General features: G+C 72.6%; 69 protein-coding genes and 1 tRNA gene (1 of these 70 only partly in view). 11 read left to right on the forward strand and 59 right to left on the reverse strand.

The window, feature by feature from the left end:
• The first annotated feature begins 149 nt into the window (after window positions 1–149).
• A complete protein-coding gene (pgi, locus tag ABZ495_RS15580) occupies window positions 150–1,811 on the forward strand; it encodes a glucose-6-phosphate isomerase (protein ID WP_359836238.1) in 1,662 nt (553 codons plus the stop codon).
• A 110-nt stretch (window positions 1,812–1,921) separates the two neighbouring features.
• Here the strand turns inward: pgi and ABZ495_RS15585 are convergent.
• From ABZ495_RS15585 to ABZ495_RS15610, 6 genes are all read right to left on the reverse strand, one after another.
• A tRNA-Lys gene (locus ABZ495_RS15585) sits at window positions 1,922–1,995 on the reverse strand.
• A gap of 99 nt (window positions 1,996–2,094) precedes the next feature.
• Window positions 2,095–2,646, reverse strand: coding sequence for a bifunctional DNA primase/polymerase (locus ABZ495_RS15590; protein ID WP_359836239.1), 552 nt, complete (start codon window positions 2,644–2,646; stop codon window positions 2,095–2,097).
• 146 nt (window positions 2,647–2,792) lie between these two features.
• The gene (locus tag ABZ495_RS15595; protein ID WP_329487764.1) at window positions 2,793–3,200 is read right to left on the reverse strand and encodes a hypothetical protein; all 408 of its coding nucleotides are present in this window, start codon (window positions 3,198–3,200) and stop codon (window positions 2,793–2,795) included.
• Between the two features lie 213 nt (window positions 3,201–3,413).
• On the reverse strand, window positions 3,414–4,769 hold the full coding sequence (locus tag ABZ495_RS15600) for an AAA family ATPase (protein WP_359836417.1): 1,356 nt from the start codon (window positions 4,767–4,769) through the stop codon (window positions 3,414–3,416).
• Between the two features lie 8 nt (window positions 4,770–4,777).
• Window positions 4,778–6,427 carry a hypothetical protein gene (locus ABZ495_RS15605; protein ID WP_359836241.1) on the reverse strand — a complete coding sequence of 550 codons (1,650 nt, stop codon included), beginning with the start codon at window positions 6,425–6,427 and terminating at the stop codon, window positions 4,778–4,780.
• Window positions 6,424–7,755 carry a hypothetical protein gene (locus ABZ495_RS15610; protein ID WP_359836243.1) on the reverse strand — a complete coding sequence of 444 codons (1,332 nt, stop codon included), beginning with the start codon at window positions 7,753–7,755 and terminating at the stop codon, window positions 6,424–6,426. The genes ABZ495_RS15605 and ABZ495_RS15610 overlap by 4 nt, the downstream gene beginning before the upstream one ends.
• Before the next feature lie 227 nt (window positions 7,756–7,982).
• On the opposite strand from ABZ495_RS15610, the gene ABZ495_RS15615 reads away from it, so the two are divergent.
• The gene (locus tag ABZ495_RS15615) at window positions 7,983–8,633 is read left to right on the forward strand and encodes a histidine phosphatase family protein (protein WP_329487761.1); all 651 of its coding nucleotides are present in this window, start codon (window positions 7,983–7,985) and stop codon (window positions 8,631–8,633) included.
• 80 nt (window positions 8,634–8,713) lie between these two features.
• Here ABZ495_RS15615 and ABZ495_RS15620 read toward each other — a convergent pair whose 3' ends face one another.
• A complete protein-coding gene (locus ABZ495_RS15620; RefSeq protein WP_359836244.1) occupies window positions 8,714–10,321 on the reverse strand; it encodes a tetratricopeptide repeat protein in 1,608 nt (535 codons plus the stop codon).
• 480 nt (window positions 10,322–10,801) lie between these two features.
• Here ABZ495_RS15620 and ABZ495_RS15625 point away from each other — a divergent pair, with 480 nt between their 5' ends.
• Together ABZ495_RS15625 and ABZ495_RS15630 are read left to right on the forward strand one after the other, a co-directional pair.
• The gene (locus tag ABZ495_RS15625; protein ID WP_359836246.1) at window positions 10,802–11,323 is read left to right on the forward strand and encodes a hypothetical protein; all 522 of its coding nucleotides are present in this window, start codon (window positions 10,802–10,804) and stop codon (window positions 11,321–11,323) included.
• 270 nt (window positions 11,324–11,593) lie between these two features.
• Window positions 11,594–12,478 carry a fused MFS/spermidine synthase gene (locus tag ABZ495_RS15630; protein WP_359836419.1) on the forward strand — a complete coding sequence of 295 codons (885 nt, stop codon included), beginning with the start codon at window positions 11,594–11,596 and terminating at the stop codon, window positions 12,476–12,478.
• 218 nt (window positions 12,479–12,696) lie between these two features.
• On the opposite strand, the gene ABZ495_RS15635 is transcribed toward ABZ495_RS15630, so the two are convergent.
• Window positions 12,697–13,710 carry a hypothetical protein gene (locus ABZ495_RS15635; RefSeq protein WP_359836248.1) on the reverse strand — a complete coding sequence of 338 codons (1,014 nt, stop codon included), beginning with the start codon at window positions 13,708–13,710 and terminating at the stop codon, window positions 12,697–12,699.
• A 132-nt stretch (window positions 13,711–13,842) separates the two neighbouring features.
• Complete coding sequence (locus ABZ495_RS15640) at window positions 13,843–14,289, reverse strand: DUF4442 domain-containing protein (RefSeq protein ID WP_329487756.1); 447 nt, start codon at window positions 14,287–14,289, stop codon at window positions 13,843–13,845.
• Between the two features lie 574 nt (window positions 14,290–14,863).
• Between ABZ495_RS15640 and ABZ495_RS15645 the strand changes: the two genes are divergently transcribed.
• Window positions 14,864–15,478, forward strand: a complete 615-nt coding sequence (locus ABZ495_RS15645; RefSeq protein ID WP_359836421.1) for a GntR family transcriptional regulator — start codon at window positions 14,864–14,866, stop codon at window positions 15,476–15,478.
• 37 nt (window positions 15,479–15,515) lie between these two features.
• Here ABZ495_RS15645 and ABZ495_RS15650 read toward each other — a convergent pair whose 3' ends face one another.
• Genes ABZ495_RS15650 through ABZ495_RS15660 form a run of 3 tightly spaced genes read right to left on the reverse strand, consistent with a single transcriptional unit; the run spans window position 15,516 to window position 16,457 of the window.
• The gene (locus ABZ495_RS15650; protein WP_359836250.1) at window positions 15,516–15,677 is read right to left on the reverse strand and encodes a hypothetical protein; all 162 of its coding nucleotides are present in this window, start codon (window positions 15,675–15,677) and stop codon (window positions 15,516–15,518) included.
• Between the two features lie 44 nt (window positions 15,678–15,721).
• On the reverse strand, window positions 15,722–16,219 hold the full coding sequence (locus ABZ495_RS15655) for a hypothetical protein (RefSeq protein ID WP_359836252.1): 498 nt from the start codon (window positions 16,217–16,219) through the stop codon (window positions 15,722–15,724).
• Entirely contained in the window at window positions 16,209–16,457 is a 249-nt protein-coding gene (locus tag ABZ495_RS15660; protein ID WP_359836254.1) for a hypothetical protein, read from the reverse strand. Before ABZ495_RS15660 ends, ABZ495_RS15655 begins: the two co-directional genes overlap by 11 nt.
• 70 nt (window positions 16,458–16,527) lie before the next feature.
• Here ABZ495_RS15660 and ABZ495_RS15665 point away from each other — a divergent pair, with 70 nt between their 5' ends.
• On the forward strand, window positions 16,528–17,571 hold the full coding sequence (locus tag ABZ495_RS15665) for a helix-turn-helix transcriptional regulator (RefSeq protein ID WP_359836255.1): 1,044 nt from the start codon (window positions 16,528–16,530) through the stop codon (window positions 17,569–17,571).
• A 10-nt stretch (window positions 17,572–17,581) separates the two neighbouring features.
• Here the strand turns inward: ABZ495_RS15665 and ABZ495_RS15670 are convergent, their stop codons facing one another.
• Window positions 17,582–17,845, reverse strand: coding sequence for a hypothetical protein (locus ABZ495_RS15670; protein ID WP_359836257.1), 264 nt, complete (start codon window positions 17,843–17,845; stop codon window positions 17,582–17,584).
• Between the two features lie 64 nt (window positions 17,846–17,909).
• Between ABZ495_RS15670 and ABZ495_RS15675 the strand changes: the two genes are divergently transcribed.
• The gene (locus tag ABZ495_RS15675) at window positions 17,910–18,170 is read left to right on the forward strand and encodes a hypothetical protein (RefSeq protein WP_359836259.1); all 261 of its coding nucleotides are present in this window, start codon (window positions 17,910–17,912) and stop codon (window positions 18,168–18,170) included.
• Between the two features lie 3 nt (window positions 18,171–18,173).
• Here ABZ495_RS15675 and ABZ495_RS15680 read toward each other — a convergent pair whose 3' ends face one another.
• Window positions 18,174–19,052 (reverse strand): hypothetical protein, encoded by an 879-nt coding sequence (locus tag ABZ495_RS15680; protein ID WP_359836261.1) that lies wholly within the window; start codon window positions 19,050–19,052, stop codon window positions 18,174–18,176.
• A 157-nt stretch (window positions 19,053–19,209) separates the two neighbouring features.
• Between ABZ495_RS15680 and ABZ495_RS15685 the strand changes: the two genes are divergently transcribed.
• Complete coding sequence (locus ABZ495_RS15685; RefSeq protein WP_359836263.1) at window positions 19,210–19,749, forward strand: hypothetical protein; 540 nt, start codon at window positions 19,210–19,212, stop codon at window positions 19,747–19,749.
• Between the two features lie 21 nt (window positions 19,750–19,770).
• Entirely contained in the window at window positions 19,771–20,400 is a 630-nt protein-coding gene (locus ABZ495_RS15690) for a hypothetical protein (RefSeq protein WP_359836265.1), read from the forward strand.
• Window positions 20,401–20,442: 42 nt separating this feature from the next.
• Here ABZ495_RS15690 and ABZ495_RS15695 read toward each other — a convergent pair whose 3' ends face one another.
• The 28 genes from ABZ495_RS15695 to ABZ495_RS15830 all read right to left on the reverse strand — a co-directional run bounded on the left by ABZ495_RS15695 (window position 20,443) and on the right by ABZ495_RS15830 (window position 41,876).
• A complete protein-coding gene (locus ABZ495_RS15695; RefSeq protein WP_359836267.1) occupies window positions 20,443–20,778 on the reverse strand; it encodes a hypothetical protein in 336 nt (111 codons plus the stop codon).
• Between the two features lie 204 nt (window positions 20,779–20,982).
• Window positions 20,983–21,327, reverse strand: a complete 345-nt coding sequence (locus ABZ495_RS15700) for a hypothetical protein (protein WP_359836270.1) — start codon at window positions 21,325–21,327, stop codon at window positions 20,983–20,985.
• On the reverse strand, window positions 21,320–21,703 hold the full coding sequence (locus ABZ495_RS15705; RefSeq protein ID WP_359836272.1) for a hypothetical protein: 384 nt from the start codon (window positions 21,701–21,703) through the stop codon (window positions 21,320–21,322). The genes ABZ495_RS15700 and ABZ495_RS15705 overlap by 8 nt, the downstream gene beginning before the upstream one ends.
• Before the next feature lie 2 nt (window positions 21,704–21,705).
• Window positions 21,706–22,698, reverse strand: a complete 993-nt coding sequence (locus ABZ495_RS15710; protein ID WP_359836274.1) for a peptidoglycan recognition family protein — start codon at window positions 22,696–22,698, stop codon at window positions 21,706–21,708.
• An 8-nt stretch (window positions 22,699–22,706) separates the two neighbouring features.
• Window positions 22,707–23,054: a hypothetical protein gene (locus ABZ495_RS15715; RefSeq protein WP_359836276.1), complete on the reverse strand. Its 348-nt coding sequence runs from the start codon at window positions 23,052–23,054 to the stop codon at window positions 22,707–22,709.
• Window positions 23,055–23,063: 9 nt separating this feature from the next.
• Window positions 23,064–23,771 carry a hypothetical protein gene (locus ABZ495_RS15720; protein ID WP_359836278.1) on the reverse strand — a complete coding sequence of 236 codons (708 nt, stop codon included), beginning with the start codon at window positions 23,769–23,771 and terminating at the stop codon, window positions 23,064–23,066.
• Window positions 23,771–24,853: a hypothetical protein gene (locus ABZ495_RS15725; protein ID WP_359836279.1), complete on the reverse strand. Its 1,083-nt coding sequence runs from the start codon at window positions 24,851–24,853 to the stop codon at window positions 23,771–23,773. The genes ABZ495_RS15720 and ABZ495_RS15725 overlap by 1 nt, the downstream gene beginning before the upstream one ends.
• Complete coding sequence (locus ABZ495_RS15730; protein ID WP_359836280.1) at window positions 24,853–26,031, reverse strand: hypothetical protein; 1,179 nt, start codon at window positions 26,029–26,031, stop codon at window positions 24,853–24,855. The genes ABZ495_RS15725 and ABZ495_RS15730 overlap by 1 nt, the downstream gene beginning before the upstream one ends.
• 13 nt (window positions 26,032–26,044) lie before the next feature.
• On the reverse strand, window positions 26,045–26,938 hold the full coding sequence (locus ABZ495_RS15735) for a phage tail protein (RefSeq protein ID WP_359836282.1): 894 nt from the start codon (window positions 26,936–26,938) through the stop codon (window positions 26,045–26,047).
• A 3-nt stretch (window positions 26,939–26,941) separates the two neighbouring features.
• Complete coding sequence (locus tag ABZ495_RS15740; protein ID WP_359836283.1) at window positions 26,942–29,803, reverse strand: phage tail tape measure protein; 2,862 nt, start codon at window positions 29,801–29,803, stop codon at window positions 26,942–26,944.
• A 44-nt stretch (window positions 29,804–29,847) separates the two neighbouring features.
• Entirely contained in the window at window positions 29,848–30,051 is a 204-nt protein-coding gene (locus tag ABZ495_RS15745; RefSeq protein WP_359836286.1) for a hypothetical protein, read from the reverse strand.
• Between the two features lie 182 nt (window positions 30,052–30,233).
• Window positions 30,234–30,581 (reverse strand): hypothetical protein, encoded by a 348-nt coding sequence (locus tag ABZ495_RS15750; protein ID WP_359836287.1) that lies wholly within the window; start codon window positions 30,579–30,581, stop codon window positions 30,234–30,236.
• Between the two features lie 84 nt (window positions 30,582–30,665).
• Window positions 30,666–31,445, reverse strand: coding sequence for a hypothetical protein (locus tag ABZ495_RS15755; protein ID WP_359836289.1), 780 nt, complete (start codon window positions 31,443–31,445; stop codon window positions 30,666–30,668).
• A 16-nt stretch (window positions 31,446–31,461) separates the two neighbouring features.
• Window positions 31,462–31,893, reverse strand: coding sequence for a hypothetical protein (locus tag ABZ495_RS15760; protein WP_359836291.1), 432 nt, complete (start codon window positions 31,891–31,893; stop codon window positions 31,462–31,464).
• The gene (locus ABZ495_RS15765; protein ID WP_359836293.1) at window positions 31,890–32,171 is read right to left on the reverse strand and encodes a hypothetical protein; all 282 of its coding nucleotides are present in this window, start codon (window positions 32,169–32,171) and stop codon (window positions 31,890–31,892) included. Before ABZ495_RS15765 ends, ABZ495_RS15760 begins: the two co-directional genes overlap by 4 nt.
• A gap of 15 nt (window positions 32,172–32,186) precedes the next feature.
• A complete protein-coding gene (locus ABZ495_RS15770; protein WP_359836295.1) occupies window positions 32,187–32,534 on the reverse strand; it encodes a hypothetical protein in 348 nt (115 codons plus the stop codon).
• Window positions 32,531–33,082 carry a mobile element protein gene (locus ABZ495_RS15775; protein WP_359836296.1) on the reverse strand — a complete coding sequence of 184 codons (552 nt, stop codon included), beginning with the start codon at window positions 33,080–33,082 and terminating at the stop codon, window positions 32,531–32,533. Before ABZ495_RS15775 ends, ABZ495_RS15770 begins: the two co-directional genes overlap by 4 nt.
• The gene (locus ABZ495_RS15780) at window positions 33,069–33,329 is read right to left on the reverse strand and encodes a hypothetical protein (RefSeq protein WP_359836298.1); all 261 of its coding nucleotides are present in this window, start codon (window positions 33,327–33,329) and stop codon (window positions 33,069–33,071) included. The genes ABZ495_RS15775 and ABZ495_RS15780 overlap by 14 nt, the downstream gene beginning before the upstream one ends.
• A gap of 115 nt (window positions 33,330–33,444) precedes the next feature.
• Window positions 33,445–33,657, reverse strand: coding sequence for a hypothetical protein (locus ABZ495_RS15785; protein WP_359836300.1), 213 nt, complete (start codon window positions 33,655–33,657; stop codon window positions 33,445–33,447).
• A 14-nt stretch (window positions 33,658–33,671) separates the two neighbouring features.
• Entirely contained in the window at window positions 33,672–34,997 is a 1,326-nt protein-coding gene (locus ABZ495_RS15790; RefSeq protein ID WP_359836302.1) for a phage major capsid protein, read from the reverse strand.
• Window positions 34,998–35,006: 9 nt separating this feature from the next.
• Window positions 35,007–35,912 carry an HK97 family phage prohead protease gene (locus tag ABZ495_RS15795; protein WP_359836304.1) on the reverse strand — a complete coding sequence of 302 codons (906 nt, stop codon included), beginning with the start codon at window positions 35,910–35,912 and terminating at the stop codon, window positions 35,007–35,009.
• Between the two features lie 3 nt (window positions 35,913–35,915).
• Entirely contained in the window at window positions 35,916–37,847 is a 1,932-nt protein-coding gene (locus ABZ495_RS15800) for a phage portal protein (protein WP_359836306.1), read from the reverse strand.
• Window positions 37,847–38,068 carry a hypothetical protein gene (locus tag ABZ495_RS15805; protein WP_359836308.1) on the reverse strand — a complete coding sequence of 74 codons (222 nt, stop codon included), beginning with the start codon at window positions 38,066–38,068 and terminating at the stop codon, window positions 37,847–37,849. Before ABZ495_RS15805 ends, ABZ495_RS15800 begins: the two co-directional genes overlap by 1 nt.
• Window positions 38,069–38,078: 10 nt before the next feature.
• Window positions 38,079–39,821, reverse strand: a complete 1,743-nt coding sequence (locus ABZ495_RS15810) for a terminase TerL endonuclease subunit (RefSeq protein WP_359836309.1) — start codon at window positions 39,819–39,821, stop codon at window positions 38,079–38,081.
• Complete coding sequence (locus tag ABZ495_RS15815; RefSeq protein WP_359836311.1) at window positions 39,793–40,284, reverse strand: HNH endonuclease signature motif containing protein; 492 nt, start codon at window positions 40,282–40,284, stop codon at window positions 39,793–39,795. Before ABZ495_RS15815 ends, ABZ495_RS15810 begins: the two co-directional genes overlap by 29 nt.
• Window positions 40,253–40,708 (reverse strand): phage terminase small subunit P27 family, encoded by a 456-nt coding sequence (locus ABZ495_RS15820; protein ID WP_359836314.1) that lies wholly within the window; start codon window positions 40,706–40,708, stop codon window positions 40,253–40,255. The genes ABZ495_RS15815 and ABZ495_RS15820 overlap by 32 nt, the downstream gene beginning before the upstream one ends.
• A gap of 137 nt (window positions 40,709–40,845) precedes the next feature.
• Window positions 40,846–41,241, reverse strand: coding sequence for an HNH endonuclease (locus ABZ495_RS15825; RefSeq protein ID WP_359836316.1), 396 nt, complete (start codon window positions 41,239–41,241; stop codon window positions 40,846–40,848).
• 266 nt (window positions 41,242–41,507) lie between these two features.
• Window positions 41,508–41,876 carry a hypothetical protein gene (locus ABZ495_RS15830; RefSeq protein WP_359836318.1) on the reverse strand — a complete coding sequence of 123 codons (369 nt, stop codon included), beginning with the start codon at window positions 41,874–41,876 and terminating at the stop codon, window positions 41,508–41,510.
• Between the two features lie 356 nt (window positions 41,877–42,232).
• On the opposite strand from ABZ495_RS15830, the gene ABZ495_RS15835 reads away from it, so the two are divergent.
• The gene (locus tag ABZ495_RS15835) at window positions 42,233–42,811 is read left to right on the forward strand and encodes a hypothetical protein (protein ID WP_359836320.1); all 579 of its coding nucleotides are present in this window, start codon (window positions 42,233–42,235) and stop codon (window positions 42,809–42,811) included.
• A 73-nt stretch (window positions 42,812–42,884) separates the two neighbouring features.
• On the opposite strand, the gene ABZ495_RS15840 is transcribed toward ABZ495_RS15835, so the two are convergent.
• From ABZ495_RS15840 to ABZ495_RS15880, 9 genes are all read right to left on the reverse strand, one after another.
• Window positions 42,885–43,013, reverse strand: coding sequence for a hypothetical protein (locus ABZ495_RS15840; RefSeq protein WP_359836322.1), 129 nt, complete (start codon window positions 43,011–43,013; stop codon window positions 42,885–42,887).
• A gap of 90 nt (window positions 43,014–43,103) precedes the next feature.
• Entirely contained in the window at window positions 43,104–43,268 is a 165-nt protein-coding gene (locus ABZ495_RS15845; RefSeq protein WP_359836324.1) for a hypothetical protein, read from the reverse strand.
• 17 nt (window positions 43,269–43,285) lie between these two features.
• Window positions 43,286–43,453 (reverse strand): hypothetical protein, encoded by a 168-nt coding sequence (locus ABZ495_RS15850; protein WP_359836326.1) that lies wholly within the window; start codon window positions 43,451–43,453, stop codon window positions 43,286–43,288.
• Between the two features lie 140 nt (window positions 43,454–43,593).
• Window positions 43,594–44,556, reverse strand: a complete 963-nt coding sequence (locus ABZ495_RS15855) for a hypothetical protein (protein ID WP_359836328.1) — start codon at window positions 44,554–44,556, stop codon at window positions 43,594–43,596.
• A complete protein-coding gene (locus ABZ495_RS15860) occupies window positions 44,556–44,975 on the reverse strand; it encodes a hypothetical protein (RefSeq protein WP_359836330.1) in 420 nt (139 codons plus the stop codon). The genes ABZ495_RS15855 and ABZ495_RS15860 overlap by 1 nt, the downstream gene beginning before the upstream one ends.
• 26 nt (window positions 44,976–45,001) lie before the next feature.
• On the reverse strand, window positions 45,002–46,000 hold the full coding sequence (locus tag ABZ495_RS15865) for a hypothetical protein (RefSeq protein WP_359836332.1): 999 nt from the start codon (window positions 45,998–46,000) through the stop codon (window positions 45,002–45,004).
• Entirely contained in the window at window positions 45,997–46,161 is a 165-nt protein-coding gene (locus tag ABZ495_RS15870; RefSeq protein ID WP_359836333.1) for a hypothetical protein, read from the reverse strand. The genes ABZ495_RS15865 and ABZ495_RS15870 overlap by 4 nt, the downstream gene beginning before the upstream one ends.
• 2 nt (window positions 46,162–46,163) lie before the next feature.
• The gene (locus ABZ495_RS15875) at window positions 46,164–46,322 is read right to left on the reverse strand and encodes a hypothetical protein (protein WP_359836335.1); all 159 of its coding nucleotides are present in this window, start codon (window positions 46,320–46,322) and stop codon (window positions 46,164–46,166) included.
• Window positions 46,319–47,527, reverse strand: a complete 1,209-nt coding sequence (locus tag ABZ495_RS15880; RefSeq protein WP_359836336.1) for a hypothetical protein — start codon at window positions 47,525–47,527, stop codon at window positions 46,319–46,321. The genes ABZ495_RS15875 and ABZ495_RS15880 overlap by 4 nt, the downstream gene beginning before the upstream one ends.
• Before the next feature lie 194 nt (window positions 47,528–47,721).
• Here ABZ495_RS15880 and ABZ495_RS15885 point away from each other — a divergent pair, with 194 nt between their 5' ends.
• Window positions 47,722–48,000 (forward strand): helix-turn-helix domain-containing protein, encoded by a 279-nt coding sequence (locus tag ABZ495_RS15885; protein WP_359836338.1) that lies wholly within the window; start codon window positions 47,722–47,724, stop codon window positions 47,998–48,000.
• A gap of 105 nt (window positions 48,001–48,105) precedes the next feature.
• Here the strand turns inward: ABZ495_RS15885 and ABZ495_RS15890 are convergent, their stop codons facing one another.
• From ABZ495_RS15890 to ABZ495_RS15925, 8 genes are all read right to left on the reverse strand, one after another.
• Complete coding sequence (locus ABZ495_RS15890) at window positions 48,106–48,759, reverse strand: hypothetical protein (RefSeq protein WP_359836340.1); 654 nt, start codon at window positions 48,757–48,759, stop codon at window positions 48,106–48,108.
• Window positions 48,760–48,859: 100 nt separating this feature from the next.
• Complete coding sequence (locus ABZ495_RS15895) at window positions 48,860–49,555, reverse strand: VWA domain-containing protein (protein ID WP_359836342.1); 696 nt, start codon at window positions 49,553–49,555, stop codon at window positions 48,860–48,862.
• An 11-nt stretch (window positions 49,556–49,566) separates the two neighbouring features.
• On the reverse strand, window positions 49,567–49,719 hold the full coding sequence (locus tag ABZ495_RS15900) for a hypothetical protein (protein WP_359836345.1): 153 nt from the start codon (window positions 49,717–49,719) through the stop codon (window positions 49,567–49,569).
• A complete protein-coding gene (locus ABZ495_RS15905; RefSeq protein WP_359836346.1) occupies window positions 49,716–50,705 on the reverse strand; it encodes a hypothetical protein in 990 nt (329 codons plus the stop codon). Before ABZ495_RS15905 ends, ABZ495_RS15900 begins: the two co-directional genes overlap by 4 nt.
• The gene (locus ABZ495_RS15910) at window positions 50,702–51,040 is read right to left on the reverse strand and encodes a hypothetical protein (RefSeq protein WP_359836348.1); all 339 of its coding nucleotides are present in this window, start codon (window positions 51,038–51,040) and stop codon (window positions 50,702–50,704) included. Before ABZ495_RS15910 ends, ABZ495_RS15905 begins: the two co-directional genes overlap by 4 nt.
• The gene (locus ABZ495_RS15915) at window positions 51,037–51,222 is read right to left on the reverse strand and encodes a hypothetical protein (protein WP_359836350.1); all 186 of its coding nucleotides are present in this window, start codon (window positions 51,220–51,222) and stop codon (window positions 51,037–51,039) included. The genes ABZ495_RS15910 and ABZ495_RS15915 overlap by 4 nt, the downstream gene beginning before the upstream one ends.
• Window positions 51,223–51,285: 63 nt before the next feature.
• Complete coding sequence (locus ABZ495_RS15920; RefSeq protein ID WP_359836353.1) at window positions 51,286–51,528, reverse strand: hypothetical protein; 243 nt, start codon at window positions 51,526–51,528, stop codon at window positions 51,286–51,288.
• A 50-nt stretch (window positions 51,529–51,578) separates the two neighbouring features.
• On the reverse strand, window positions 51,579–51,731 hold the 3' portion of the coding sequence (locus tag ABZ495_RS15925) for a hypothetical protein (RefSeq protein ID WP_359836355.1). Its footprint extends 21 nt past the window's final position; 153 of the gene's 174 nt are visible here — the last part of the coding sequence; its start codon lies beyond the right edge, outside the window; it ends in the stop codon at window positions 51,579–51,581.

Here is a 51,731-nt window from a genome sequence, read left to right on the forward strand (position 1 = left end):
ATGTGCGCAGGTGGTCCCGACGTTGCATAGGCTGGCCCCGGGCAGGCCGTCAACGGAGTCGGCGCACCATCAGTACCCGCACGACCTCGCGAAAACCCTCCCGCCTGGCCCTGCCGGTATCTGCACCCAGATGAAACGAGGAGCCACCGATGTCGGAGACCCGTGCCGACTCCCGTACCCCCCTGGACCGCACCCCGCAGTGGGCCGCCCTCGGCAAGCACCGCGCGGAGCTGGGCGAGACGCACCTGCGCGAGCTGTTCGCCGCCGACCCGGAGCGCGGCCGCCGCTACACCCTCCGGGTCGGCGACCTGCACGTGGACTACGCCAAGCAGCTGGTCACGGACGAGACGCTGACCCTGCTGCGCGAGCTCGCCGAGGCCACCGGCGTCGCCCGGCTGCGGGACGCCATGTTCCGCGGCGAGAAGATCAACAACACCGAGCACCGCGCCGTCCTGCACACCGCGCTGCGCGCCCCGCGCGGCGCCGTCGTCGAGGTGGACGGCGAGAACGTGGTGCCCGCCGTGCACGCCGTCCTCGACAAGATGGCGGCCTTCGCCGAGCAGGTCCGCGGCGGCGACTGGCGCGGCCACACCGGCAAGCGGATCCGCACGGTCGTCAACATCGGCATCGGCGGCTCCGACCTCGGCCCCGCGATGGCCTACGAGGCGCTGCGCTCCTTCGCCGACCGCGACCTCGACGTCCGCTTCGTCTCCAACGTGGACGGCGCCGACCTGCACGAGGCCGTCCGCGACCTCGACCCGGCGGAGACGCTCTTCATCGTCGCCTCCAAGACCTTCACCACCATCGAGACCATCACCAACGCGGTCTCCGCCCGCGGCTGGCTGCTCGCGGGCCTGGACGCCGGCACCGAGGCGGTGGCGAAGCACTTCGTCGCCCTCTCCACCAACGCCGAGGGCGTCGCGGACTTCGGCATCGACACCGCCAACATGTTCGAGTTCTGGGACTGGGTGGGCGGCCGCTACTCCTACGACTCGGCGATCGGCCTCTCGCTGATGATCGCCATCGGCCCGGACGCCTTCCGCGAGATGCTGGACGGCTTCCACCTGGTCGACGAGCACTTCCGCACCGCTCCCGCCGAGGAGAACGGCCCGCTGCTGCTCGGCCTGCTCGGCGTCTGGTACGGGGCCTTCTTCGACGCCCAGGCGCACGCGGTGCTGCCGTACTCGCACTACCTGTCGAAGTTCACCGCCTACCTCCAGCAGCTGGACATGGAGTCCAACGGCAAGTCGGTGGACCGCGAGGGCAACCCGGTGAGCTGGCAGACCGGCCCGGTGGTCTGGGGCACGCCCGGCACCAACGGCCAGCACGCCTACTACCAGCTGCTGCACCAGGGCACCAAGGTCATCCCGGCCGACTTCATCGGCTTCGCCCGGCCGGTCGCCGACCTGCCCGACGGCCTGGTCGCCCAGCACGACCTGCTGCTCGCCAACTTCTTCGCCCAGACCCAGGCGCTGGCCTTCGGCAAGACGCCGGAGGAGGTCGCGGCCGAGGGCGTGCCGGCCGAGCTGGTCCCGCACAAGACCTTCAAGGGCAACCACCCGACCACCACCATCCTGGCCGGGGAGCTGACCCCGTCGGTGCTCGGCCAGCTGGTCGCGCTGTACGAGCACAAGGTGTTCGTCCAGGGCGCGATCTGGAACATCGACTCCTTCGACCAGTGGGGCGTCGAGCTCGGCAAGGTGCTCGCCAAGCGGATCGAGCCGGTGCTGCTGACCGGTGAGGGCGCCGACGCGCTGGACAGCTCCACCGCGGAGCTGGTCGCGCGCTACCGCTCGCTGCGCGGCCGCTGAGCCCGCGGGGTGCCGGACGGGATCGACCCGTCCGGCACCCCGTACCTGCCCCAAGGATCGGAAAACGCCGGAAGGCCCCTCGCTCTCGCAAGGGGCCTTCCGGCTGTCTGTGCGCCGCCAGGGACTCGAACCCCGGACCCGCTGATTAAGAGTCAGCTGCTCTAACCAACTGAGCTAGCGGCGCCTGCTGACAGAGGAGACTTTAGCAGCGGCGCGCGGCCCGGCCAAAATCGAATACCCGGAGCCGGGGGCGGCCGCGCTCGGCCCACCGGCAGCGCCGGGCTCAGCCCACCGGCAGGGCCGTCGAACCGGCCCGCTCGGCCGACTCTCGGGCCGCCCGGACGCAGGCCCAGAGCACCACCGAGGCGCCCGGCAGCCACGGCTCCCGGGCCTCCGGGGCGACGATCCACCGCCCGGCACCCAGACCTGGCGAGTCCGGGCTGTGCAGCATCCGCTGCACCGGCGGGACGGTCACCGCGTCGCCGCGGCCGTGGCAGAGCAGCGGCGGGACGTCCCGGGCCCACTCCTCCCAGGCGAGCAGCCGCCGCAGCCGGGCCGCCGCCCCGGGCCGGACGAACAGCAGGGTGCGCCCCCGGTACACGGCGACCGGGCCGCAGCCGGGGCCGGAGGTCCACAGCTCGTCCAGCACCCGCCGGCCGAACAGGGACGGCATGCTGATCACGTCGAAGGCGCGCCCGCAGGGCAGCACCGAGGGCGCCCACGGGCGCGACTCCCAGAGGGCGCGCATGCTGCGGGGGTACTCGCTGGCGGAGGCGAGCCAGGCCTCCCCGGCCACCGTGACGTACTCCACCGACTGATAGGTCCAGATGTCCACGGACAGCAGAGTGGGGTGTCAGCCGGGTGTCCGGGAGGGAAAGCGTGGTTCGCCGGACAGCACGGCTGGGAGCGGCGTACCCTGCCGCGCCGCATATGCCACTGGCGAGGTTGCCGCCCCGATCGCGGCCCGCCCCCGGGAGGCGGTCAGCCCTCGTGGCGGCGGGGCTGGAGCAGGCCGCGGCCGTACTCGATCATCTTGGTCGCGTAGTCCGGCGTCCAGTCCGCCCGCTCGGCGATCTCGGCCTCGGAGAGCGCGTCGAACCGGCGGGTGTCCGCGAGCTGCGCGGCGGCGACGGCCTGGAAGTCGGTGGCCCGCTCGGCGGCCGCGCGGAAGGCCAGCGCCAGCTCGGTGGAACGGCGCAGCAGCTCGGCCGGGTCCTCTATCGACTCCAGGTCGAAGAACCGCTCCGGCTCCGGCTCGGCGAGGTTCGGCTCGAACAGCAGCTGGACCGGGCGACGGCGGCGGGCGGGCGCTTCACCGGCGCCTGCGCCCGGACCGGCCGGCACGGTCGAACGGCTCGGGTCGGACGCCTGGGCGTGGGAGTCGGGCATGGACGGACACCTCCGGGGGCTCGGTGGGGGCGGACGGCGGCGGCCGGGGAGGACGCCGCCCGGTCCTGGCCGCCGTCCATTGTCTCGCGGCGACTGCCGGTAACGGAACGGTGCGAGTCCGGGCGCTATTCCCTCCCGGCGCGCCGGGGGCGTGCACCCGGCGGGAGGCGCCGCCGACCTGCGGGAGCCGGCCACCGCCCCCGGCCGGCCCGCTCAGCGCGCCAGCCGTACCCGGTGCCCGGCGAGGTGCTGCAGCACCTGGTGGTTGGCCTCCCAGCCGTCGGGGAACTTGACCGAGACGCCCAGCTGGACGGGTTCGGTGGCCGGGTGCTCGTCCAGCAGCTCGGCGATGCCGGCCCGGGCCACCACGATGCACGCGTGCCGGTGCCGGGAGGCGAGCACGCAGAGCCGGCCCGTCTCCAGGTGGAAGGCGGTCGCGTCCGGCCGCCCGGAGAGCGGGTGCAGCACCACCGTGACGTCGTACTCCCGGCCCTGCAGCCGGTTGGCGGTGTCCACCGTGACGGCCGGGCCGGTCGTCGGGTCGACCGGGACACCGGCCTTGACCAGCGCCGCCCGGACGGCCGCCGCCTGGTCCCGGTGGGCCGTGCCGACCGCGATCCGGCCGGGGGCGAGCGGGACGGTGCCCTGCTCGGAGTGGGCTGTCAGACCGCGCTCCAGCAGCCGGCGGACGGCCGCCGCCACGGCGGCCACCGCCTGCGGATCGGTCCGGACGGTGTGCCGGGCGGGCAGCTCCAGCAGCGCCCAGCCGTGCTCGGCCGCCCGGTCGATCGCCGCGTCCAGCGCGGAGCCGTCCGGCCGCACCGAGGCGGTGAGCAGCCGGTCTCCGGGCCCGGTGCCGGACCGGAACGGCGTGTACGGGTAGAACGCGTCGGAGATCAGCGGCGCCGCGCTGGCCGGCAGCCGCCAGGAGACCGGAAGCCGGTGCGGCTCGATCTGCGGGTTGTGCGCGAGCAGCGTGACCACGGCGCTGCTCGACGGGTCGTACGACAGCCCCGCCCACTGCTCGGTGCCGACCACCGTGAACGGGTCCAGCTGGCCCGGGTCCCCCACGAACAGGGCCCGCTCGAACAGCCGGGCCACCGCGAGCAGGGCGTCCGAGCGCATCTGGTACGCCTCGTCGACGATCGCGTGCCGCCACGGCGCCTCGGTCCTCACCCACTGCCACTTGGCGGCCGTCGAGACCACCACGTCGTGCTCGGCCAGCTCCGCCACCTTGTCGGAGGGCGTGACGTTGGGGTGCCGCAGCACCTCGGGGCCGGGCCGGGAGTCCGCGGCGTGCAGCCGGCCGATCGTCAGCCCGGGCGCCTTCTCGGCCAGTCGGTCGACCAGGTCGTCCACCTGTCCGTTGGTCTGCGCGACGATCATGAGGCGCTCACCGGCCTCGACCAGCTCGCGGGCGGCCCGCACCACCAGGGTGGACTTCCCGGCGCCGGGCGGGGAGTCGACCACCACGCCGCGCGGGGCGCCGACGGCCGGGCGGACGGTGGCCTCCAGGATCCTGGCCACCGCGGCGTCGGCGGCCGCCCCGGGGGCCTGCTCGCTGTTCATCGGCGGGGTCACTCCCACTCCTCGACGGCGGTGGCGGCTGCGGCGCCGGCGGCGGCCGGCCCGGGGGTGGCGGCGGCGCCGGGCGGGCCGCCGTGCGTCCACGGCGTGTCGTCCGGCTCGGGCAGCGGCGCGGACTGGCGGACGGTCAGTTCGAACAGGGTGAAGGTGATCCGCTCGCCGGGCTCGGGCAGGCTGCCCGGCTCCGGCTCCTTCCGGCGCCCCATGCCGGACAGCACCCGCAGGGTGATGGTGCCCGCCACCGGATCGACCGCGGTGATCACCGCCTTCTGCGGGCTCGGCGCGGCGCCGGAGTCCGCGAGGGGGGAGGCCCGGACCCGGTGCGCCTCCCGGCCGAGGTCCGCGTGCGGGCGGTCGGCGGTCCGGACGGTCACCAGCGGACGCGGCTTGGGCGAGCGCCCCGAGGTGTCGTAGTCCGGCACCACCTCGGTGACCACACCCGCGAAGGCCTCGCCGGCCAGCCGGTGCTCGGCCATCGCCAGCGGGTCGTCCAGGGCCTCCTGGACGTCCAGCCGGGCCTGCTCGCGCTCGCGCTGCGCCAGCTTCCGGGCGGCCGTCACGGCGTCGTCCTGCCGGGGCTGCGGCGGCTCGCCGGCCGCCAGCCGGTCCCGGTGGCCGGTGTAGGACCAGCGGTCGCCCGTCCAGCGCTCCGCCAGGTGCCCGGCCGGCGGCAGCTCGCGGAGCAGGTCCAGGCCGTGCCACACGTCGTGCCAGGTGGGCAGCAGCACCCGGGAGAGCACCGCGCGCAGCTGCTCGACAGCCGTCCGGACCGCGGCCCGGGCCTGCTCCGCGTCGGTGCCGCCGGGCTCCTGGGCGGCGTGCGCCAGGGCGGCCGCGGCGGCGTCGTAGCGGGCGATGGCCGGGCCCAGCACCAGTTCGTCGAAGCGCGGGTCGGTGGCGGGGCCGGCGGGCGGGTGGAGCAGCTGGCCGGCCCCGTCCCGCGCGGACTCGGCCAGCTCGGCGGCCTCGGCCCCGGTCAGGCCGGCCGGCGGCGCGTGCCAGGCCAGCCGGGCGGCGAGGTGCTGGTCCTCCAGGTGGCTCTGGCCGGTCGCCCAGTGCCGGGAGAGCAGGCCGGTCATCGCCAGCAGCAGGCTGGAGCCGGGCACCTGGGCCCGGTCGGTGAGGTGGGTCAGCCAGCGGCCGAGCAGCGGCACCCGGGCCGGCGCCGGGTAGGGGCCCGGCTCGTCGTCCTCCACGGTGCGGCGGAAGCGGGTGGAGCGGCCGAGCAGGGCGAGGTGGTGCACGCCCGCGGCGTTGGGCACGATCAGCTGCGGCGCGTCGGCGCACAGCTCGCGGAAGACCTGCGTCTTCTCGCCGGTCTCCGGATCCTTCTCGGAACCCTCGATCTGCTCCACCTCGTCGGCGAAGGACTCCAGGTAGGGCAGCAGGTCGGCGGCCAGTTCGGCCAGGAAGTCGAAGCGCAGGGTGCGGTTGAGCGGCTGTGGGACGACGTGCAGCCGGGGCGCCGAGCGGTCGGTGCCCAGCAGCACGGCCAGCGGTGCGCCCGCCTCGCCGGCGGCGGTCAGCGGGACGACCACCATCGGGCGTTCGGCGAGGTGCCGGTGGCGGACGGTGGCCAGCGGCTCGGCCCGGCCGCTGCGGACGGCCTCCAGCCGGGCGAGGGTGCCGAGCAGGCTCATCGGGCGGCTCCGGCCCCGGCGAACGCCTCCGCCGGCGGCTCGGCGAGCGGCCGGCCCAGCGCCTCGGCGCGCAGCGCGGCGGCGTACGCGAGCCGGGCGGCGGCCTCGTCGTTGCCGTCGCCGCTGTCGTTGCCGTCGTGGCCGGCGTCGTGGCCAGCGTCGGCGGGGCTGGCGTCGGCGGCCGTGGTTTCGGCGTGGGCGGCCTCGGGGCGGGGGCCGGTCTCCTTGGCGGCGGCCAGTGCCTCGGTGACGGTCCGGATACTGCCCAACTCGCCGCGCACGCCCCGGCCGAGCTGCTCGACCCGGTCCTCGCAGCGGGCCCGGGCACGGCAATGGAAGCCCAGCTCACAGGTGGAGAGGCAGTCCGGGCTGTACGCGGCCGGCACCGCCTCGACCGACTCCGCCAGCTGCTCGGCCGAGCGGGCGGGGGCCCCCGTCGGATCCGACGCGAGGTCGAAGCCGGCTCCCGGCGGCAGCGCGTCCAGCAGCCGGCCGATGCCGGTCATCCGGCTGAGCTGGCGGCGGGTGGTGGCCAGCTCGCGCCGGACGTCCACGGTCACCGCGGTCGGCCGGTTGCTGAAGTCCTTCGGGCAGACCAGCAGCACGCTCAGCCGGGGGCTGCCTGGCAGCCGCTGCTCGACGTACGGGTTGCGGTCCGGCTCCCGGCCGGCCAGCGCGGCGGCCGTCTCCTGGAGCGCCAGGACGTAGACGGCGGCCTGGCGGGCGGCGGCACCGACCTTGGCCGGGTCCGCACTGCCGTCCAGCACCGGGAAGGACTTGATCTCGATCACGGTGCACCGCCCGCCGTGCACCACGACCGCGTCCGGCTCCAGGTAGGCGGTGCTGCCGGCCACGGTGAGCCGCAGCAGCGGGTGGTCCAGCAGCGTCCAGGCCTGCGGATCGGCGGCGGCCTGGGCCAGTGCGGCGGTCGTCCGCTCGGCCCGGACCGCGGGGCCGGAGCGGCGCAGCAGATCGGGCACGGCGAGCGGGGCGCCGCCGTCGGCCGGCAGGCCGAGGTGGCGGCGCAGCGGCTCCAGCAGCGCCGTGTAGTCGTCCTCCTTCAGCCGTGACTCGAAGATCACGCCGCGGGCGAGGGCGAACGGGGACTGGCCGAACGGGGCGGGCCGGCCGAGCCGGGCGGCCAGCGCCGACTTGTCGACCCCGGCGGCGTCGAGCACGGCGCGGCGGTGACAGCCCGGATTGGCGGCGAGGGCGGCGAGCGCGCGGGCGTTCAGGCTGCGCTGCGGTGCGGGACCGCGCAGGTCGGCGAGCCGCTGGGCGAGCGGCTCAAAGTGCCCGTGGGACGGGACGTTCGTCGAGACGTTCATGGTGCGGCCCAGTGTCGCACCCGGGTCCGACAATCCGGTCCGGTCCGGCCATCCGCGCCGATTCCGGGCGGTGGGCGGGCGGGTGTGCCGGTCGCCGCCCACCCGAGGGGGCGATTCGCTGCGGCGGCGCCCGGGCTCGTAGGAGGTCCGCAGGTGAGGGATCATGGAGTGCCGGTGCTCAATGGTGAGACCGACCGTTGCCACCGCCCCGCTGCGAGGAGCCACCCATGCCCGCCCGAATCGTCCTGGTCCGCCACGGCGAGACCGAGTGGTCGGCCACCGGCCGCCACACCGGCCGGACCGACATCCCGCTGACCGAGGAGGGCCGCGCGATGGCCCGGGCGCTCGGCGCCCGCCTGGCCGAGGCCCCCTGGAACGGCCTGCCGGACGCCCTCGTCTACACCAGCCCGCTCGGCCGCGCCAAGGAGACCTGCGCCCTGGCGGGGTTCGGCGACCGTGCCGTGGACCGGCCGGAGCTGCTGGAGTGGGACTACGGCCAGTACGAGGGCCGGACCGGCCCGGACATCCGCGCCACCGACCACCCCGGCTGGCTGATCTGGCGGGACGGCGTGCCCGGCGGCGAGAAGCTGTCCGAGGTCGCCGCCCGGGTGGACGGCTTCCTCGCCGGCCTCAACGACGAGCACGGCGTGCCGGACGAGGCGACCACGGTCATGCACGGCGCCGACCGCGACGTGGTGCTCTTCGCGCACGGCCACCTGCTGCGCATCCTGACCGCCCGCTGGCTCGGGCTGCCGCCCGAGTACGCCCAGCGCTTCAAGCTCGGGACGGCGGCGCTCTGCGTGCTGTCCTGGGAGTACGGCGCACCGGCGGTCGAGGTCTGGAACGACCTCAGCCACCTGGAGGGCCTGCAGCACTGACCGGCCGCCGCGCCCCGCGTCCGACGGCCGGTCAGGGGCGGGGCGCGGCCGCGGTGCCGGCGAGCGCCGGCCCCGGCCGCTCAGGCGGCCGCCGCGAGGTCGTACTCGGTCAGGAACCGGCCGACCTCCGGCACCGTCCGGTGCGGGCGCAGCCGCTCGGCGGTGTCCGCCAGCATGCTGCGGATCCGGGCCGAGCGGACCTCGCCGAACAGGGCCACGGCGGCCGTGCCGTGGCCGGCGGCGCCGGCCACGTCCCCCCGGCCGAGGCGGTCGTGCGCCAGCTCGGCGGTGTACAGCACGCGGTTGCGCACGAAGTGCGGCTCCTGGAGGGCTATGGCCAGCCCCGCCTGTTCGCTGGCCCGGTCCCAGTCGCCGAGCGCGGACCAGCACTGGGACTGCAGCCCGGCGATCTCGGCCTCGCCGAAGAAGGACATCCACTCGGGGTCGGCCTCGGAGGGGCCGCGGTCGAACAGGATGTACGCCCGGCCGAGCGCCCGTTCGCAGGCGGCCCGGTCCTGCAGCAGCGCCCAGCCGCCGGCCTCGCGCATGGCCAGCAGGGAGAGCAGCCGGTCGGAGTCCAGCTGCCGGGCGGCGGCCTGCCCGGCCTGGGCGGCGCGGAGCGCCTCGCGGGGGCGTCCGGCGTCCCGGGCGAGGAAGGCGCTGTTGCAGAACACGTGCGCCTCCAGGGCGGAGTCGCCCGCCATCCGGGCGGTGGCGAGCGCCTCGGCGTAGAGCGACCGGGCGTCCGCCAAGCGGTTCGAGTCGTGCGCCAGCCAGCCCACCGAGATCGCGAGTTCGCCGGCACCGGCCTGAAGTCTTCGCTCCGTCTCGGCGCTGTACTCGCCCTCGTTGAGCAGCACGTAGGCGGTGCGCAGCGACTGCCCGGCCAACTCGAACAGGGCGTCGGCGCCGTACACGTCGTCGGCCAGCCGGATGTCCCGGACGGCCTGCTCGACGTCGAGCACCTCCGCGGCGCCGATCCGGCGGGGCGGGGGCACCGGCCCGGGGCGGCCCGGGACGAAGCCGGTGCCCCGCTCGGGGTCGAACAGGCCCGGGGCGGCGCCGAGTCGGGCCGTCTCCTCGGCCCCGGGTGTGCCCGGGGCGGCGCGGTCGGCGGCCCAGGCCGGCCGGTCGATGCCGATCACGGTGGCCAGCGCGGCCGGGCCGCCGGCCAGGAACGTACGGCGACGCACGTCGTCGTTCTCCTCGTCGAAATGGTGCGGTCCATCGGGCCCCCGGAGTGACGCCGGGGACCTCGGCGACGCAGGTCCGTCCGGTGGGGGTGGTTCCGCGTACGGCGAGGCAGCGTACGGGAGTTGGATGGAGTGCGGCGAGCGCGGGGCGGGCAGGGGCGGGAACTGCGGGTGGAGCCGGGGTGGTGCGGAGCCCGCGCCGCCGTCCGCCGGGCGGCGGCGGACGGAGATGCGGGGGGCGAAGCCGAGGTCGGCCAGCGAGCGGTCCGGCCACATGTGCCGGAAGACCCGCTCGTAGGCGTAGTTGGGGCAGCGGATCTCGCCCGCCTCGACCCGCCCTACGTAGCGGGCGTCGCAGGAGACGTGCTCGCCGATCTCGCGGGCGGCCCGTCGTACGGCCATCGCGAACTCGCCCGGCGAACGGTCGCCGCGCAGTGCGCGCATCACGGTGTTGGGTGACGGGCGGTTCGGCTCGGCCGGTGGGGTGGCTGCCATGGTGCGCTCCGTGGTCGTGCGGGGTGCTGGTGCGAAGTGGGGCGGTTCCGGAGGGTGTCGGTCCTGGGTACGGTGGTTCGGCCCGGTGGTGGTGCCGTGCGGCCGGTCGGCCGACCGGGGCCCGCTCGGTCGCGTGGACTCCGCTCGGCCGCGGGTGGGCCCGGTGGGGTCGGCCACGGGTGGGCCCGGTGGGGCTGGATGGGCCCGGGCTCGCAACCGACAGTACCCGGAGTCACCGATTGGACACAGCGCGTTTGTGGATGATGTGCTGTCAATTGCGGTCAAACCGGGCGCTGTTGCCTGGATCTGCCATGAAATGCCATGCCTTGCTGTAAGGCGCCCCGTGGCCTCGACCGTGTCCCCGGCGTTGTCCTGTTACGTGGAAGCCCCGGTCGTCGCCCAGGCCCACCGCCCGCAGTGGCGGCCCCCGCCCCGGAGCAGCGGCACTTCCGATCGGACGAGGTGACAGGAGAGCCCGTGATGGCCATCGGAGTACCGCAGTACCACCGCCTGGTCGCCGGAGGGGTGCTGGCGGCCGCCGCCCCCGCCCTGCTGCCCGAGGCGGCCGACGACCGCGGCCCGGGCCGCGGGCCCCTGGAGGGCGGCCGGGCCCCGTGCGGCGGCGGCAGCGGGCCGGCCCGCCGGCTCGGCTCGGAGGGCGGTGTGGTGATCACCGGATGCGACACCGTCACGGTGGCGCTGCGGCACGGCCTGGAGACGGTCGACATCCTGCGGCTGCGCCGGGCCTGCGGTGCGGCGCTGCAGAGCCGCAACGGCAGCACGGTCTCCTTCTTCGTCCCGGCCGGCACCTCCGAGACGTGGCACCTGCCCGGCAGCTCGTGTACCGCCGGCGCCCTGCTCCTGCCCGCCACCGATCCGCGCTGGGTGATGCCACCGGTCGGAGCGGACTTCACCGCCCGCCCCACCGACGCCTGGGTCCTGCGTTCGGCGCTCTGCGAGGCCGCCTGCACCCTGACCGCCGGCGGCCTCGGACCGTTCTGAGACCCCTTCCGAGGCCCGTCCGGAAGGCCCGCACCGAACGGTGCCGTCCATGCTGCCCGGGCCGCGGAGACACGTCGTGCCCGTCGTCGGGCGGGGCCACCCGGACCGCTTCCGGACCGGCCACCCCCTCTCCTCCTTCCGCCGGTTCCTCGCTGAGCTGCGGAGACCTTCGGCACGACGGCGATAATGGCCGGTATGGGACGAAGCAGCAGGGCCGGCCGCGGCACGGACAAGGCCCGTACCGACAAGGCCCGTACCGACAAGGGCCGTATGGCGGCGGAGCCGCAGTCGGCGGTCACCGGCCCCGGCGGCCGCACGCACGCCCAGGGGGCGCTCACCCGTCCCGTCGACTCCGGGCTGGCCGAACTCCGCCCGGACCGTGACCGTTCCGCCGCCTGGTCGCTGCTGATCGACGGCGCCCCGCAGTCGATGGTCGACCTCGCCGACCCGACCCACCTGGGCTTCGAGTACCAGCGCCGGCTCGGCCACCTGATCGACCTGGTCGCCCCGCCCGGCCGGCCGGTCACCGTCCTGCACCTCGGCGGCGGCGCCCTCACCCTGGCCCGCTACGTCGCGGCCACCCGCCCGCGCTCCCGCCAGCAGGTCGCCGAGATCGACACCGCGCTCACCGAACTCGTCCGGACCGAACTTCCGCTGGAACGCGGCTGGCAGATCAAGGTCCGCGGCGCGGACGCCCGCAGCGTCCTGGAGCGGACCCCCGAGGGCACCGTCGACCTGGTGATCGCCGACGTCTTCTCCGGCGCCCGCGTCCCGGCCCACTGCACCACCGTCGAGTTCACCGCACTGGCCGCCCGCGCGCTCGCCCCGGGCGGCTGGTACGCCGTGAACATCGCCGACGGGTCGGCCCTGTCCTTCGCCCGCTCGCAGATCGCCACCCTCGGTGCGGTCTTCCCGGAGCTCTGCCTGGTCGCGGACCCCGCCGTGCTGCGCGGGAAGCGGTTCGGGAACCTGATCCTGGCCGCCGCGCACATGTCCCTCCCGATCGCCGAACTGAGCCGCAAGGTGGCCTCGGACGCCGCCCTCGGCCGGGTCGAACACGGCCGCGCACTGGCCGACTTCGCCGCCGGTGCGGCGCCCGCCACCGACGTCACCGCCGCCCCCTCCCCGGCCCCGCCGCCGGAGGTCTTCCGGTAGACGTCGGGGTGCGCCCGGCCTGCGCCGCCCGGCTCTCGTCCACCCGTCTCCCGCCCCGCCCCTCTCCGGGGGGTCGGCGGGAGCCTGGAGGCAGGCCCTGGACGCCTGCGCGCCTCAGCGCCCGGGCGCCCTGGGGGAGCCTTCCCCAACAGCGAGGGCGACGCCCGGGCGGCGGACCTCGTCGGGCGCCGGTCGGGCCTGGGCGCGCACGGGCCGGCTCAGTGCCCGCGCGGCAGCCCCCGGTGCTTGCACATCGCGGCACCGGTGAGCAGCAACCCGGCCGCGATGGGCGCCAGGACGGCTGTCCCGGTGCCGGAGAGGCCGTGCCCGGCGAACTCGGCGGCCGTGCCGGTCGCGACCGGGCTCTCGTGTGGCGCGGGCCGGTCGGCGACGGTGGTCCGGGCACTCTCGCCGCCGCCTGCCCCGGGGTGTCCCGCGGTCTGCGCCCGACGGTCGGCGGCTTCGCGGTCGGGCGGCGGCACGGCGGGGCCGTGCGACCCGGTGGCCCTCGGGGCGGACGGCCCGGCCGGAGCGGCGCCGCCCCCCGTCCGACCGGGTTCGGCGGCCGGCTCGCCGGTGTCGGCGTCCCGGGAGGCGCGGGTCTCGGCGGAGCGGGTCTGGGCCGGCACGGCGGCGAGCAGTCCGGAGGCGATCGCGAAGGCGTCCGGGACGGAGGCCCGCTGACCGGGCAGCGGCAGGTCGCCCGCTCTGATCCGGTCCTGGAGCAGGCCGCCGACGGGTGCGGCTGCGGCGCTGAGAGCAGGCACGGGCACGGCCGCGGTGGCCGGTTCGGCGAGCCGGCCGAGGACGCCGGGCGACGCCGCCTGCCCGGGCGCCGCCCGGCCCGGGCCCGGCTGCCCGGCGGGTGCCAGGTCGGCGGACGGCTGCTCGGCGGAGGGTCGGTGGGCGGCTGCCTGCCCGCTGGGCGCCGGACCGGGGGAGTGCGGCGCCGCGCCCTGACCGGCCGCGCCCACGGGGTGCCCGGCTGACCCCCCGTCGAGGACCGGGCCGCCGTCCAGCGTCCGGCCGACGGTGCGGCTGACGGGCTCCGGCAGCGGCCCGGCCGCCGCCGCGTAGGCGCCGGCCGCTCCCAGGCCCCAGAGCTGTGCGAGGAGCGCCCCGCCCGCGGCGACGACACGCGGGCGGGGCAGCCACCGGCCGCCGGGGCGCCGGGCGGCACCGACGGCGCGTCGGACGGGTTCCGGGGCCTTGGTCGCGTGATTGGCTCGCACGTGAGTTGAGAACGAGTGAACGGGCCGTGAGGTCACGGGCGTCGTCACGGACAGTCATCACGCGGACCAGGTCTCATCGGCTCGCCGGCCCCGCCGACGGACCCGGTGACCGGGCCAGGGCTCCTGCGGGGATCAGGAGTTGGGGCGCAGCGTCCAGATGACGGTCATGATGCCGGTCACGGCGCCGTCGGCACGGGTGATCTCGACGGTGACGGGGAACTCGGGCCGCTCGCCCTTGTCGAGCTCGGCGACGATGTCCGCGGCCGGACGGCCCAGCACCGCGGTGGCGGTGACGGTGCCCATGGCCAGCTTCTTGTAGGAGATCTCGGCGCTCACCGCGAGCGGCACGGCCCGCGAGAGCTGGTCACCGAAGGCGCCCAGCACGATGCAGCCGCTCGCCGACTCGGCGAGGGTGAACATCGCGCCGGCGTGCGGGCCGCCGACGTGGTTGTGGTACTCGGGCTGGTCCGGCAGCCGGAGGACGGCACGCTCCGGCGTCGTCTCCAGGTACTCCAGCTTGAGGGTGCGTGCCATCGGCACGGTCGAGTCGAGGAGCTGGCCGATCGAAGGTGTGGTCATGGCAGCAATGTTACTAGTCGGTAGCTTCTGGCGGCAGACCTCCCGGAGGGGAAACCGCGGGAACCGGGAGGAGGCGGGAGGCCGTGGGAACGCGAAAACGCCTGAGGGGCCGATCTCTTGAAGAGATCGGCCCCTCAGGCTCTGGGGTGAGTGACGGGACTTGAACCCGATTTGTTACAAAGGCTTGACCTGCACTGATCCCCTGAGCAGGCAGATTGGCCCGAACGCCAGCCGCTCTCAGTAGCTCTCAGTCGCCTTCAGCGGCCCCCTGTGCTGACACGTCAGCACGGGCGGGGGCGTACGGGTGGGCCGCCCTGCACTCACGCGCCGGACCCCCTCTGCTGGAGGCGGAGGGGGTCCGGTTCTACCCCGCCCTCCACCTGGGGGTGGTTGTGGCGGGGAGCCATAGGGAGGCGCGCGAACTGTATATCGAACGTGCGTTCGCGCTAGGGGGGCTGCTAAGAATGATCGACTGTCGTGCGTGTCCTGTCTAGATCTGCGTTAACGCAGATCAGCGGCGCTCTCTACGGTGGTGCGCAATGCCTCGCACGCCGTAGCCAAGGACCACCAGCCCATGCCGCCCGCGCCCTACCAGCGCGTAGCCGCTGAGATCCGCCGCAGGATCTCCAGCGGCGAATGGGCACCGGGACGTCAACTCCCGTCCCAATCAGCGTTAGCAGCCGAACTCAAGGTGACCATCGCCGAGGCGAGACGAGGCATGGCTGTCCTCCGAACGGCTGGCGAGATCGAGGGAAGAGCCCGAACGCGGCTCTTCGTGGCGCATCCTCCTGCTGTGCGTACTCTCCTCGACCCCGATGGAGCCTGGCCCTACCCCCGCGGGGAGGGGGCCACCGGCAGCTGCCGAGCAGACGCCGACCTTGCTGGCCGGCTCGACCTGCCCGAGCGAACCCGGCTTCGCTGGCACCGCGAGGAGATGCTCGACCCAGACCTCAGGCCCAGCCACCTCGTCACCACCTGGTGGGCTGGAGAACGCGCCAGGGCCTGGCACGAGTGCCGCGCGGACGCACAGCTACACCACCTGACAGGCCCCGAAGCAGATCAGCTCGGCCTGCCTCAAGGCGTGCCCGCCTGGCTGATCCAGCGCACCCGGTACGCAGCCTCCGGCCGGCCGGTCGAGACGGCAGACATGGTGCTTCCTGCTGACCGGTGGCGGGTGAGGCTGCGATAGCCCTGGCCGGCGCACCGCCGTACGCCGACCAGGGAGCTCAGGAGACGTCGTCCCGGCGGTCCGGGTGGTGCCAGGACTGGTGTCCGCGCATCCAGATCCGCACGTCCACGGCTGCCGAGTAGTCGAACCGTTTCGAGGCGTCGGCGTGCTGCCGCGCCAGCTCGGCGCAGGTGCGGCACCTGCCGCGAGGAGCGGGCATCACTCCGGGGTCGTCGCGCACGACGGGGCGCCCGCCAGCGGCGCTCACGCGGCACCGCCAGCTGCGGCGCCGCGGGTCGACTGGTAGCCGGCCAGATTGCTTTGGCGCGCGATCCACCCGCGGGCGCCGCCCTCGATGCCGAAGCGCAGCTCGGCATCGTCTTCCGTATCGCGGACCAGGAGGTCGGTCGTCGTGTCCCGAACGGCCCACAGGCCCGGGCACCGGCTGGTCCCCGGGAGCTGCTCCGGGACGTACCGGTCGCCTATGCGTTGCTGCGGCGAACGCGCGCCGGGCCGGGACACCCGCATCACCACTCGGGCCCCATGCCGCAGGTCCAGCGTCCAGTCCATGCTTCCCTCAACGGCCAGCGCGGTCAGGACCGCCGGAGTGTCCCCGCAGAGCTGCCGGCGCATCGCCTCATGCTGGGTCTCGCAGAGGTCGAGCTCGACCACGATCCGCCACAGTCGGCGAAGTCCCTCTTCCTGCGTCAGAGTCTGCGAGGGCAGCCTCCCCGGGACCTCGATTACCAGGTCAGTGCTCACTGTCGGTTCCCTCCTCAGGTGGCGTGCAGCCGTCAGCGCACGCGACGACCGCCCAGCCGAGCGGGGCGCCCGCGGTGCCGGTGTAGACGTGGCCGGCCGGGACGAGCGGCTTGGGGTGGTCGGTGCCGGCGATGCACGCCCGCCCGTGCAGCTGCTCGCTGGTGACCTCGATCTTCACCGGCGGCCCCTGCACTGGTCGGTACTCGACTGTCGTCGTGGCCTGCACGCTCGTCGTCATGGGGGAATAGTCGTCGCCCGATCGCGTCATCTCGATATGCAGAGCTATATGCCTGACATATCGTCAAGGAATGACTGCGACGTCACCATGGGTAGATCCGCGCCTCCGCGCTGCCTGGGCCAGAGGAGACTGGGCCGCTGTCCTGCGGGAGTACCGCCGGGCCGCTGGCATCTCTCAGAGCACCCTCGCTGGCCTCGTCGGACTCTCGCAGTCCGACGTCTCCCTCATCGAGCGAGAGCGGCGAATCGTCAAGGAGATCCGCGTCATCGAGCGACTGACCGAGGGACTGAGAGTGCCGGCCGAACTACTGAACTTGCGCGCGTCGACGGCGTCGGGCTGGGCGCCCGACCCCGAGCTGACCGAGCGCATCGCCCGGGCACACACGACCGGGCGGACCGACACGCGGAGCGCAGACTGGATCGCCCGAGTCCTCGCCGAGCACCGGCGGGCCGAGGACGACGGCAGCGGCGCAGGCCTCTGGCCCGTGGTCCGCAGCCAGCTCGACACGGTCACGCACCTCATCCCCGGCGCGTCCGGGCCCACGGCCGACCGCCTGCTGCTGCTGTCCGCCGAGCACGCCCACTGGCTCAGCTGGGTAGCACACGGCGAGGGGCAGCACGGGGCGGCACTCGCGTGGCTCGGCCTCGCACAGGGCTGGGCCCTGGACGCCGGCAGTGCCGACATGGCGTCCTGGATCACCCGGGTGAGGGCCTACTACCAGCTCGGCGCTGGCGATCCCGTACGGGCCCTACGCACGGCCGAAGCGGCCATAGGAACACCAGGTGACCTGTCGCCCAGCGCGGCCTCGATTGCCGCGCACACGGCGTCAATGGCCGCCGCCGGGGCCGGGGACCGGGACCTCGCGCATCGCCTCGCGGATCAGGCGTACGATGCCGCGCTCCGGGCTCCAGACGAGGGCGACCGTCCGGGGTGGCTGTACTGGCTCTCCCCGACCCGGGCCCGGCTTCTGCTGGGCGAGGCGGCCTACGCGGCCAGGGACTGGCGCCGGGCCGCCGACGCCCTCGGCGAGGGGCTCGACGACCTGGAGATCGGCTACCCGCGCGACGCCGCGTTCTACCGGATGCGGCTGGAGGATGCTCGCCTCCGGTCGTAGGGCCTAGGCCCTAGGCGTCGCGGACCTTCAGGATGATCAGGTCGTCCGGGCTCCGCAGCAGCTCCCACGCGTCGGGGTCGGTCCGGCGGAGCTCGTCGCGCAAGGCCTTGTGGATGGTGCCGATCGCTGGGCCGTAGGGCGGCTCCGGGTGCGGGTCGACTACCGTGACTCGGAGTGTCCGCCGCTCGGGAGACTGGTGACCTGTGCAGGTCTCGGGCTCGGCGAGATAGAACTGGATGTCGTAGACGAACGTGGTGGCGGTCGCGTCGCTCATGCCGTCGAGTGTACGGACGTCGTGACAGCGCGTCAGCGTCTTGTGCCTCTCGTACGATGGCGGCATGCCGTTGCCGCTGCCCGACGACCTGCTGCCCCTGCATGTCGCCGTCGTTCAGGCCGACCGCGGGATGACCGAGGCCCGGCTGGCCGGCGGGGATGTCGATGCCGCCCGCGATGTGTACGTCCAGGCGGCGCTCGCCCTGCGCGCGCACCCCATCTGGGAGCAGGCCCGCACCGCAGCCGAGCCCTGCTACGCGCAGACCTGGCAAGCCTCGCTCGACCGGGCGAAGGCCGCGCTCGCCGAGCAGCCGGCCGCAGCGTAGGCGCTACCAGGTGAGGCCAGCGGCACGGAGCTCGGCCACCAGCGCGAGCGCGGCATCCGCGCTCTCGGTGGTCATGACCTGATGCACCGCAGCGTCGACCCGCTCGCGCACCTCCGGGTCGAGGTCGCGCGCCATGTTCCACAGCTCCCCGAGGCGCATCGCGGTCGCCGGAGACAGCAGCGGCGCGTCGGCGGCCGGGGCGTCGTGGCGGATGACGACGGCTGTCGCATCGTCGCGGTAGCCCTCCGGGTTCGGCTCGGCAGCCGCCACCAGCGCGTCGGCCAGCGCCTGCGAATCGCCCTCGTGCTCGCGCACCAGCGCCTCGATCACGTCGCGCTGGACCTGGTCGTGCACGCCGTCGCTGGTCAGCACCAACAGCCCGCCGGCGGCCACCCAGACGTAGGGGACGGTGGCGGGCACCGCGATACCCAGCGTCACGCCGACGAAGTCCGCCAGGGCGGTTACGGGGACGTCCGCCCCTGCGGCCCGGCCCAGGTAGGCGGCCATGTTGTGGTCGGTCGTCAGCTGCTGGAGGGCCTCGCCGTCCCAGCGCCAGGCCCGGCAATCGCCCGCCCAGACCACCTCGGCGCCGCTGCCGTCCTTGCGGATCACCGAGAGGACGCCGACCGCGTCCGGGCCCGGGTCGGCCACCAGCAGCCCGGCCGACAGCAGCCCGGCGAGGGCGCCTCGTCCGGCTCCGACTCGGGCGGCGGTCTCGGCGAGCATCGGGGCCAGGCGCACAATGTCCGGGTCGTGCCCCATGCCGTCGACCAGGGCGACGGCGGTGTGGCCGGTGGCGTCGGAGACGTAGGTGGCGGCGGCGTCGGCGATGGGCCCGGCGGTGCCCTCGCGGCGGGCGATTCCGATGGCGGCAGTGGTCATGCCGCCATGATGCCCACCGCTACCGTCGGGGCGGGCCGGAATGCGAGAAGCGCCCCACCCTCCCGAAGGACGGCGGGGTATTGGCGCACAGGGATTACAGCCTTGCGCTGTACAGCGATGCGCTGTAGTCTCCGGTTATCGCCAAGGGAGGCCCACGATGAACACCGCGACGGCAGCTGCACTCGCAGGACGGACCCGCGCAACCATTCGCATCTGGTGCTCCAAGGGTGTCATCGCCGCCGTCAAGCAGTCCGGGCGCTGGAGCATCAACGCCGCTTCGCTCGCCGACCGCATCGCCCTCCCCTCCCGCCTCCGGCCCGCCCAGGAGCCCTGCATGGACCTCACCGCCACCTACACCCACACCTACGCCGGCGCCACGGAGCCCACCATCATCACCCCGGTGATCAAGACCAACATCCGCCGTGGCGTCGCCGTCACCAGTGTCACCGGCCTTGCACCGCTCCTCGCCGATCACCTTGCCACCATCGACGAGCGCAACCGCCTCCACACCCTTGAGGCCCTGCGTACCGCCCGCATCGTCATCGCCGACAGTGCTGTCGAGGACGAGCCCACCGGAACGAGCCAGGCAATCAGCTGGGCGGACTACGGTCGTCTCACCACGACCTACGACTCCACCGTAGGTCTGCCCGCCTCCGTCGTCCTCGACCTCGCCGCCCGCATCCGCGCCGCCCTCTGAAACCCGGAAGGCCACCCCGCCATGCCAACCCCTGTCACGCTCCTGCTCCGTACCGACGCCAAGCACGTCCGCGCCGACGGCGAAGTGATCTGGACCACCGCCCAGCCGGACACGGTCGACCTCGACGCTCTCACCCCTCGCGCCCGCGCCCTCTCCGAGGCGGTCACCCAACTGCCCGGCGGCCGCAAGGGCGCTGGGGAGATCCTCTGCCTGCACACCAGCAAGACGCGCGGCGACCTGACCCCCAATGCGGAGGTATGGCTGTCCACGGAACAGGCGGCCGAGCCCGCCCGTCAGCACTGGTCCGCCTGGGACAGGTACCCCGCCGATTCCGAGATGCCAGCCGCCGAGTACCTGGAGCGTCAGGCCAGGAAGATTCCGCCGGAGTGGAGCATCGTCGCCGGGCGGTCGATCGCGACCCCGGATGCAGCTCCGGTGCCGTCCGTGCGGGCTGGTGCTGCCGATGACAGGCTGACCGTCCGGGGCGTGGTTGACCGGCTCGCCCGCAAGCATGGCCGTCACATCGGCCCCGGGACGTGGCGGTCCTACGTGGCACGCGGGCAGGCCCCTGCGCGCGTTGGCAGCGTCGGCCGGGAGAGCCTTTGGGATCCGGCCGAGGTCGACGAATGGGCCAACAAGGCCAAGGCATGACGAAGCGCCCCCGCCCGGACTTCCGGGCGGGGGCGTGGTCGTTCACTGGGGATCGTCGGGAGGGTGGTCGGGCCGGTCGCGCTGGGCATCGGTGATCAGCCGGCTTCGCTGAACCATCGCTACGGCGAGGATGACCTGCAGCGCTGTCCGGCCGTACCGCAGTGCAGCTGCAGCGGGCCCCGTCGGCCAGATGCTCACCAGCACCGTGTACAGGCCCAGCAGGCCGACAGCCACGGTCACCGCCATGATGTGACGCCCTATCCGTGTCAGCCGCCAGCGTGCTTTCAACTGGTACGTCACGGCTGCATACCCTGCGGCTGCGGCCATCAGCACACTCGACGACCAGTTCGCCCACTGATCGGGGCCCATATCGATCATCCGTGGCCTCCTTCCAGCGCTGCGGCGATCCTCTCCGCGAAGTGGTTCTGGTGCCGGCACTCCCGCAACGAGGCAGCCGTCTCGGCTACCTCAACGGCCCGGGCCCGCCCTTCCTCACACGCCTGCTCCGCACGGCGCAGAGCCTCCACCGCCTCGCGCTGCCCAGGTGTGGGTCGAGGGTGCTGGCGGACCAGCGACACCCTGCTACGCCTGCGGAGCCAGGCCGGGATCCAGGACATCGCTCACCCCCTCGACCGTGACCTTGGGGCTCGGCAGGGCGCGCATCAAATGCTCGGTCGTCCGGGCGACCTCCAGCAGCTCGCGAACACTGTCCTGGTCGAGATGCCGGGCCTCCTCGCTCGTAGCGTGCGCTGCCTTCCACGAGTCCCGTTCCGCACGGAGCTCAGCGAGCTGGGCGTCCCGGTCCGCCCGCACGTCCTCCAGGACGGACCGGGGCACCAGTCGGCCGACGAGGATCAGCATCACGACCGCGGACAGGATCGCCGCCGCACCACCCTGCACGACCAGGCCGGACGTCAGATCACCCACCGTACGGATCGGCAGGGACGGCGCTCAGCGCCGGCAGTGGCACCTTCGCCGGGACCGGAGCTGTCACCTGAGTGCGCGTCCACATCGCCACCGCGGCGGTCGCGACGAGCATGGTGGCGGCCTGCTGCTCGGTCGTCCAGTGGAACCCGAAGCCGATCACCAGGCTGCCCACGGCCTGTATCAGGCCGAGGACCGCGGCACCGAGCCCGTCATGGACGATGACCGCGATGACGATCGCCACGACCATCGCCGCCGCACCGTTGATGCCCGCCTGCTGGCCGGTGGTCAGGTCGATGCCGAAGCCAGGCAGCGCGTTGACGAGAGCGGCCACGAGAGCGAGGAGCAGGGCCGGCTCACGGCCGAAGATGCGAGGCATGGTCAGGACTCCTTCGGGGCCGGGGTGCCAGCGGTCGTGAGGTGGACCTCGATGCCCGCGATGGCGGCCTTGATCTGGGCGATCAGCGCGTCGGCGTCGACCGGCGTCCCGGCGGTGACCTGGTGGGCTAGCGCGGTGATGGCAGCGGACTGGGCGCCCAGCAGGGCCTTCAGCTCGGCGAACTGTTGGGCCACCGACCGGTCCGAGACGTCCTTCCCGGCGACGTACCAGTACGCCTCCAGGTCGCCGTCCTTGGTCCAGTCGTCCCGCAGCCTGGGCAGCTTGTGATCCCAGACTCGCTGAGGGATCTCGTCCAGGAGCTCGACCATGGACGGGCCGCCCTCCTCGTAGCGGCGTACCGCCACGGCGATGTCGGCCAGGACCTCCTGGCTCGTGAGCACCCCGCGGATGCGGGCCAGGTCGGCGTCGGTCAAGGGCATGTCGTCCTCCTCGGACGGGGTGGGCGCCGGCGTGGGCGCGGGAGTGGTCGTGGTGGGGCGGGGAGCGCCGGCCTCTACCCAGGCGTAGAGCGGGCCACCCGGACAGGATGTGGCGTAGCCGTCGCGGTGGCCCTTGATCTCCTGGCCGGCGCCGTGGGCGCGCAGGAGTTCGATGCCGTCGCGGATCGCTCCGAGCATGGCGGCGGTCGGCTGGGTCAGCCCGGAGTCGCCGACCAGGCCGACGATCGCGTAGTGCGCGCGGTTCAGGTCCTGGTTGCCGTTGGCGCCGGTGCGACGCCCGATGCCGCGGCCCTCCAGCAGGTAGCCGTGAGGGCAGGCCGCGTAGTTGTAGGCGACGTCCGAGTAGTTCTCGGCCGTGTTGGCGAGGTGGGAGGCGCGGATGTTCTGCCACTCGCGCAGGCACGCCCCGTGGTCGGAGAGCAGGCTGACGGAGACCGGGGTGCCCTCATAGTGGACCTTCACGCCGAGGGTCGTGGCCTGGAGTGGTGCGGCGGAGGCGGGCCAGCCGAGGTCCGCGCGGGTGACGAGCTTCATGGGGATCCTCAGGGGGCGGGGGGTGTGGTCGGCTCGGGCAGCAGGGTGGCGAGCCACTCCAGGTGGCCGAGCGCCTCGGCGGCGGCCTGCTCGACGGCCGTCTTCACGAGCAGCGGCTCCGGCTCCCAGCTGGTGCCGGTGTAGGCGGCCAGGGTGACGACGGAGAGCTGGGCGGTCATGGTGTAATCGGGGCTCATGACCGTGATGGAGGCGGTGATGGTCGGGCTGTCGCGGCGGCCGGGCTCGGCGTCGGCGACCGTGACAGCGACGGGCAGGCCCTGCTCGATCACCATCTCCGTCGCGCGGCCCATGTAGTCGAGGGGCAGCCCCCACGGCTCGTTCGGGTCGATGATCACGATGACTCCCTAGGATTGGCGGGCCCACAAGCCCTTGTTCCAGACGGTGCAGGTGCCGGTGCCAGCAGTCCGCTGGACCTGCAGCAGCAGAGTCCCGGCCTGGCCGAAGGTCAGCCCGTGAGCGACCGGGTCGACGGTGAAGCTGGCGGCCGCGTCGGTGGCGGACGCGGTGAGGGTGGGGCCGAGCTGGACGGGGGTGCCGCCGGTGTCGAGCATCAGCCGGGCCTGGCAGGTAGTACTGGCAGGCGCGGTCAGGCTGAACTCGGCGAACACCACCGGGTGCTGAACCTGCCAGGTGCCCCGGTAGAGAGTGGTCCAGGACGCGGAAGTGAACGTCAGGGCGGACGCCACCGGCACCGGGATCCAGGGCCGGGCCAGGCCCCACGCGGTCGTGTCGTCCTTCAGGACGGCGTTGCCCGCGGTGTCGTAGACGGTGACCGACTGCGGGGCGGCGGAGGCGGTGGCGACGGAGAAGGCCAGACTGCCGTCCGTGCGGTAGAAGCGGGCCTCCCGCTGGACGCCGTTCTGGCCGAGGAGGAACTGATCCCCCGCGCCGGACGCCTTGAGGACGCGCAGGGCCCGGCTCGCTCCGACGATCACGTCCGCGCTGGTGGCCGTGTTCTGCGCCGGCCGTGTCTGCGCGCGGCCCGCGATCTCCCGCAGCTGGTCCTCGACCCACCGCATCCAGTCGCCGAGATCCTGCTGCTGGGCGGGCATCAGGCCACCTCCAGGAACAGGTCCGTGGTCTGCGCTCGGCCGCGCTCCGCCGGGCTGACCTTGAGGCCGACCACGCGGTAGCGGGCGTCCAGGCCGTCGTAGTGCCAGGTGTCCGTGATCCTCAGCCGCACATACGAGCCGAGCTGCGGCCGGTCCCCGCCGGTGTACGACACCGATGGCACCGCCACCGGCCGCACGGCCCGGGCGAGGTCGCCGGCCGCGTGCTGGTCGAGGACGTCCTGCGTCTCCACCGTGGAGTAGTCGCTCGTGCCGTCCAGGCGGGGCCAGCCAGCCGACCAGTCCGAGGGCGTGGTCAGCAGGGCCGACATGAGTGGCACCTGCTCGGCGCCCATGTCCGTGCCCGTCGACGCGCCCCTCGATTGCCAGGAGTTGGCCATCGCCGTCGCGTCCTCCGGCAGCGAGTAGGTGGTGACCGGGCCCGGCGAGTCGAGGACCATGTCGGCGCCCCCGACGGTCAGCATGGGGTAGCCCAGGCGCAGGGACCGGTGCCGGACGCCGGCCGAGTCGGCCCACACCTGGATCCGCCACTCGAAGCCCTGCTGGGTGGCGGCGAGCTGGTCGAGGGCGTTGCCGATCCACGGCAGGTCGTAGCGGGAGTACGAGCGGTCCCGGAGCACCCCGGAGAGAGAGGCGTCCAACTCGACGCCGAGGTTGCCGCCGGCCTGCGCCTGCGCGTAGGTGATCAGCTGCCGGGCGATGTCGAACTGGTCGGCGCCGACGGCCACCAGGTCCGCGAGCAGCAGCCGGTGGGAGCGGAAGTATCCCTCCAGCCCGCCGGCCTGGATCGCGCACGAGTAGAAACCGCGGGCGTCCCGCTGGCGGGTGCGGGTCCACAGCACCCCCGACCAGGCAAGCTGCCCGTCCTCCATCAGGTGCAGCATGGTCCTGCCGGGCAGTGCCGTCTCCCGGATCCGCTGGGCCATCGCCGACGACGACACCGGCAGAGTCCCGCTCAGCGAGCCGGTCTTGCCGATGTAGTCGTCCCAGGACACGCCGCTGATCGGCAGGACCTCCAGGCGCGTGTCCGTCATCAGGTCGCAGACGAGGAGCTGGTAGGCCATCAGGCCACCCGGCGGAAACGAATCCAGCTGCCGGCCTGCATGGTGCTCGGCGAGCCGGGCCGGCTGGTGCCCTGGGAGAAGCGCAGTTGCACGGTGCCGCCGGTGCCCGCGGTGACGAGGCGGCCGCCGGGCCGTGCGGCGACGGGGACGGCGAACGTTCCGAGGGGGCGGCTGGTGTCGGCGTGGTCGGTGGTGACGACGTCCATGTTGTAGGCGTCGTTGACCGGCGACCCGAAGCGGGCCCAGGTCATGGTCGCGCCGGCGGGGATGCTGAAGCACACCACCAGGTCGGAGCTGGAGGCTGGGGCGGCGCCGGCGTACCAGAGCCAGCCGTCGAACTCGTAGGTGGCGTTCGCCGCCACGGTGACGAACAGCTGGGAGTCGTTGACCAGCGTCGTCGACGGTGCATCCTGGGCGGTGGTCTTGTAGGCGCTGACGGTCCCGCCGACACCGGTGACGACCAGCCCGCCGGCGAGGGTCGCGATGCCCGCGGCGGTGCGGGACAGGGACACGTCGCCGAGGGACAGCAGCCCGGAGTTGCCGAGCCGAACTGCGGCCTCCCAGGCGGAGCCCGAGTAGCGCTCCAGGATGCCCGCTGCCCCGCCCGCGTCCCGCCACTGGCCCGCGTACGAGCCTGCTGCGGCGCCCGGGGTGATGCCGCCGACCGGGACCGTGTAGACCCGCTGGTCCGTCAAGGCCGAGACCCAGTTGATCGGCGAGCCCGAGGAGGCGTTGGCCGGGACCGCGATGTCCCACAGTCGCAGGTAGGCGGTGTACCCGGTCGGCGCCGTCGGCGCGGTAGGGGAAGCGGCCGCGGTGCCCTGCTGGTAGACGATCGCGGCCTGCCGCACACCGGACGTGTCGTAGTCCTGGTCGCCGACCACCAGCCACACCGTGTCGATGCGGGGCAACGAGGCGTGCCCGTTCGGGACGGTGATCGCGGTGGCGGCGTCGACCACGACCGGGTAGGCGCCCTGAGCGGACGTGCCCTGCACCACGGCCCGGCCCGGCGCCACCGAGCCGGTCATCGCCGAGCCCGTCAGCAGCAGCGGCGTACCCCCGGGGATGACACCGGAGCGCACGGTCGTGCTGCCCGTCGGGGTCATCGTCACGGTGGCCAGCCGGATCGCTGCCCTGGTCAGTCCGGTCAGCGCGTTCCAGGCGGCGGTCACAGCCATGGGAGGCCTCCTGTCACATGTAGGCGGAGCGCCACCGGACGGTGGCCTGCGCGGCGGGATCGGTGGACGACGGGTCGGCGCGGAAGTTGATGACGGACTGGCCGGGCGGGATGGTGAACAGGCCCTCGGGCACGGACCGGTTGGTGGCGGTACTGATGCGGGACTGGCCGCCGAGGGTGACCGTGCCTGCCCACGTGTCCACCACCAGGACGTCCGTGGCGCCGAGAGTGATCGCGTACTCCAGTCGCACCGAGCCGAGGGTGACCGTCGGCGTGACCACCGGGCCCCGCAGTTCGATCACCGGATGCGCGGCGGTGTCACCCGCGTTGACCACCAGCAGGTCGCCGGTCGCCCCGGGAGTCCCGAAGTTCAGCCCGGACTCCGGGGTGCCGAAGGAGAGGCCGGTCTCTGTTGGCGTGCCGAAGGAGAGGCCGGTCTCGACGGTCGGCAGGACCGCTGACGCCGACTGCTCGGCCACGTCGTAGCGGCGCGGGTCAGAGGCCTCCCACAGCAGGGTGACCAGCGGATTGCCGAGCACCCCGGCCGTGGTGGTGGCTACGGCCCGGCGGGTGATGCGCGCGTTCACCAGGAGCTTTTGGCCGGCCAGCTGGACGACTAGCGGCTGTTCGTCCTGGCGGATGGTGGTGGCGGTCATGAGTGCCCGCCGGATGGCCGGCCAGTTCGCGGGGTCTGCAGTCACCTGCATGGTGCAGGTGATGCTGCGGGCCTGTGCGAGGAGCTGCCCGGGCAGGGCTCCGATCTGCTGGGCTCGCAGGCTCGACCCGGAGTCGACTCCCGGGAGGTCTTCCCAGCCGGGGATCTCGACGACGGAGTAGTCGGTGCCGTCGCCCCAGAGCTGGCCGGCCCACTGGATCTGCAGGTCGCCTGTGATGAGCTCGCCGGCCACGCCTCACCCCCTGCCCTTGGCGAGGACCATGAGGTCCATCGCGGTCTGTTGGGCGCCGCCGGACTCGGACTCGTAGTAGTTCTCCACGTACAGGGCCGAGCCCGCGCCAGCGGCCGTGTAGGCGCCGGATGCCGTGCTCGGGCCGGCCGCGGCGTAGGTCGGCGCCGGGGTGGGTGCGGGCGCGAGGCGGGACCAGGCCGCCGGCACCACGTCCGGGATGTTGACCAGGCCGGCCATGGTGCGGGCCAGGCTGGCGCGACCGCCCTCGATGCCCTCCTCGATGCCGGCGGGAATCCAGCGGCCGACCTCATCCCGCATCACACGCGACGGTGAATTGATGCCGAGGGCGGAGGCGATTGGCCCGGGGATGGCTGACTTGGCGAAGCCGACCAGCTTGTCCTTCAGCCAGCCGCCCATGTTGGAGATGCCGTTCCACAGGCCGCGGACGACGTCGCCGCCGGCGGACAGCAGCAGGTTGCCGAGGCTGCCGAGGGCGCTGAGGATCATCTGGGGGACGCCCTTGATCCACTCGACCGTGGCCGAGAAGCCCGCGACGGCGCCCTGCTTGATGCTCTCCCAGTGCTTGATCAACAACCCGATCGGGGTGAAGTTGAGGAAGGCGTTGTAGATCCAGCCCGGGACCTGCTTGACGAAGTCCAGGACCGCGTTCCAGCCGGCGACCGCCCCGTCCTTGATGGCCGACCAGTGCTTAATGATCAACCCGGGCAGGCTCCAGTTCAGGAAGAGCTGCCAGATGAAGTTCGCGACGTCCTTGATCAGGCCCCAGATGAAGTTCCAGGCGGCGATGGTCGCGTTCTTGACCGTGTCCCAGTTCAGGACGATCAAGGCGACCAGGCCGACGACCGCGGCGATGATCAGGCCGACTGGGCCCATCGCGATCAGCCACGCCGCAGCCATCTGCCCCGCCCGCAGCAGAGACTGCGCGCCCATCAGCACCCAGCCCGCCACCACCTCGGCGGCGGCCGCGGCCTGCAGAGCCATGCCCCAGACCGCCCGCGCCCCGGTCGCCACCCACGCGGCGACCTGCTGGGCGCCCGAGGCGACCGCGGAGGCGCCCGAGGCGATCCAGCCGCCCACCGTCTGATACGAGGCGGCCACCGACAGGGCAGCGTTGGTGACCGCAGAGCTGCCCGTGGTGAACCACGCGGCGACCTGCTGGGCCGCGCTGACCGTGGCCGCGATGCCGGCCTGGGTGTAGCTGACCGCGGTGGTGATGAGGACTGGCAGCAGCAGTGTGCCGATCGCGGCGGCCACGATGCCGATTGTGGTTCGGTTGTCGCCCAGCCAGCGGGCGGTGTCGATGAGCGCGGGGACGAACGTGCCGGTCAGCCAGGTGGCGACGGAGGCGACGGCGGGCACCAGGTGCTCGCCGAGCCAGACCGCGCCGTCACGGACCGCGGGCAGCAGGTTGTTCGCGAGCCAGCCGCCGGCCGTCAGCACGGCCGGGGCTACGTCGTTGGCCAGGATGTCAGCGACGTTGGAGACGACTGGGCCGAACTCGCTGCCCAGGAGGTTGGCTGCCTGGCTGGCCGCGGGCACCAGGTCGTCGCGGACGAACGTGCCGACCTTGGAAGCTGCCTCGCCGAGGTGGTCCTTGAGCCAGGTCGCGCCGCTGGCGGCGGCGGGGACCAGCCGGTCGGCGACCTCATGGGCGAAGCCCGCGGCCGCCGGGATGGCGCTGCCCCGGACCCAGTCGGCGGCCTCGCCGAACGCGGGGCCGAACGTGCTGGTGAGGAAGCTCGCGCCCTGCTGGAGAGCGGGCAGGACCTGCCCGCCGACGAACTGGACGACGCCCTGCTCCAGGCCCCGCTTGAACGCCTCGATCTTCGTGGCGGCGTTGTCCCGCAGGGCGTTGCCGGTGGCGTCGGCGGCGCCTGCCAGCGTGCCGAGCGAGGAGGCCGCGGTCTTGACGTTGAGAGAGAAGATCGCGGCGCCGAGGTCCTCGCCGGGGCCTCCGAACAGGTTCTGAATGACCTGGGCACGCTCGGCGGTGGCCGGCATCTGCCGCAGGGCGTCCAGGACGGTGCCCAGGGCAGCTGTCGCGCGGGGCCCGCCCGCGGCGACGTCGTCGGTGACCTTCGTGGCGTTGAGACCTGCCGCCTTGAACGCCTCGTCGATCGCCTTGCCGCCACCGGTGACCTTGAGGCTGAACTCCTTGATTGCGTCGGCGACGTTGTCGGTGCTGCGGGCACCGCCCTCAAGGCCCTGCCGCAGCAGGCCCATGGCAGTGGACCCGTCCAGGCCCATCGTCTTGAAGACCGGCGAGTACTCGCCGAACGTCTCCAGGACGTCCTGACCTCGGGCGTCGGTGCCGCGAAGGCCCGCCGCCACCAAGTCGAGGCCGGACTGGGCGTCCTTGGCCATGCCGTTGCGGATCAACTGGCCGACCGCGGTCGCAGTCTCGCCGAGGTCGACATCGAAGGCGGTCGACAGGTCGAGGACCTTGGTGGAGATCTGCTTGATCTGCGCTTCGGTAGCGCCCGGCGGCAGCAGGCCCGCGGACATGACCGAGCGGATCGCCTCGGTGCCCTGCTCGAAGCTCTCCGCCATGGTGCCGGAGAACAACTGGCCGGCGACACGGCCGTACTTGGCGGCGTCCGGGCCGGTCGCGCCGAGCTGGGCCTGGAGCTTGCCGGTGATCTGGCCCTGCTCGAGGACGTCACCCAGGCCCTTGACGAGGACGGCGCCGACGGCGGCCGCGGCGCCGGCCACGCCGATCGCGAGGCCCTTGGCCAGGCGCTTGGCGAACCCTTCGGACGCCTGGTCCCCGGACTCCGCGACGGGCCCGATGATCTGCTCGCGGATCTGGTTGCCGATGCCCTGGACGGAGGGGATGACCTGCAAAGTTGCGTAGCCGACCGTGGGCACAGGCCACCCCCTCGCTGGTGTCAGGTGATGTGGCCTGCTTCGACGGCCTGCCTGTGCGCGCGGGCCCGTTCGCGGGCGGCAGCACGCGAGGCCTCCCGCACGGCGGGATCACGGCGGGTGCCGGGGTGGCCGGGGCGCGGGTACGGGCCTGGCCGAGGCTGGTTCTTGTCGCCGCCGCGCTGCCAGTTCGCGGACGCCAGGACGTCCCAGAGGTCAGCGAGCATGTACTCGGTCTGTGACCAGATCGGCTGGTTGCTGAGGGCGGCCCGCAGCCGGGCAGTCGGAGGCAGGCCCCGGATCAGGACACCGAGCTCGCGCCAGGTCAGTTCGCCGGTGTACAGGTGGCGCAGGCGGACCCCGGGGTAGGTGCTGGCGAGGTCCGCCTCGATTGCCTCCCCGTGCTCCCTCAGGAGCCGTCGGAGGCCGGAGATTCCCCCGGCGCCATCCCGCAGTGCTCCTGGTAGGCCGTGAACAGGGCCTGGAGCTGGTACTGGGCGAGGGGCACGGCCCGGAAACGCTTCCACTGCTCGTCGCCGAGCGCGGTCCGGAAGACGCCGATCATCGCCTCGACGTCGCCACCCTCAGCAGCCTCCAGCAGGTCCCAGACGGACAGGCTCTGAACGTGGGCGAACTCCCACCGGCTGCCCGACCACTGGACGGTGAACGGCGTCAGATCGGCCTCGTAGCGGACGGCGTCGAGGTTGAAGTTGAACGGCTGGTTGTCGGGCCGGCGGGCGGCCTTGGTGTTGCTCATGCGCGGTGGACTCCTTCAGGGCGCGCGGTGGGTGGTGGTAACCGGGGCGGGCGGACCGCGCAGCTCGCCCGCCCCGGGGCTCGGTCAGGACACGGTGACCGCGCACGTGGCGGTCAGTCCCTGGTAGGTGGCAACGATGTTCGCGGTACCGGCGGCGACGCCGGTGACGTAGCCGTAGGCGACGGTGGCCTTCGCGGCGTTGCTGGTCGTCCACTTGCACTGCGGGTCGAACGTGACGTCCCGCGTGGTGGTGTCGGCGAGCGTGGCGGTGGCGGTGATCGCGCCGACCGCGCCGACGGCGAGGGCCTTGGTCGTCGGGCCGACGGCCAGGGAGACGACGGCCAGGCTGGACTGCTTGTCGAAGAGCACGCCCGCGGAGTCGGGGTAGATCACCGCGGCGAACGTCGACTTGCTGAGGTCGGTCTCGTTGACGTCGCGATCGCCGTCGAGGGTGATGACCGCGTAGTTGCGGGTGATCAGCCGTTCCGTCAGGCCGGTGGACGCGTCCCTCGTTTCGAACGCGATCTTCGTGTTGACGGGCTTCGGAACGACGATCTGGCTGCTGGACGAGCCCGGCCACAGCAGGGCCCTCGTGTAGGCGTTGTCCTCCAGCGCGCTGAAGGACTTCGTGAGCTTGAAGTTCTTGCGGCTGGTCCTGACGATGATGCCGCCCCAGGCGTAGTAGTCGGCGGTGTCCTCGTCGCGCGACTCAGGCATGCCGTCGTCGCCGTCGAGCAGGCCGATCAGGTTCCAGCCGGCCCCGAACGGGGTGTTGGCGTCGGTCGGGTTGGCGGTGGCCAGGCTTGAGGCGACCCAGACGTCGGCGTCCGTCCACAGCCTCGCGTTGCCGGTGTTTCCGGACATGCCGGATCTCCTTCTCTCAGGGGGTGATGGGGGTGGGCCGGACGGACGCCGACACCGTGAACGTGGACAGGTCGACTCCGGAGTCGGGGTCTGTGGCGGGGATCGGCCCGGTCAGCGGGCTCACCGTCCGCAGCACCGGGCCGCGGTGGGCGACGAGCAGGGCCCGGGTCAGCTGGGCGAGGTCATGGGCTTCGTCGGGGCCGGTGTGCCAGACGGTGACCCGCAGCGTGACGCGCGTGTCAGCCATCGACGGGTGCGGCCGGTCGGCGTCCAGCCGCACCATCACGTAGGGCAGGTGCGGATCTTCTGGGCTTCGACCGTCGGGTACGCGGGTGCCGACCAGTACCCCGACCACGTACGGTTCGGCCCGCCCGGTCAGGGCTGCCCGCAGGACCTCGGCGCCGGCGGCCTGGGCATCGGCGAAGACCACCGGCACAGACCAGCTCACCGCGTCTCCTTCACCTCGGCGCCGATCTGGCCGGCCGCCCTGGTGAGGATGCCGTCGCGCGCCTGCCAGCCCATCGCCCGCCGGTCCGCGACGGTCACTGACGCGGCCTCACGGTCGGTCGTGTAGGCGCGGACCTCGACCTTGTCCGGGACGGGGACCGCCGCCCGGACGTTGCCGGCGATGTTCTCGGCGGCGGCGTCGACCATCTGTTTGACCTCCGGGGAACGCAGCACCTCGCGCACTCCTGCGCTGTCCAGCCGGAATTCGGCGACGCCCACGGGGCCTCCTTCGGTTCAGCCGGTGGAGCGGCGCATCTGCCACTCGACGTGGTGCACGGCGCCAGTGAGCGGGTCCGGCCAGCGGCCGACCTCGCCCTGTACCTCGCACAGCAGCCCGTCGTGCTCGATACGGTCACCGGATCGGACGTCCGGGTCCGTACCGGGCGCGGAGAGAACCCGCCAGCCCGTAAGGACCGATGTGCGCTCGGCGGTGGTGCTCTCAGACTGGTAGACCGGTTGGACGGACAGCTGCTCGATGGTGGTGCGGGACACTGCGCCGGGGGCCCAGTCCGGCACGGTGTTCCCGCCTCGGTCCGTCGTCGTGCCCGCCCGGACACGTACGACGGACTGGTCCCAGATCACGCGTCGTCCCCCTTGCGGAGCCGGTGGGCCGCAACGGCCGCGGACCACTGCGAGGTGACACCGACGCTGGCCTGCGCGCCGAAGGTCACCGACTCTGAGCCGGCGGCGTAGGACTGCACGCCGGGCTGCACTCGGTACATGGAGCGGGCCTGGTCGATGACCGCCTCCTGGATGTCCTGGGGCACCTCGGCCCACCCGTGGTCGTAGGTGACGACCAGGCACCGCAGGCGACACGGCCACAGGCAGCCGATCCGGCGCAGGTAGCCGTCGGCGGACCACTCGTAGTCCGTGCCCTCCACCAGCGTCGTGCCGCTCAGGACGACGGAGGTGATGGCGGTGACGGGTGCGGCCGGGAGCAGGATCGCGTCCCGGCCGTTGCCGTCGAGGGTGATGATGTCGCCGGCCACCGCAGTGACCGGGTGGCGCACCGCGCCCCGAAAACGGCGGCTGGCGGCGGTGAGGGCGTTCAGCAGCAGCGGATCATCGGCAGGCTTGCCGAGCCAGATGGCGAGCTCCGCCGGGTCGGCGAGGAGCTCAGTCGTCGACACCCTCGCCACCCTTGTTGGTCGCCGCGGCGCGGGCCTTGTTGGCCGCCGTCGGTCGGCGCTTGCTCTCCGGCACCTCGACGAACGGCTCCGATGTGGTTTCGCCAGCCGGCGGCGTCTCGGGCCCGGCTTCGGGCTCCGGTCCGTCGAGGGGCACGCCGCCGAGGCGCTCGGCGTCGGCGGCGTTGAGCTTCATCACGGTCCGGGTGCCGTGCAGGGTGACCGTGTACTTCTTCAGTTGTCCGCCCACGGCGGCCTCCTGGATGGGTAGGTCGATGGGGATGCTGGTGGAGGGCGGTGCCCGCACGCCGCGTTGTGGGCGCCGCACGGGCACCGCCCTGCCACCTGCCGGTGGAAGCCCTGCATCAGGGGGCGAGCTGGCCGGAGGTGCGCATCGCGGCGAGCAGCGCGTTGACCTTGGTCCGCAGCGCCAGGTAGTCGGTGCGCAGGGCGTCGTACTCAGCCTTGGTGGGGGTCGCGCCGGCGGCGGCAACCGAGGTGGCGGCCCCGGCATCGGCGACGGCCGCCGTCTGACGGGCCCGACGGGCGGCCGCGGCCGCGGGGTTGAGGTATGCCATGTCCGTGCCCCCGATCAGGCGGTGAGGTCGATCTCGACGATGGCGTTCGGCTGGATGACGCCGAACGCGGCGCGCATCTCGGCGAGGACGGCGACCAGGTTCCGGACGAAGAAGTCCAGGTGGGAGTCGGTCATCTGGATGGTGGCCTGCTCGCGGTCCCAGAGGATGCACTTCTTGAAGTCGCCGACGTAGCCGGTGCCCGCCGGGACCGCCTCCGTCTCGATGACGGGCAGGCGCCACATCGACATCTGGTCGGGGCCCGCCACCGCCGGCCCGCCGTAGTAGAACCGCGCCTCGCTGTCCTGGAGCAGGTCGATGGTCTCGGTGTCCGCCGGGTTGAGGAGGTAGGCGTTGGCGACGGACCGGCCGACCGTCTTGACCTTGGTCTTGGCCTTGCGGAGGGTGGTGAGCAGGTCGGTGTCCCAGGACTGGGACTGGACGCCGCTGACGTTGCCGATGCCGTCGAAGTTCTCGCCGGTGCCGTCGCCCTGCACCATCTGGTCTTCGAGTTCCTCCTCCAGGTTGTACTTGAGGAAGGCGTCGATCAGGGTCATCACCTGCGCGGCGTCGGAGATGGCGCGCTTGGTGATCGGCAGCCAGTTCGCGATGGTCTTGACGTTGGTGGAGATCTTGGCGGTGGTGAAGCCGGACTCGGGCTTGTAGCCGCCGCCCGCCGCGTTGACCAGGGCGCCGGCACCGCCGGGGGCGGTCGGGGCGGCCGCGGTGGTGGCCTCCGCGACCGGCGCCGCGTTGTTGGTGACGGCGGTCAGCCGCACGTACTCGACGGTGTCGGAGGTAGTGCGGCCGGTGGTGACCACGTCGCGCATCCGCAGCGGGCGCTGGAAGGCGCTGAGGCCGACCTGGAGGCCGATGTTGTCGTTGACGACGAGCGCGCCGGCGGAGGTGTCGGACAGGCCCGTGACGAGGGACTTGAAGCCGGCCATCCCGGACTGAACCCGCTGGTTCTTCGCGAAGTTGCCGTTCGGCGCGGCGGCGAGCAGGTCCTTGTACTCGTTGGACTCGGTGAACTGCTCGCCCACAGTCTTGCCCGCAGCCGGCAGTTCGAAGCCGGAGGCGGTACGACGGCGACCGCCCTCGGTCTTGGCGTTCAGGGCGATGTCCTCGCCCAGGTCGGCGAGGGTCTTGCGGAGCTCGTCGTTGCCCTTGATGGCTTCCAGGTCGGCGCGGGCGGTGGTGGCCTTGGCCATGTGCTCGCGCAGCTGGCCGGCTTCCTCCGGCGTGAAGTCCCGCTCCCCGTCGTCCTCGGCGGCCTTGGCGATGGCGCGGGCCTCGGTCAGGTGGTGCTTGATGAGCTCGGAGAGCTCGGTCTTCGTGGGCATTCGATGTCCTCAGTCCGTGAGCGAGTTCTCGAACTCCAGGAGTTCGAGGCGGGTACGCAGGCGGAGCGAGGCGGCACCGTCCTTGGCGGCCCCGTCGGGGGCTTCGCGGAGGTCCGGCGTGGTCTCGTCGGTGCTGCTGGGGGGGAGGGGCTGGCCGTGCTGCTTGGCCATGCGGGCGGCGAAGCGCTCGAAGAGGGCGTCCTCGTCCGCAGGGGCAGGCGGGTCGGCCTTCGCGGCCGGCTCGGGGCCGGTGGCGGGCGGGGCGGCCTGCGGGGCGGTGTTCTTCTCAGGTTCGGCGGCGGCGATGACCTCGCCGAGCGCCGCGTGCGCGTCCTTCAGGCGGTCCAAGTGCTTCGCGCCCAGAACGCGGCCCTCCTTGACGCCGCGGGCCAGCGCCTCCGTCTTCGCGGCCAGGAGTTCCGTCTCCTGATTGGCGCCCACCAGGCACGGGCCGACCTCGTAGAGCTTGAGTTCGCGCAGCTCGTAGTAGCCGTAGCGGCTGTTCTCGCTATCGGTGCCCTCGACCCAGGCGCCCTCGATGACGTCGTACGCGAAGCTGAACTGGGTGACGCGGCGGCCCTTGAGCAGCCGGTACACCTGCGCGGACTTCGGGTTGGTGTCGATGTCCTCGATCTGGCCGGTGACCTCCAGGCCGTCCGCCGTCTCCGTCGCGGTCATCACGATGCCGACGTGGGAGAACGGGTCGCCCCAGTCGTGCGACCAGATGACCGGGATCGGGTCGCCCTTGGCCGCCCAGTCCGCGAGGGTGTTGGTGAACGCGCCCGGTTGGACGACATCGCCGACGCTGTCGGTGTTCCCGAAGACGCTGACGAGGGCTGTGAACTGGCCTTCGCTGAGGCCGTCGGCGGTGCCGGCGGCCTTGATGCGGGCTGTGCACTGCTTGGTGCGTGGCACCGCCTACTCCTCTCGTTCGTAGGTCAGCTTGCAGTTGCAGTTGGCGGTCTCCGACTCCCTGCCGTGGGCGTCCCCGGGCCAGCGGCAGCCGTTCGCGAAGACGTCGTCGAGCTGGACCCGGTCGCCGTTGAGGGCCTTGTGGGAGGTGCGCGGGTTCGTGCCGCCGGTCTTCCACACCTTGTGCGTGAGCCCGGACGCGCCGGCCGCGTCGTGGCTGCCGAACGACCTCGACTCGGTCGCTGCAGTCCAGGCCCGCCGCACCGCGACCGCGCCGGCCCAGACGGCTGCGGCCTTGGTGACGTTCTCGCGCCAGTCCCCGGAAGTGTCGGTGGCCGCCTGCGTGAGCTGCTCGGTGCCGGCGGCCTCGTGTGCCGCGGCGTGCGATTCGGCGGCGGCCAGCAGCCATGCCTGCATCACGTCCGCCGACCAGCCCTCGGCATCGGCATTGTGTTCGGCGAGCACCTCCCATGCGCCAACCTGCGCGAGGCGGAACACCTGGCTGTCGAGGAGCAACTGCAGTTGCGCCACCCGATCCGGCGCGCCGGCCTCCCACATGGCCAGGACGTCCGGCGGCGCGGCGTTCTTCGCGCCGACCGCGCGCAGTAGGGCGTCCATCTGCCGGGCCGACCACGCCCCCAGCTTGGAGGCGAAGGCATCACGCTCGGCCTCGAACCCTGCCAGCCCATCGGGCCTCCCCTCTGGCGCCGCCGCCTTCTTTCGGACCGACGGGGCGGCCTTCGGGGCGGTGTCGGTCGGCGACGCCAAGCCACCGGCGGTCACGTTGAGCGGAGTGATCAGGTCATCCCCGCCCTCGATCCACGGCAGGTTGTTGCGGGCCCGGATCTCGTTGCGGGTCATCCACGGCCCGCCCGTCGCCGTGGACGCCGCGGAGGCCTGCGACTCGAAGTCGCCGGCCATCTTCGCTGAGATGTTGAACTCGCAGTACACGTCCTTGCTGTCCGGCAAGTCCGGCAGCAACTGGGCTGCGATGTCCTGGGTGATGGTCTCGAACCACGGTCCGAGGGTGTCCTGGTAGAGGATCTCGTGCTGCTGGGTGATGTTGCTGTAGGTGGCGTGGTCGAGGATCCCGACCAGCGGGGGCGGGATGTGGAAGGCCGCGGCGACCTCCTCCCGGGTCAGCTTGCGGGACTCGATGTACTGGGTCTGCTGCGGATTCATGGCGACCTGCGTGTAGCCCATGCCGTCTTCCAGGATCGGCGTGCCTCCCTCGGCGCCCCCGCCCTGCGTGAACGTCCGCCACATCTCCCGGAACCTGGCCTTCGCCTCCGGGCTCCAATCGCCGGCCTCGGCAGGCCGGGTAATGATCCCGGTCATCCGCGCGCCGGAGCGCCACATCTGGGCCCGCTGGCGGCTGGATTCCCGGTCCTCCAGGAGCAGGGACCGCAGGGAGTCCAGCGACGAGGCCCCGATCCGCAGGTCATCCGGGTGGTAGCCGTGGAAGTAGACGACCTCGTCGAGCTCGAAGCGCCTTCCCCCGGCGGCCTCGAAATGGTCGGCCTGAAGCCATGACCCGCCGACCGGGCAGATGAGGGATGGAGGAACGGGCAGTAGACGCATCTGGCCGTCCGTCTTCAGCTTGATCCAGTAGGCCTCGTCGTACAGCGCGATGTCCGAGACGAGGCGCTCCAGGAGCCGGTACTGGGTCAGGCCAGGCATCGGAGCATCGAGGATCTGTGCGAGCGGATGGTCGGTCAGGCGCTTGCGGTCCGTGTCCGAGACACGGCGGAAGACGTGGATGCCGACCTGCGCGATGTTCCTCGCGAGGAAGCTGACCACGGTGCGGACCTGCGGCTGGGTCCGCCAGATATCCGTGTACTCCCAGGTGGACGGCGCGATCGGCAGGCCGCTGTACGAGTACGGCATCGGCCCGGGGCCGGTCAGGTTCAACTGGCCGTCGGCCACGACGAAGGCCATCAGCCGCCCCCGCTCATGAGCACCTGCATGAACTCCACCCGGGTACGCTCGATGACCACGTCGCCGTCCACGCGCTGCGGGTCCCGGCCGGCCTCCAGCAGGGCGGCGTCCCGCAGGACCAGCAGCGGGCCGCGCTTGGCCCACAGCACACCCGTGAACGCCTTGTCGGCCAGGTTGACCACGACGCGCCTGCGAAGAGCCGTACGGCGCCACCAGAACACGGCTACCTCCTCAGACGATCATCAGGTCGTCGTCCTCGTACGCGGACTTCTTCGCCGGCTCGCGGGTCATCGCCTCGGACAGCGCGGTGACCAGCGCCGACATGGCGTCGATCTTCTCGGCGGAGCGAGCCTTGTCCGGCTTGACGTTGCCCGCCGGGTCCATGCTCACCGCGAGGTTGTCGAGCATCCACGTGACCGCAGGGTTCCCCCCGTGCCGCAGCTGCGGCGCTTCGGGCGTGCCCTTCAGCAGCAGGCGCTGCAGCTCCTTCAGCGGCGGGGACAGCGTGACGAAGCCCTGCCGGACCTTCACCAGCGGGGCGTTGGTCTTCGCCAGCTCGTTGGTCAGCGGAACCGCCGACCAGGGGTCGTAGCCCAGCGAGCGGACGTCGAAGGCGTCGAGGTCCCGCTCGATCTGCAGCTGGATGTAGTCGTAATCGGCTACGTTGCCAGGCGTCGCCACCAGCAGGCCCTCGCGGACCCACCGCGAGGCGGCGCCGGCTGTCCGACGGTCCAGGGCCTCGACGTTGTCCTCGGGCGTCCACAGCCGCCATAGCGCGTCGAAGCCTCCGCACTCGTCATCCGGGAACAACCAGCACAGCGCCGTCAGGTCCGAGGTGGCCGCGAGGTCCAGGCCGCCGTACGCCTCCCGGCCGAAGAGCAGCGGCTCGTCGACCATCCCCGCGTTGCGGTTCCACGACTCCAGCGTCAGGTACTTCGTCTCCTGCTTGGTCCGCCGGCCAAGGTGCAGGCGCAGGAACTTCGCCAGGTCGGCGGGCGACTGCTGGGCCTCGGCAGACGCCTTCGCCAGGTACGCACGGGTGGGGCTAATCCCGTAGCCGGGGTTCGCCTTGCGCCACGTCGCCTCGACGTGCGGGTCGTCGCCAGCCTCCGCGGCCCACACGACGCCGTAGAACGTCGGGTCGTTGAGGACGCCGCGGGCGACCTGCTCGCAGTACTCCCGCTTGCGGGCGTACACCGTGTGCTGCTTGCCGGAGTCCGCCGTGGTGATCATCGCGATCAGGGGCTGGCGCCGGGAGCCGGTGCCGGTCTCGATCGTCTCGACCAGGTCCGGCGTCTTGTGGACGTGGAGCTCGTCCACGATGCCGCCGTGCAGGTTGGCGCCGTGCTGGGCGTCCGCTACCGAGGAGACGACCTCGAAGTACGAGCCGGACCGCGTGTGGATGATCTTCTTCTTGAGGGCCTGGACGTGGCCCTTCAATCGCGGCGCCTTCTCCGCCAGGTGCTTGACGGGCTGGAAGACGAAGCCGGCCTGTCGCTCCGAGGTGGCCGCCGCCACGACCTGCGCGCCCGGCTCACCGTCCGCGCACGTCAGATAGATTGCGATGCCGCCACACAGCGTCGACTTGCCGTTCTTGCGGGGCACGTCCACGTACAGCGTCCGGATGATCCGCACGTACGCATCCGCGTCGTCGTCCCAGCGCACCCAGCCGAAGACCGGCGCCAGGATGTAGGCGACCTGCCACGGGTCCGGCCGCAGCGGCTGCCCGGCCCACTGGCCCTGCGTGTGCCGCAGCAGGCCGAAGGCCTTCAGGACCCTGTCGACGCGCTCGGGGTCGAACACGGCGCCCGGCACATCCCGGGGCTCCGGAGTCCGGATCAGCGGAGGGCAGTCCGGCAGCGGGATACCCCGCTCGACGAGATACCAGGCGACCTCGGGCGAGAGCTTGAGGCGCTCCAGCTCCGCCTCGCTGGGGAGTTCCGGCTCAGCGCGGCCCCGCTCCGACCTTGGCATCTCGCAACCTCCGGCCACGTCGCCGCTGTGCACCGTTCATGCACTCACGGCAGCCTCGGGTGCCATCGCCTCGAGCCAGGAGGTTCCGGCCAGCCAGTTCGTGCCCGTTCACGCAGTGCGTCTGCGCCTTCCTGGTGGCGGCCACAGTTTCCCCCCTGAGGGTGTTCTCTCGGGGTGTCACCAGCTCCAGGTGTCCTGGATTGACGCAGGCACGGTTGCGACACAGGTGGTCGAGCTGGAGCCCGTTCGGCGTATACGGCGGCAGCGAGGCCACGAGCTCCTCGTAAGCAATGCGGTGAGCGACGCCGGAGCGACCCTTCCAGCGCCGGAACAGGCCATAGCCGTGCTGGTTCCTTGCCGCCGTCCACACCCAGCAGCCGGCAATGTCGACCTGGATCTTGGACCAGAACCGGGGCGGAAGGCGCGTATCGTCAAGCAAAAGGATTCTCCTCTTCCCCGCCATCGTCGGCCCCCCTCGCCAGGGCCTGCTCCGTCGACGGGGTCAGACCGAAATGCGCCGCGAAGGCCCGCAGCTCACGAGCCGCCGCCCGGGCGATACCCACCGCCGGGTGCGCGAGCGTGCCCTGCTTCGCCTCGATCGTCAGGCCGTCCCGGTGCTGCTGGCGGATCGCATCCACGAAGGTGGCCCACGTCTCGCAGTACGCGGCAAGGACCGCACGGTCCTCGGGCTTCAGGATGTCCAGGCGCTGCAGGCCGGGCACGACCCGCTTCCACTCGGCCGCCGCCTCGGCCGACAGCCAGGTCGGCGGGTTCGGGGCGATGCGCCGGAAGGCCGGCCCGGTGTTGACCTCCCGGCCCCCCGAGTCCCGGCCCTCCGTGGAGCCCTTGAGCAGCTTGAGGGCAGCCGGCTGAGCAATGCGGCCCATGGCGACCCCCTATGCCGGATTCTGAGTGGGCGTCTTCTTGGTTAACCGCGGCGGGCCCCCAGGGCTCTGACCTGGTGATTTGGACACCCCTACCCCCTGGGGCAGGTAGTCTCATGCGGCCAGCATGACCGTGTGGTCTAGTCCATGCGTCTGCGGTTGGCCCGGCGCGCTTGGTTGGCCCGGAGCGCTTCGGCCTTGCTCTTGGTCTCGTGGCAGCTGATGCAGGCCAGCCCGAGGTTGTCCAGGTCGTCGACTGATCCGCCCTCGAAGACGGGGACGATGTGGTCGAGCTGGTGGCCGCCCTGGTCGGGGTCCTCGGGTGGTCCGTCGCCGCAGATGTAGCAGCAGCCGTTGTCGCGGCGGGTGACACGGTTCTTGAGGGAGCGCCAGGTGCCGGCGCTGATGCCGTAGCGGCGGGCTTTGTTGTCTCGGCCGGCCCAGGGGATGGGCTGGTGGTCATCGCAGCGGCCGCGCTTGGTGGCGATCTTGTGGCACTCGGGGTCGGTGCAGCGGGAGGAGGGGGCTACGGGCATGGCCACCCCCTCAAGGGCGAGAGCCCCGCTGGTGGGCGGGGCTCTCGGAAGATAAAGCGTGGGGCCGTCACGGCATGGCTCGCCCTCGCTAGGCTCGGCCCGTTCGCGAATGTTCACGGCGCCATGGGGCGCTCGTGGCCGTGTTCTGCGCGCTTGCGGGACCTCTATGGCTGTCGGCCGTGGCCTTCAGCGGCTTGTGTTCGCCGGAGCGAATGGTCTGAGGATGCCAGTGTGGGTGGCTCTTCAGCAAGCGTCGTCGTGTTGTTCTATGCGGCGGCTACCTGCCCGGGCTGCCAGCCGGGGCGCCGGCCGCCGCGGGCGGGCCGGTGGGCGCCGTTGAGCCAGGTGTGCCGTTCGGCGTAGGCCACGGTGGGCAGGTGGTAGAGGTGCGGGCCGCCGGGTATGGGCAGGTGCTCGATGAGTTCGAGGTGGACCCATCGCCGGATTGTGACTTCGTCGACGCCGAACGCCTCGGCGGTGCCGGCTCGGTCGGCTACGTCCTTGGGCCGGATCGTGTCGATCGGCGGGTTGGGGTAGCGGACGGCCACGGCGACCTCCCCGGGCAGCACGAAGGCCCCGCTGCTGCTCGGCTGCGGGGCCTTCGGGTGTTTCTGGGCAGGGGCTACCTGCTGCAAGGCAGGTTACGACGGGCGGCGATCATGCGCAAGCGGCATGCCTAAGCGCACTCGACCTTGCCGGTGGCGGTGTGAATGGCGGGGGCCGGGGCGGTGTTCGGGCGGGAGGGCTCGATGTTGATGGGCTCGCCGCACTTGGTGCAGATGGTAGTGATCACGGGGTTCCTTTCAGGAGGGGGTTCAATCCCTAGATGGGCTCACGCGCCCTACCGCATGGACAAGTAAGTGTGATGTCCACCACAGTGTCAGCCGCGCCCGGCGCCGGGGTAGGCGGGCAATGTCGAGGCGGCCGTCAGTCTCGAACTGCTTGGCAACAGCAGATGCAGTTCTGGCTAGGCTCGCACTAGGGTTCGGCCATGCATCTTGCAGGACAGATCGCTTGGGGTGACGCTCCGACTTGGGCCGGGTTCGTGGCGGCGATCATCGCCGCCGGGTTCGCTGCAGCCAGCTTCATTAAGTTGAAGCAGCAGGTCGATGAACAGAGCAGCTTCATCGCTGAACAGCGGGCCTTCATGGCGGAGCAGTCCGCCACCCTGGCTTTGGAGCGGCAAGCCCTCCAGGCTGCCGCTGGGGATCGACGTACCGCTCAATCGCGGCTCGTCGACATGCGCTCGTTGGTGAGCCGATCGAACCGAGTGGTCACGGTTACCAACCGAAGCAACGGCACGATCACCAACGTGCAGGTGAAGTTCGGGCCCTACGTGGCCAGCCAGATCTGGGAGACGAACTCTGCCGAGAGTGTGGTCTCGACTGCTCCACTGCTCAACCCGGTTCCGGTGGTCGGGGCCATGCGGGGGGCCCAGTTCACGCTCAACGGCCACACCGAGGCGACGCTCGTGAACAATCCGCCTGTCTTGACGTTCACGGATGAAGGCGGGGTCCGCTGGTCGGTCGACGATCAAGGGGTGTACACCGAGCTAGGAAGCGGGACGTAGGCGCCGGGCTCGATCGGTGGCATCCTCTCGCAGTGCCGCCCGCCCCGGCGAGGTGCTGGGGCGGGCGGGTTGGTCAGCGTCCGGGTTCGGGCGCCGGGGCTGGCTGGGGCCAGACGGCGCTGATGCCGTTGCCGCGCTCGACGGGGTACGGCTGGGGCTGGGGCTGCGGGTTGATCGGCGCGGTTCCGTTGCTGTACGCCATGATGGCGGTCTCCTCTGCTGCTGTTGTGGTGGGTGGAGGGCCCGGGGCGGCCGGCTTGCTGGCAGGCGGTGCGGCCGCCCCGGGGCGAGGTCAGGCGGGCAGGAGCTCGTAGAGCTCGGCGATCTGGCGGCGGACGGCCGCCGTCTCGGTGACGATCTCGCGGCGCCGGGCCGGGTCGTCGAGGGCGGCGACGAACGCGAGCTGGAGTTCGGTGAGCCGGCCTTCGGCGGTGGCGAGCTGCTGGTCGATGTCCATGGGTGGTCTCCCTGGGGTCAGGTGCGGTCGCGGAGCTCGTCGAGCTCGCGGTCGATGTGCTCGTGGATGAAGTCGGCCTGGAGCTGGTCGCCGCGGAGTTCGGCGCGCTGGGCGGCGGCGCTCATCTCGGTGATGTAGGCCCTGTGAGCCTCGGGGGTGCTGACGTCGGGTGCCTGGTCGGTCACGGGTGCTCCTCGGTAGGCGGGGTGGTAGACGGCGCCGGTAGGGGGTCGGTAGGTGGGGCAGTAGGCAGGCTCTGACCTGCGGGTCCTACCGCCTACCTACCGACCCGGGGGCGGTGCGCGGGCGGGGTCGGGGAGGGGGCTCACGCGGCGCTCCGGGCGGCCGGCTGGACGATGGCCGGGACGGGCGCCGGGTCGGCCTCGGGGAGGGCGGACAGGAGAACCGCGGTGCGGTTGTACTGGCGGGCCCCGATCGTGAGCTTCTTCTGCTCCGCCACGGGCACCCCATAGGAGGCCAGTTCCTCGGCCAGATCGGTCACCGTCCAGTCGGTCATCTCGCCCCGCTTCCGGGCCTCGTCGAGGACGGCCTGGAGGTGTGCGGCGGTGCCCTGCTTGGTGAGGGCGGCGGTGTGCCGGATGAGGGCCCAGAGGACTGCCTCGGGCGGGGAGTCCTGGATCCACTCGTCGGCGTCGTCCTGCCCGGGGACGGGCGCCGCGTCGGCGGGTGTCTCGGGGGCGGACGTGGTGGCCTTCTGCGCAGGGCCGGGCGCGTGGGCCATGGCGGCGATGCACCACAGGCCGATGCCGGACCAGGTGATGGCGGGCACCCACGGGCCGATGAACCGCCAGGCGATGGGGACGCCTACGAGGAGGCCGATGCCAGCGCCGATCATGACGCTGCCGAGGCGGTCGTACTGCTCCTTCCGGGCGGCCTTGTCGGCCTCCGCGTAGCTGGCCTTCTTGGTGGCGATGGCCACCGGGTCGGTCAGCTTCGCCAGCTCGGCCGCGCGGGCCTTGCTGAGCCCGGCCGCGATGGTCAAGCGCTCCTCCGAGCGCTTGCCGAGGCGGCTGGCGATCGGCGACCAGAGCCGGGCCCAGAGGTAGGGGCTGCCGGCGATGACGGCCTGTACCGGCACGCAGGCGGTGACGGTGGCCTTCCGTACGACCTGCACGGCGGCCAGGAGCCGGACGGTGAACGCCCGAGCCATCGCGTCGACTCTGACCTCCAGGTCGTCCTCCCCCTCGTCCTCGACGTCCTGGTCCAACTCGACGTCCTCGGTGTAGACGGACTGGTACAGCTCGGTGTGCTCCACAGTGGTGTCCATCAGGCGGCCACCCCGAACAGGCCGTGGAGGAAGGAACCGGCGGTGACGAACGGGATGGCGAGCACGCCGCCGGCGGCCATGGCCGACGCGGGCAGCGTCGCCCCGCAGACGACGTCCTTCCACCAGCGCGGCTTGGTGCCGAACAGGATGATGAACATGATCAGCGCGATGGCTCCGGCCCCCGCGTTGAACTGGCTGTCGATGGAGGCGGTGACCGCGTCACCGACCTGCTTGGGGGCGCTGAACGCCTGGGCGGCGCCCTGGCTGAACAGGCCGAACGCCAGCATCCAGTACGAGGTGTGGTGCTCCTCGTGCTTGTCCGCCAGCTTGCCCTTGCCGCGGTGGCCGACGAGCAGCCAGACCGTGATCACGAGGCAGACGCCGGAGGCGGAGATCGTGCCGATGAGGGACCCGCTCATGGTGGTAACTCCTGATGTGGGGGAGGTCAGATGGGGAGGGCGGCGAGCAGGCGGTCGGCACCGACGGTCACGATCAGGCCCGAGGCCACGGGGATGCGCATGGTGATCATCAGTAGGAGCGGGCCGACGCCGCGGACCTCGGTGACGCGCAGGCCGTAGCCGCGCACCTTGAGGTCGAGGGCGAACCCGAAGGTGGCCAGCAGCAGGCCGACGTAGGGGCCGCCGAGCGCGGCGGTCTGCACCAGGTAGCAGGCGTGCCCGAGGTAGGCGCTGATCGCGGTCAGGAGCATCCAGCGCCGGAAGCGCCGCACCCGGTCGCTGGGGCCTTGGGTGCGGGCGGCACGGCGGCGGGCCCGGCGGCTGTGCTGCTTGGCCTCGCGCTGGTCGGTGAGCTGCTGCTGGCGGTGCCGCTTGGTGCGCTGCTCGGGGGTCTCCCCGGCGGCGGCCAGGCGGGCGTCCTCCTCGGCGCGGGCCTGGCGCTTGGCGGTCTCGCGCTCGGTCTCCAGCCGGGCGGCCCGGTCCTGGGGGGTCTCGGCGATCCGGGCGCCGAGCATGTCGACCAGGCCGACCAGGTCGTCCCGGTGGAGAGGGCGGTCGGGGGTGAGGATCTTCTCGACCCGGTGGCGCTCGGCGCGGTCGGCGGCGGTCTCCCCTGCGGCGGAGAACGCTGCGTCGCGCTCGGCGCGCTGGGCGTTGACCAGGGCCTCGTACTCGACTTGCTGGCGGGCGAAGCGCTGCGGCTCGGTCTCGGTGAGGAACTGGCCGACCTGCTCGCCGACCTGCGTGGCGATGGCGGTGGCCTGCTTGGCGAACAGCTCCCCGGCCGGGGCCCAGAATGCGGCGGCGGCTGCCTCGACGGAGGGCAGGACGGGGCCGGCGCCGAGTGGCACCGGGATGTGAACGCCGGGCACCGGCTGGGCCGGGACCTCCTTGCGCCACCACTCGGTGACCACCTCGATGGCGGGCTCGGGGGTCGGCATGCCGACGGTGGGCGGCTCAAGCGGGGGCGGGGGGATGGTGGTCACCGCTCCCCCTTGCGGGGTGCGAGGTCGCCGGGGTGGAGCCGGGCGGCGGTGCCGGCGTCGATCTTGCGGATCTCGCGGTTGCGGCGGCGGTTCTCGGCCGGGGTCCGGCCGGTCGGGGTGGTGGCGGTCTGGCCGCCGGTGAGCTTGGACCAGAGGCCCATGGCTATCTCCTGGTGATGATCAGGGTGAGGCAGGTGGCCCAGAGGGCGAGGGCGCCGGTGAGGCGCAGGGTGCGGCGTGCGGCACGGTCGACGGCCCGGTACAGGCCGGCGAAGGCGAGCACGGCGGCGAGCGCGAACAGGGTTGCGGCCGGCGCAGTCACGGGGCGCCGAAGCCGATCTTCGGGCTGGCCTTGCGGCGGGCCCGCGCGGCGGCCCTGGAGATCTCGTTGCGGACGTGCCCGTCGGAGACGCTGATGGCCTGGTGGGCGAGGACCTGGACGATCAGATCGGCGGGCGCACCATCGCCGCACCACTCGGCGATCTCGGTGATCGCCTCAGCCTTGCTCTTGCCGGTGACCTGCGGTGCACCATGGTGCGCACCATCGCGCACCATCTGGGCGGTGACCCGTCGTAGGGCTACCTCGGGGTCGGTGATGACGCGGGCCTCGACGAGCTGATCGGCAACCTGCGCGGGGGTCGCGTCCGGGCCGAGGACGGCGCAGACGGCGGCCACGGCGGCGCGGACGGCGGGGTCAGCAGCCTGCTCCAGGGCGGCCGGCGGCTTCTCGGGGTCGGCCATCCGGTCGAGCTTGACGGTGGGCGCGGCCCGTTCGAGCAGCAGGGCGACGTGCCCAGGGGTGAGGGTGACCTGGTAGTCGGCGAGGATCGCGGCGATCTCGGCGTCGGTGGCGCCGGGGTTGGCGGCGGCCACGCGCTGGACGGCGGCAGCGGGGCCGATCTCGGCGAACTCGGCGGCGATGACGTCCTCGGCGGTACGGCCTGCGGGCAGTGATGCGGGCTGGTGCTGGGATGGTGCGCCGCTGGTCACGTGGGCGACGGCCTTTTCCTTGAGCGCGTCGTAGGCCTGTCCGCGGGCGAGGACCCAGCCGAGGGCGCCGTAGGCCGGCATGCGCATCGGGGTCTCGCCGCGCTCGGCTCGGGCGGCAGCGCGTTCGGCGGCCCAGGAGAGGACGGAGACGAGGAGGAGCGCGACGGCCGGCGAGGCGTAAAGCACCTCAGCAGGCCGCCCGCCCCCGGTGAATCGGGCGTGCACCAAGTTGAGGTAGACGCTGGTGGCGGCCATGGCGATGGTGGCGCTGATGGGTGCGGCGGCGGACCGGCCGGCGCGCATGGCGTCGGTGGCCATTCGCAGGGCGAGGTAGGCGGCGCCGTCGAAGACCAGGCCGGCGCCGGCGGCGAGGGGGCGGGGAAGTTCGTAGTGCCGGGCGACGACGTACAGGGACCAGCCGGCCATGCCGGCGGCGGCGGTGCGGACGAGCGTCATGGCGGCGCGGCGGCCGATTGCCTGCTCGGGGTCGGGCGGGGTACTGCCCTGGGGCTGGGGGGCGTGGGTAGTCTGCTGCATGGTCCTGTCCTCGGCTTTGCGGTGGAGGGTGGGACTGGCCCCGGCCATGTGGCGTCGTAAGCGCCGGCCGGGGCCTTTGTGTTGGTGCAGGCACTGTGGGTGCTGCATTGCTCTCACTGTAGGGGTCCCCTACAGTGATGGCAAGCGGCCCACCGAGAGAAGGGGCCGAAGTGGGCGATGAGGAGGTGCAACAGGTGGCCGAAGCCCTCGACGCGGTCGAGAGAATCGAAGACCTGGAGGAGCGGGTCCGGGCCAAGAGCCGGATCATGGCGGACCAGGTACGGCGCAACCGGGAGTGGGCACAGGAGCGCAAGGAGCTGATCGAGCGGCTAAGCGGCGAGGGCCAGTCCTACCGCGAGATCGCCGCCCGCCTGGGCATCAAGCTGAGCACGGTGCAGGACGTCTTCCGCGGCTACACCGGGTCGGGCACGACGCGCCCGAAGAAGGCCACCGCCGAGCCGCCAGCTACCTGATGCGCCCTCGCGCATCACGGCCCCGTCCGATGTCTCGGGCGGGGCCGTTGTCATGCCGCTGACCTGCGGCGCATCAGGTGCGCACCATCGCGCATCAGGGGCGCATCACGCCGCGGCGAGTTCGGCGAGGCGCTGGTCGACGAGGGCGGCGTGCTGGTCGCCGGTGAGCTCGGCGCGGCACGCGGGGTTGGTGCACTGGCGGATGCCGTCGGTCCTCTCCCCGACGGTCAGCAGGTCGCAGCACGGGCAGACGGTGCGGACCGGTCGGGGCGGGGCGGGGGTCCAGCCGGTGATGCCGGTGAGGTGACGGTGGAGCTGGCTGATCTCGTCGGCGAGGTCGCGGGCGTACAGGCGGTCGGCGGCGAAGTCGAGGTGCAGCAGGAGGTAGCCGACGGCGAGGCTGACGTCGGCCTCCTGCCAGCCGAGCGGGTGGAGCATGCGGCTGCCGGGGTAGAACCAGCCGGTCCAGTCGTTGGCGGCCTGTCGGTCGGCGATGACGACGCGGGCCCAGCTGGCGAGCAGGTCGAGGCCGGGCGTCGGGTCCTGGTCGCCGTGCTGGTCGTGGACGGCGGCCGCGGTGGGGCCGATCGCGGAGAGCACGTCGAGCCGGCACGGGAGGGGTGCGGTGCGGGTGGCGCCGGAGACGCGGGCCCCGCGCCGGCCGGAGCCGGGCTGCAAGGCGAGGTGCGCGAGGACGATGAGCTCGGGCATCTGGCCGAGCTGGGTGCGGAGGCGGTCGACGGCGGGGGTGGGGAGCATGTCCGGTCTCCTGACGGTGCTGGGCGGTATGGTGATCGGACTGTGTGGGGCGTCCCTGGCCGTGGTGGGTGTGGGGGCGCCCCTTCGCCGTGCTCGGGGGTCAGGGGATGATGTGGTTGGCCCGGGCGGCGGTGAGCCACTGCGCGTACTCGCGCGTTATGCCGTCGTAGAGTTCGGTGTCGCTGACCTGCGCGGGTCGCGCGGCGTGGAAGAAGCTCGCGTTGTCGACGGCCCGACCGCCCAGGGTGTCGAGGCGCTCCAGGAAGTTGACGCGGCCTCCGAAGCCGACGAACGCCCAGAAGATCGGCAGGCGGCTGGCATCGCGTAGGGCTTGCTCGGCGGCGGCTCGGCTGTCGGGCTCGCCGTCGGTCTGGAAGATCACGAGGGCGGGTGCTGTGGCGCCGGACTGCCGGTAGTGGTGGACGATCGAGGCGAGTGCGGCCGCGTAGTTGGTGCTGCCCCAGTTTGCGCGCTGGTGTTCGCGCTCGACGACGCCCGCGTAGTTCGTGAGGTCGAGATTGATGGGGCTGCTGGCGTGACTGCTGAACATGATCATGGGGACGTTGCCGTCGTCGTCGAGGTTGGCGCTGAGGCCGAGGGCCTGTTCGGCGAGGCGCTGGACGTCGCCGCTGGCGTAGTGGCCGACCATGCTGCCGGAGTGGTCGAGGACGAGGTAGACGGCGGCGCGCTCGTTGTTGAGGCCGTGCTTGGTGAGGCTGACACTGGCGGTCTTGACGAGGTTGACGATGTTGCCGGGCTGCGGGGCGGGGGTGGTCTTGCGGCTGAACAGGTTCATGACTGGTCTCCTCAGGGCTGGTAGTCGGCGAGGTCGCGGATGACGTCGTGGATGGGCCGGGTGGGGATGGCGTCGGGGAGGTCGACGCAGCCGTCGAGGAACTCCTCCCGCTCCTCGGGGGAGGCCAGTTCCCACCAGGTCTCCCATTCGGTGGAGGCGCTCACGGCCGGGCCTCGGCCGCCTGGTGGTCGCGTGCGACGTGCCGGTCGTACGAGCGACGGGCGGCCGCGGCGCTGGCGTGGTCGAGGCTGAACCAGCCCTCGCAGCCCGACGCGGCGCCTTCGCAGGACCAGTACCAGCCGGGGTGCTGCGGGTCGGTGGACTGGCCGATGACGCTGTCGAACTGGGGGTCGACAAGGCACTGGCCGTCGTACGTGTGCCCGCCGTCGCAGTCCGGCCCGCAGGTGGCGACCGTAGTGCTGGTGGTGGCCTCCGCCGTGTCCGCCGGACCGGCGACGGCGGCCAGCGCGGCCTCGCGCGCCTTGTGATCGGTCGCCCACTCCTGCGCGTCGTCCTCGTTGCCGATGTTGTCGACGCCGGCGGTGCACGACGGGCAGGAGACGTTCCACTCCCCGTCGTCCTCCCAAACGTTGCAGTCGTGGGCGGCCTGCGACACGGCGGCCGCCGTGCTGGTGGTGGCCCCGCCGAGGAGCCGTCGGAGGTCGCCGGTCACGTGCGAGCAGCAGAGGCCATCCTGGTCACGGCCAGCAACGGCCCGAACGGCGGCGATGCGGGCCTCAGCCTGCTCGGCGCGGGTGGCTGCCTCGCAGGCCTCGATGCGGAGCGGCCAGCCTTCGGTGAGCCAGGTCGGGGCCACACCGTGGTCGGTCCAGCCGCAGTGTCGCTGCCCGATCTCGTAGCCGTGCCGGGCCCACGAGCGCGCCTCGTCGCGCTGCTCGACGAGTTCGGCGACCTGGGTGCGGCGTTGGCCGAGCTCGGTCTCGGCGTCGGCGAGCTGCTGCACCAACTGCTGGTGGTAGCCGCCGGACGGTGCCCGCCGGAGGGCGGCGGCGGTGCCGGCAAGGGACGCGCGGAGTTGGCGGACGCCGGCGCGGAGGGCGGCGTTCTCGTCGGGGGTGAGTCGGCGGCGGCCGGCGGCGTCGACGAGGTGGTCGAGCTGCTCGGCGGACGGCGGAGGCGTGCGGGTCACGGGGTGGTCCTTCCTACGCGGGCGAGGGCGCGGCGGCCGCGGCGGGTGAGCGGCGGTTCGGTGGCGGTGGTGGTGGCGAGGTGGCGGACGATGATGGCGAAGTCGGCGCGTACCGCGGCGGGGTCGCGTGGCACGTAGGCCTGGCGGCGGTGGGTGGCGCGGTGGACGTTGCGGAGCATCCACAGGCCGGTGAGGGTGGCAGTGCTGCAGGCGGTGAGGATGGGCCAGGGGCTCAATGTCGGCCTCCGGGTGGGTGGGTGAAGGGCGAGGAGGATGGTGCCGGAGCCGGCGACCAGGAGGCCGCCGGCCACGACGAACAGGTGCGGGGTCGTCACCCGCCGTCCTGGCCGAGCACCGCGCGGGCCAGGGCCAGGGCGGCCTCGTACTCGCCGCCGATGTAGACCGCGGCCTGCGCGTCGTCGAGGACCACCGCGATCAGCTCGCGGAGGCTCTCGTCGATGCGGGGGTCGCCGACGCGGATGAGGCGGGCGGCGGCGGCGAGCTGCTGGTCGGGCATCACGGTGGGTCTCCTTCGGGGTGGGGCCTGCCGCCCGGGGACGGCAGGCCGGCGGGCGAACGATCAGCTACGGTTCGGGACCTCGACAACGGAGCGGTACGACTTGGACCAGCGGCGCCCGGGTCCACGGCCCCGGAGTTGCCAGACGCGGGTGTCGTTGAAGCCGGGCTCCTCCTGCCACTCGGTCTCGTAGCCGTCCGGCATGTAGCGGGTGTGGTCGGCCACAATGGCCTGTTGTGCGGCGCTGAGGTCTTGGTAGGCGGCGGTGGGTCGGTCGCTGCTCATGGCGATGTAGACGGTGGCCACGGTGGTCTCCTTCAGGGTGGGGCCGCCCGGTGACGGGCGGCAGACGGGCGTCAGCTGGTCGGGGTGCGGGCGGCATCTCGCGGCGGGCAGTTGGCCTTGTGGCCGGCGACGAGCCGAATGAACTCGCGCTCGGTGGCGGCGGTGACGGCGACGAAGCAGCGGCCGCAGGTGAACTCGGCGACGTCCCAGCCCTGCTGCTCGGC

This window comes from Kitasatospora sp. NPDC005748, from assembly GCF_040630735.1.
In the GTDB taxonomy this organism is placed as follows: Bacteria; Actinomycetota; Actinomycetes; order Streptomycetales; family Streptomycetaceae; genus Kitasatospora.

Coding starts and splice junctions, on each gene's coding strand:
- ABZ495_RS15730 (WP_359836280.1), bottom strand. CDS start 26,031: ATGGCTGTGACCGCCGCCTGGAACGCGCTGACCGGACTGACCAGGGCA.
- ABZ495_RS15790 (WP_359836302.1), bottom strand. CDS start 34,997: ATGCCCACGAAGACCGAGCTCTCCGAGCTCATCAAGCACCACCTGACC.
- ABZ495_RS15845 (WP_359836324.1), bottom strand. CDS start 43,268: ATGGACATCGACCAGCAGCTCGCCACCGCCGAAGGCCGGCTCACCGAA.
- ABZ495_RS15825 (WP_359836316.1), bottom strand. CDS start 41,241: ATGCCCGTAGCCCCCTCCTCCCGCTGCACCGACCCCGAGTGCCACAAG.
- ABZ495_RS15675 (WP_359836259.1), top strand. CDS start 17,910: ATGCCGTTGCCGCTGCCCGACGACCTGCTGCCCCTGCATGTCGCCGTC.
- ABZ495_RS15860 (WP_359836330.1), bottom strand. CDS start 44,975: ATGAGCGGGTCCCTCATCGGCACGATCTCCGCCTCCGGCGTCTGCCTC.
- ABZ495_RS15835 (WP_359836320.1), top strand. CDS start 42,233: ATGCATCTTGCAGGACAGATCGCTTGGGGTGACGCTCCGACTTGGGCC.
- ABZ495_RS15895 (WP_359836342.1), bottom strand. CDS start 49,555: ATGAACCTGTTCAGCCGCAAGACCACCCCCGCCCCGCAGCCCGGCAAC.
- ABZ495_RS15915 (WP_359836350.1), bottom strand. CDS start 51,222: ATGCCCGACCAGCAGCTCGCCGCCGCCGCCCGCCTCATCCGCGTCGGC.
- ABZ495_RS15605 (WP_359836241.1), bottom strand. CDS start 6,427: ATGAGCCTGCTCGGCACCCTCGCCCGGCTGGAGGCCGTCCGCAGCGGC.
- ABZ495_RS15695 (WP_359836267.1), bottom strand. CDS start 20,778: ATGATCGATATGGGCCCCGATCAGTGGGCGAACTGGTCGTCGAGTGTG.
- ABZ495_RS15820 (WP_359836314.1), bottom strand. CDS start 40,708: ATGGGCCGCATTGCTCAGCCGGCTGCCCTCAAGCTGCTCAAGGGCTCC.
- ABZ495_RS15660 (WP_359836254.1), bottom strand. CDS start 16,457: ATGACGACGAGCGTGCAGGCCACGACGACAGTCGAGTACCGACCAGTG.
- ABZ495_RS15595 (WP_329487764.1), bottom strand. CDS start 3,200: ATGCCCGACTCCCACGCCCAGGCGTCCGACCCGAGCCGTTCGACCGTG.
- ABZ495_RS15890 (WP_359836340.1), bottom strand. CDS start 48,759: ATGCTCCCCACCCCCGCCGTCGACCGCCTCCGCACCCAGCTCGGCCAG.
- ABZ495_RS15720 (WP_359836278.1), bottom strand. CDS start 23,771: ATGCCCGCCCAGCAGCAGGATCTCGGCGACTGGATGCGGTGGGTCGAG.
- ABZ495_RS15615 (WP_329487761.1), top strand. CDS start 7,983: ATGCCCGCCCGAATCGTCCTGGTCCGCCACGGCGAGACCGAGTGGTCG.
- ABZ495_RS15810 (WP_359836309.1), bottom strand. CDS start 39,821: ATGCCAAGGTCGGAGCGGGGCCGCGCTGAGCCGGAACTCCCCAGCGAG.
- ABZ495_RS15855 (WP_359836328.1), bottom strand. CDS start 44,556: ATGGACACCACTGTGGAGCACACCGAGCTGTACCAGTCCGTCTACACC.
- ABZ495_RS15710 (WP_359836274.1), bottom strand. CDS start 22,698: ATGAAGCTCGTCACCCGCGCGGACCTCGGCTGGCCCGCCTCCGCCGCA.
- ABZ495_RS15750 (WP_359836287.1), bottom strand. CDS start 30,581: ATGAGCAACACCAAGGCCGCCCGCCGGCCCGACAACCAGCCGTTCAAC.
- ABZ495_RS15640 (WP_329487756.1), bottom strand. CDS start 14,289: ATGACCACACCTTCGATCGGCCAGCTCCTCGACTCGACCGTGCCGATG.
- ABZ495_RS15650 (WP_359836250.1), bottom strand. CDS start 15,677: ATGCCCGCTCCTCGCGGCAGGTGCCGCACCTGCGCCGAGCTGGCGCGG.
- ABZ495_RS15680 (WP_359836261.1), bottom strand. CDS start 19,052: ATGACCACTGCCGCCATCGGAATCGCCCGCCGCGAGGGCACCGCCGGG.
- ABZ495_RS15745 (WP_359836286.1), bottom strand. CDS start 30,051: ATGCTCGCTGACCTCTGGGACGTCCTGGCGTCCGCGAACTGGCAGCGC.
- ABZ495_RS15840 (WP_359836322.1), bottom strand. CDS start 43,013: ATGGCGTACAGCAACGGAACCGCGCCGATCAACCCGCAGCCCCAGCCC.
- ABZ495_RS15705 (WP_359836272.1), bottom strand. CDS start 21,703: ATGCCTCGCATCTTCGGCCGTGAGCCGGCCCTGCTCCTCGCTCTCGTG.
- ABZ495_RS15645 (WP_359836421.1), top strand. CDS start 14,864: ATGCCGCCCGCGCCCTACCAGCGCGTAGCCGCTGAGATCCGCCGCAGG.
- ABZ495_RS15665 (WP_359836255.1), top strand. CDS start 16,528: ATGACTGCGACGTCACCATGGGTAGATCCGCGCCTCCGCGCTGCCTGG.
- ABZ495_RS15630 (WP_359836419.1), top strand. CDS start 11,594: ATGGCGGCGGAGCCGCAGTCGGCGGTCACCGGCCCCGGCGGCCGCACG.
- ABZ495_RS15690 (WP_359836265.1), top strand. CDS start 19,771: ATGCCAACCCCTGTCACGCTCCTGCTCCGTACCGACGCCAAGCACGTC.
- ABZ495_RS15870 (WP_359836333.1), bottom strand. CDS start 46,161: ATGGGCCTCTGGTCCAAGCTCACCGGCGGCCAGACCGCCACCACCCCG.
- ABZ495_RS15685 (WP_359836263.1), top strand. CDS start 19,210: ATGAACACCGCGACGGCAGCTGCACTCGCAGGACGGACCCGCGCAACC.
- ABZ495_RS15785 (WP_359836300.1), bottom strand. CDS start 33,657: ATGGCATACCTCAACCCCGCGGCCGCGGCCGCCCGTCGGGCCCGTCAG.
- ABZ495_RS15755 (WP_359836289.1), bottom strand. CDS start 31,445: ATGTCCGGAAACACCGGCAACGCGAGGCTGTGGACGGACGCCGACGTC.
- ABZ495_RS15625 (WP_359836246.1), top strand. CDS start 10,802: ATGGCCATCGGAGTACCGCAGTACCACCGCCTGGTCGCCGGAGGGGTG.
- ABZ495_RS15670 (WP_359836257.1), bottom strand. CDS start 17,845: ATGAGCGACGCGACCGCCACCACGTTCGTCTACGACATCCAGTTCTAT.
- pgi (WP_359836238.1), top strand. CDS start 150: ATGTCGGAGACCCGTGCCGACTCCCGTACCCCCCTGGACCGCACCCCG.
- ABZ495_RS15800 (WP_359836306.1), bottom strand. CDS start 37,847: ATGGCCTTCGTCGTGGCCGACGGCCAGTTGAACCTGACCGGCCCCGGG.
- ABZ495_RS15725 (WP_359836279.1), bottom strand. CDS start 24,853: ATGGCCTACCAGCTCCTCGTCTGCGACCTGATGACGGACACGCGCCTG.
- ABZ495_RS15600 (WP_359836417.1), bottom strand. CDS start 4,769: ATGAACAGCGAGCAGGCCCCCGGGGCGGCCGCCGACGCCGCGGTGGCC.
- ABZ495_RS15620 (WP_359836244.1), bottom strand. CDS start 10,321: ATGGCAGCCACCCCACCGGCCGAGCCGAACCGCCCGTCACCCAACACC.
- ABZ495_RS15880 (WP_359836336.1), bottom strand. CDS start 47,527: ATGCAGCAGACTACCCACGCCCCCCAGCCCCAGGGCAGTACCCCGCCC.
- ABZ495_RS15610 (WP_359836243.1), bottom strand. CDS start 7,755: ATGAACGTCTCGACGAACGTCCCGTCCCACGGGCACTTTGAGCCGCTC.
- ABZ495_RS15815 (WP_359836311.1), bottom strand. CDS start 40,284: ATGGCGGGGAAGAGGAGAATCCTTTTGCTTGACGATACGCGCCTTCCG.